We start from the raw sequence: 54,839 nt of genomic DNA on the forward strand, positions 1-54,839 counted from the left end.
CCGTGACATCCGGTGACGTGGACCACGTCGTCGCCACGCTCACCCGCCTCGCTCGCGCGTCCGATCCGGTGCCTTCGCGTCCCCTGGAGGAGGCCCGGGCGGCACCGTCGTGCGACGCCGCGAGCGCGGCGGCCCGTCGCGCCGCTCTGCTGGCGGAGCAGGATCGCGAATGGGACGAGGCCGCACCGACCGCGCGCCGGCCTCAAAGCTGACGACCCGACCGGGTCCGGAATCGATTTCTCGTGGCGAGACCTAGCAGGGCCGCGCCCTGCCGCGGTTCGATCCGACGCGGCGCTGTTCCTGTCCTCGAGGCAGTTCCGCGCATCCTCGAAGACGTCGCGATCGGCCCCTCGGATTGGAGTCGTCACCGGCAACCCTTGCGCCGCCGTATCTGCACACCATCTCTGGACCATCCAACCGGATGGCGTATGGATGGTTCACATGGCCGACAAGGTGCACGATCTGCGACCCAGGCTGCCGGACAGCGAGAAGATCACGCTCAACCTCGGTTTCGTCGACCTCGGCCACATCGACCTGATGGTGCGCGACGGCTTCTACGCCAACCGTGCCGATTTCATCCGCACCGCCGTGCGCAATCAGATCGAGCGCCAGGGCGAGGCCGTCAGGCAATCGGTCAGCCGGAAGCAGCTCAGCCTCGGCCTGTCGCACTACACGAAGCAGGCGCTCGAGGCGGCGCGCGACGCGGGCGCGCCGCTGCACATCCAGGTGCTCGGGCTGGCCAGCATCGCCCTCGACGTCACGCCCGAACTGGCGCGCGCCGCCATCGCCTCGGTCGAGGTGCTCGGCGCCTTCCAGGCCAGTCCCGCCGTCAAGGCGGCGCTCGCCGACCGGACGGCCTGACGGCGCCACCTCTCCCCGCCGACGCGGCCGGACCCCGCCGCGCCCGCTTCCCGCTCAGCCAGGACCCGTCCGATGGATCACGCCACGAAGACCGCCTTCACGCGCTTCGCGTTCCCGAAGGTCGACCCGGCCCGTGCCGCCCGCGCCGCGGAGGCGATGGCCAGGCTTCAGGAGCGCCAGGCCGCAGCCTTCAGGCTGTGGTCGGGGGCGGCCCGGAGCGCCGCCGGGACGGGTGCGCCGAGCGCGGACGCGGCCGACATCCTCGACATGGTCGCGCCCTCCGCTCCCGGCGAAGCCTGGGTCGCGCCGGAGACGGCCGGAGGACGTCCGGGCCAGCATCCCCACGCCGGATCCGCGGGCGACATCGCCGGCACCGTGATGCGCACCGTCCAGGAGGCGCTGGCGAAGGCCGGCATCGGCACGGATCGCGACGGGCGGGACGGCGCGACGCCGGCCGCGCCCCGGCTTCCGGAGGGGGCACGCTTCGAGGCCCGCACGTTCACCGGCGCGGCCGGGACCCGAAACTACAAGGTCTACGTACCGAGCGGCTACACCGGCCAGGCCCTGCCCGTCGTGGTGATGCTGCACGGCTGCACGCAGAACCCGGACGACTTCGCCGCAGGCACGCGGATGAACGCGGTCGCGGAGGCGCGCAGCGTCCTGGTGGTCTATCCGGAGCAGCCGCGCTCGGCCAACATGCAGCGGTGCTGGAACTGGTACGAGCCCGGCGACCAGCAGCGGGAGGGCGGCGAGCCCGCCCTGATCGCCGGCATCGTCCGGCAGGTGATCGCGGAGTTCTCGGCCGATGACAGGCGGGTCTACGCGGCCGGCCTGTCGGCAGGCGGGGCCGCCGCCGCGATCCTGGCGATGACCTACCCCGACCTGTTCGCGGCGATCGGCGTCCATTCCGGCCTGGCCTGCGGCTCCGCGCGGGACGTGCCCTCGGCCTTCGCGGCCATGAAGGGGGACGGCGCGCGCGCGACGGGACAACGCCACGCCGTGCCGCTGATCGTGTTCCACGGCGACCGCGACCGCACGGTGCACGCGGCCAACGGCGATCGCGTGGCCGCGCAGGGGCCGTCGGACCCGGAACTCCGCACAGCGGTGACCCGGGGCCGGACACCGGACGGGGTGGACTACACCCGCACCGTCCGTTCGGACGCGTCCGGCCGCGCCATCGTGGAGCAGTGGGTTCTGCACGGAGCCGGGCACGCATGGTCGGGCGGCAGCCTGGCCGGCTCGTTCACCGACCCGCGCGGACCGGACGCGAGCCAGGAGATGATCCGCTTCTTCCTGGAGCACGCGCGTGCCGCCGGTGCCAGACCCTGAATGTTGCCGGCCGGTCGGCCGCATCGGCCCGGCCGGATCACGGGACAGACCGCTTCGATCGCAACCGGTCGGCGCGCTCGCGTCCGTCCCGATCATCCAACGGGCGCTGGGCGCAGGTCTCGAGCGGGCCCGCCGCGTCGCGCGCCGGGCGCGACGCCCGTCCGGTCAGGGCTATCTTTGTCGGCCGTGAGAGCGCAGAGTGTTGCCATCACCGGATCGGTTGATCCAGGCTCCGGTGGCTGAGGGTCCATGCCCCCGCCTGCAACGGACAGGCGCGCGTGGCAGACCTCATCACGTTTCCCGCCAAGCCGCGCTCACGACACGCGCGCCGCGCCTATCAGGTCCACCGGCTCGCCCCGACCGGTGGCGTGCTCACGACTTGCGTCATCACAGCGCGCAACGACGGCGACGCCAAGCGGCAGGCAGCGGGTCTGATCGCGGGGCATCATGCCGAACTCTGGGCAAGCGACCGCCTCGTTGCCGTCTTCGGCCTGTTCGAGACACCGGTCGCGACCGCGATCCGGTTGCTTCCAGACCAGCCGACGCCCGAACGGTGAGGACGACGTCGTCGGGGCTGTCACCGTATCCAGGAGCGAGATCATGGCAGCGGAACAGAAGCGCGGAAATCGCGAAGCCAAGAAGCCGAAGAAGTCTGTGCCCAAGACCAACGCGTCGGCGCCCTCCGTCAAGGGCTCCGTCGCGGCGGCCACGAAGCCGCCCCGGAAGGTCTGACGCGATGTTCGCGCGTCACGGCCAAGCCACGTGGTAGAGCCCGGCCAACCCCGGCCGTGCCCGGTGATGCGAAAGCTGACCAGGTTGGTCGTCCGTATGGCGCAGCGACCCGGCCTCCTCGAGAGCGGGCGGCTGATCGATCAGCTCACGGATCTGGAAACCGAGGGCCTGGCCCGGAATATTTCGTGGCGCTCCATCGAGACGATCAGGGCCACTCGATTGAAGCTGCGCGTCGAGGGCCTGATGCCGACGTCGTCTCTGCCGCTCGCTCCCTGATGGATGTGCGCATGACTGATCGTGAGACGTGCTTGGAGGCTCTGGGAGCGCTCATCGTCCGGGCGGACCCGGCCGATCTCGCGGCCGCCCAAGATATCCTGCTGCGACTCGTCCTGCGTGAAGACGGTGCGGAGCGACGCGCGGCGGCCCTCGACGGGCTCCGTGCCGAACTCGCGTGCGCGACGCGGGCGGGCTCCCGCTCGCGCGAGCAGGAAGCCTTTCACACGGTCCTCCTCGCGATGATCGAGCGGACCCGCGACATGGCCGGTGCCACGACGGCGTGACGCGCCGCCGCTGGCCGAGCGACCGCGGAAGCGCGACCCGGTCCTCCGAGGCACGAATGTCCCGCGCCTCCCGTCAGATGCCGATACTCGCCGCCCCGGCCGCGGCCGCCTGCGGAACGGTGGCGCCGTTCCGCAACGCCATCGCTATGGCGATCGACATGGTGTCGATGGCGAGCGCGCGATCCTGCCCGTAATCGTAGGAGCTGTTTCTCCCGGAACTCAGCCGCGCGTAGTAGGCGTCGGGGAATTCCCGATCGATCCGCGTTCTGAGGAGCTGAGCTGCCGCGGCGTAGTTGGCTTCGAAATCCCGGCCCTTGCTCGCCGATGCCCCCTCGAAGGTCCCGGCTTCCTTTCGCTTGGCGATCGCATCGGACCTGCGCTCCTGCGCGCTGCCAAGAAAAAACTGGATCGTTCTGGAGATCAGCCACCGGACGATGGTCATCGGAATCTCCTGAGCGGGCGGCGAATGCGTGCCCGTGCGGATACATAGCACATCGCGTCGCGCCCTGATCTTAAAAATACGACTTCGGAGACAATTAGGAGCCCCGGCCTACCGCCGCGGTATGCCGGGACGGGGGCCGGACGCCGCGCGCCCACCGAGTCGTCGCGCGTCCCGGCACCCGGCCGTGCCCGCACAGCCGACGGTCACGGCGGAGAAATCTGCGGACCCGGATGCACCAGGGTCGTGTCGTGTTCGGTCGCCTGCCACACGGGCCAGGAGCCCTCGCGCACGAACATGGCGAACGCCTCGATCACGTCCGGCCGGTCGAAGGCGTGCACGCCCTCGACTGCACGCCCGACGATGCAGACCGCATCCGCCACATCGGCCGCGGGCGAGCGGATATCCAGTGAGAACATCACGCCCGATCGATCGGGCCTGAGCGCGTCGGGCAGGACGTCGATCTTGCGCCAGAGGCAGTACCACCGGGCACAGGCCTCCGGGCGTTCGCTGTAGATCCCGCAGCCCGTTCCGGTGTTGTGCCGGCACACGATCCCTGCCGGCTTGTCGAGGGCAGGGATCGCCAGAGCACGGCAGCACATCGTGCAGGAACCGCATGACCGGCCGGGGACGGTGCGCTCGGGAACGCGCGGGGCATCCCGGCTCGGGACGCCGCGGGCTCGTGCTTCGCTTGCGATCGGTCTGTCCTCGATTGCCGTCGTGCGGCGGCGATGGTGCTGATCTCGGAGAGGTGAGGGGGCTGCGCAACCGTCGGTCGCTGCACAGCCCGCGGAGCCGCATCGCCCTCATACCGTGTCGGCGGCCGCTGTTCACGTCCCCCTCCGGGATGCCGCTCCGCGATCGGGCCGGACCGAGAGGGCGGCGGGTGCTGCGCGCCAGGAACGGCGTCTTCCCGGCGCGTGCCGGGCGCTTCGACGACGGGCCGTGCCAAGCGGCGCCCGATCCCGCAGGCGGGTGGCTCAGGCGGCCGGGCGCCGCGCGTGCCGCCACGCCGCGATCGCGCTCCGTCTCGCCTCGAAGGCCGTGCGCAACCGCGTGCCCGGTGCGCCCTGACGCTCCGCGCCGAAGCCGTGGAGCAGGACCGCATCGGGTCCGAAGACGCGACGCATCTCGGCGCGCCAGAGGCGGTCCGCGACGGCGAGCGTCGTCTCAGTTTCCGCGAAGCGTTCGATGTTCATGGCAGACGTCCTCCGCTCACCGCCGCCTGCCACAACGCGCTGTCCTGCCCGGAGGTCCAACGCGGCCGTGACCCCGGTCGCGGCCGCAGATCGGCTCGGGGGATCGGCGCGGCTGGAAGACCTCGTGGGTTACGAGGGTCGCACTTCGGCTTCTCCGCGCGATCCCGCGGTGTGGCCGGGCCAGGGGGCCGTCGTGTCAGAGCGCCCGCGCGAGGCCCGCTTCCAGATCGAGTGCGCTGGCGGTCTGCTGAGAGAGGCGGACGCCCGTCGGCTCGACCTCCGCATCGGCTTTCACCGCGCGGCGCACGATGGCCAGCGCCTCGTCCTCCGAGGTGGTAATCGCGGCGTAGAACATGACCAATCGGCCCGACAGCTCCGCGTCGTCGGGCCGCGTCACCTTGAGGATGAAAGCCGTCTGATTGGGTTCGATCATCGCCGCATCGGCCGGGTGGATGTCCTTCGTCGTCGTCATGGATCGCAAAGGCCTCGATCTCGGTCCATCCGGAGGCCTTCCGCCGGGCCGTTGCACTATGGCGGATGCGCGTCACGGGACGTCGCGTCGTCCCCCGCGCGCCCGAGACGGTTCAGGCGGGCGTGAGTTCGCCTTCCCGCACGGCGCGCTCGCCGCTCGCGGACTTGATGCGGTAAGTCGGCTCGCCGGAACGATCGTCCGGCGTCAGGCGGACCACCTCGAAGAGGCCGTCGACGGTGCTCTTACTGCCAGCGTAGCTGATCCCCAGCTGCCGGACATGCTGGCCGATCTTGAACTTGTGAGACATGGGTCGTCCTCCGGAGTGATGGCGCGCGCGGGCTGGGTTCGACCTAGCGGCGTGCTAGCGACGTGCACGCGCCTTGCGGGCCGCGAATCGCGCGTCGCGTGCCGCCTTCTGTTCGGCGGCGCGGGCAACCTGCTGCTCCGCCTTCTCGGCGGCCAGACGGTCTGACTCGGCCTCGGCGCGGGCCTGCGCGGCCTGGACCTCAGCCTCACGCTCGATCTCGGCGGCCAGACGAACGGCTTCCCGTTCGGTCGCCCGCAGGTCCCGGGCCTGGACGACCGCGCGCCGCGCGGCTTGCCGCGCGAGGACGACCGGATCATCGGCCGCCGGGCGTGCCCGGAACCGGGCCAGTGTGGCCTGCCGCGCTCTGGCCGTCTCCGCGAGACGATCGACGAGGTGATCGGTTTTCAAAGGCTTCACGAACTCTCCGTGGGCGCACCGGACGTCAGCCCCCGGTGGCGAGACATGGATGAAGCCGCTCCGCGGTAGGAACGGCTTCGAAGCGCGTCACGAGTGGACGCGTGAGACTCAGGCCGCCTGAAGGCTGCCGGCCGACTGCTTGCCGGTCCTCCGGTCGGTCTCCATCTCGTAGGAGACCTTCTGGCCCTCGTTCAGGCCTTGCATGCCGGCGCGCTCGACGGCCGAGATGTGGACGAACACGTCCTTGCCGCCGTCATCCGGCTGGATGAAGCCGAAGCCCTTGGTGTCGTTGAACCATTTAACGGTGCCGATGGTCATAGGTATTCCATGTCAGTGAAGGCAAATAGATAGGGCGGGCGCATGGATCACACGCGCCCGGTCGCCGGATGTCGAAAATGGGAGAGATGCAGAACGCTCGCCCTGTTGAGGCGATACGGCCGGATACCTGGCCAAAAATCGATTTCATATCTGTACGCCATCGACGTGTCGATGACAAGTACATTGAGAAATTGCGCGTTTCACGCCGATTTGTGCGGCGATTATTTATCCTGAAACTTCGCGTGGCGTTTCCCGTGAACGGCTCGGACGAAGCGGCTTGCCGGTTCCCGTGCGGTCCCGCGTTCGGCCGCCCGACCTCCGGCAGTGTCGACGGCCGGTCGCGCGTGATGAGGAGGGCCGCGCCAGCGGGGCGGACAAGCGGCGGCAATGTCGGCTCCGACCCGTGATGCCGTCCGCGCCACGGCGCGGATGCGGCGACGTGGACACCTGGCCGCGGGGCGTCCCGGCTCTCTCTACACGCGCACGCAATCCACGGTTCGCGCGCAGTCTCTCGGAGCCGGCGCGCCGTCAGATCCGGAAGCGCGCTACGATGACCCAGGATCTGCCGGACTTTCCCTCGGAGGCGTTCGCCAAGCACGACCGCGATCCCGATCCCGCCTTCTACGCGCAACCGCGCTTCGTGACCCATATCGATGCCGCCGCGGTCGCGGCGGTCACCGACCTCTACAGGGCGATCGTGCCGGCGGGCGGCGACGTCCTCGACCTGATGTCGAGCTGGGTCAGCCACCTGCCGGACGAGGTCGCGTATGCCAGCGTCACCGGTCACGGCCTGAACGCCGCCGAACTCGCCGCCAACCCGCGCCTGACCCGGCATTTCGTGCAGGACCTCAACGCCGAGCCGCGCCTGCCGCTCGACACGGCCTGCGTCGACGCCGCGCTGATCTGCGTCTCGGTCCAGTATCTCCAGCGCCCCGTCTCCGTCCTGTCCGAGGTCGCGCGCGTGCTGCGCCCCGGTGCCCCGGCGGTGATCAGCTTCTCGAACCGCTGCTTCCCGACCAAGGCCGTGGCCATCTGGAGTGCCCTCGACGGTGGGGGACATGCCCAGCTCGTCGGCCTGTACCTCCAGCGCGCCGGCTTCGCCCGCGTCGAGCGGCGCGTCCTCAAGCCCGCGGGAGGTCCCGGTGACCCCGTGACGGCGGTGGTCGGCTGGACCGCCGCGGCCTGATCGGTCCGGATTCGGCCGTCACCGGGACCGCGCCCGGTCTCTCAGGCCGGCGCGCGCGCCGGGAACCAGTTGCCGTGGAAGCCCGGGGGGATCCGGTGCCCGAGGCGGATCCGGGCGAGGGGAGGGGCGTCGAACGCCCGCGCGTCGAGGACGGTGAAGTCGGTCACGTCGCCGGCGGTGTCGATCACGAGCCCGACGAGCCAGCCCTCGTCCTCATCGGCCCCGGTCCGCGCCGGCACGAAGACGAACTCCCCCGGAACGTGACCGGGACCGAAGTCGTGCACGTGGCGCGCGCCCGTCTCGAGGTCGTGCTTGTAGAGCTGCGTCGCACCGGCGAGCTGCGTGTTGCCGTCGGCCGGCACGCTGACCGTGTAGACGTAGCGGTGGCGCTGCCCGAGGCGCCGCTCATCGATGCGGGGGAATTCCTGCGCCGCCGCGTCGATCACGCGCCGCTCGACCCGACCCGTCGACGGGTCGATGATCCAGCGCTCGAGCCGGCCCGGCGCGTCGAGCCCGCCGCCGGCCGAGGCGAACACCGTCCCGTAGGCGACGACATCGAGGATCACCCGCCCGTCCGCGTCGTCGTAGGCGTTGGCGGTGTGGAACACGAAGCAGGGCTCGACGGCGCACCAGACGATGTCGGCGCCGTCGCCCTGACGCGGGAGGAGGCCGACACGGGCCCCGTGGCCGGGGTTCCAGCGGAACGGGAAGCGGTACCCGGCGAGCAGGGCCCGGAACGAGAACGTGACCGGCAGGTCCAGCACGATCACGAAGCGCGCTGTGATCGCGCAATCGTGGATGCAGGGACCGTGCCCGACCGCGACCGGCACATCGCGCACGACCCGCCCGCTCGGGGCGAGGACGACGTGGCGCACGCTGTCCCAGACGCGGCCGTCGTACGCGACGGCGTGCGTCTCGCCGGTCAGCGGGTCGCGGTGCGGGTGCCCGCTGAAGGAGCCGGCCAGCGTCCCGTCGAACGGGTTGTAGCGCTGCGCCTCCAGGGTGGGCGAGAGTTCGACCGGGAAGCTGCCGGCCTCCACCACCGCGAAGATCCGGTCGCCGATCGCGACGACGTTGGTGTTGACGGTGTCGTTGCCGCCCCGCCGCGGACCGGGCGCCGCGGGCCGCTCGAGCGCCGCGGCGGCCGTGCGCGAGCCGATCCAGCGGTTGCGATACCACAGCGCCCTGCCGCCCTCGAGCGCGAGACCGTGCACCATGCCGTCGCCGAGGAACCAGTCGTGGCCCCGCGTCGCCGCGCGGACGGGGTTCGCCCCCATCTTGAGATAGAGGCCGTCGAGGCCGGGCGGGATCGTCCCGGTGACCGGCAGGTTCTCCAGCGTCAGCTCCGCGCGCATCGGCGCGTGGACACCGACGACGAAGGGATTCGCCGCCCTGGGCAGCCGCAGCCGGTTGCAGGCCGCCACCAGGCCGACGCCGAACTCGGCGGCCGCGCGGAAGGCCGACTGGACTCGATTCGGCATCGGCAGCGCTTCCAGGATGGGGCGGCGGGCAGGAGCGACATCGACGCGAGGCCGTCCGGGTCCTCGCCATGGGAGGCCGCCGCACGCGCTTCACGGCGCAGTATAGCCGAAAGCGGTGAGGCGGCGCGCTGCCGGATGCCGCTGCGACCGGAGGCGGCGCGCGTGACGCATGCGGGTGGTCTCGCGACGGTCCGCCTCCGCGCGGTGATCCAGGGTCGCGGACGTTGCCGCCGCGCCCGTTCCCGACCCGAGGCCGGCTCTCGCGATGCCCGCTCCGCGTCGTTCCGACCTGCCGGCCCGCGGGATCGGGCCGGTGGCCGTGCCTCGCCGCGACCCGCGATGAATCGGCATCGTCCGAGGGGCCGGGCTCGCGGCGCGCTGGATCGAACAGCGGCCGGGTGACGTTCCTCATGGCCTACATCGCCCAGACAGGAGGAACGCTCATGCGAATTCGCTATCTGCTGCCGCTCGTCGGCTTGCTCGCGCTCACGGCCTGCAAGGACGAGAAGAAGGCCGAGACCCCCCCGCCGCCTCCGCCTCCCGCCGGCACGGCGCCGGCGAACCCTGCGCCTCCGGCCACGACGACGAACCCGGCTCCCGCCAACAAGCCGTAGCCGAGGCGCCTCGAAGGTGGCGGGCCCTGTGACGCATTCCAGGCCCACAGGGCCCGCCCGTCGCGGCCGGGGCCGATGCCGCTGCCGCCGGCGATGCCGCCGGTCTGGGCGCGCAGCCGAAGCGAAGCTCCGCGACGGGGACGGGGCAGTTCCGTTCCGCACCGCGATCCGGCGCAGCGTCAGCACCGCCTGCTCCGCGCTCGTCTTCCGACCGCGCCGCATGTCCGGCTCCCTCGGTCGAAGCCGATCCTCCCGCTCGCACCGGCCAGGACGGGTCCAAGTCGGTCGGGTCCAGGTCGGTCGGGTTCAGGTCGGCCGGGTCGAGCGGGCCGATCGGGTCAGGGCGGCTCCGGTCAGAGCGAGGCGAGGGCGACACCGCCCAGGGCCGTGAGCGCGACGACGATCCACGGCGCCACCCGACCGACCGTCAGCAGCACGAACGCCAGCACGGCCACGGCGAAATCGCGCGGGTTGCCGACCGCGCTGCTCCAGACGGGATCGTAGAGCGCGGAACCGAGGATTCCGACCACCGCCGCGTTGGTCCCGCGCATCGCAGCCTGGGCCAGCGGACGCGTCCGGAACGCGTCCCAATAGGGCAGCGTGCCGTAGACCAGGAGCACGCCCGGCAGGAAGATCGCGACCAACGCGATGGCCGCGCCGACCACGCCGTGGGGCGACGGCCCCGCGACCGCGCCGAGGTAGGCCGCGAACGTGAACAGCGGGCCGGGCACGGCCTGGGCGGCGCCGTACCCCGCGAGGAAGGTGCCGGGGCCGACCCAGCCCGGCGCGACCACCTCGGCCTGCAGCAGCGGCAGCACCACGTGGCCGCCGCCGAACACCAGGGAGCCGGAGCGGTAGAAGGCGTCGAACAGCGCCAGGCCCTGGGATGGCAGGCCGGCGACGAGCAGATGGGGCACGACGAGGAGCAGGGCGAAGGCGACCAGCGCCGCGGCGCCGGCCCGCCGGGACACCGGGACCGCGAGGTGCCCCGCCTGCGCCTGCGGTGGCGCCCGGCAGAGGACGAGCCCGGCGAGGGCACCGAGGGCGATGGCGTCGAGCTGCCCGACCGAGCCCGCGACGAACACCGTGAGGAACAGGGCCGCCACCGCGATGCCGGCGCGCGGCCGGTCCGGTGCCAGGGAGCGGGCCATCCCCCAGACCGCCTGCGCGACGACCGCCACGGCGACGAGCTTGAGACCGTGGATCACGCCGTCGGCGACCGGACCCGACAGGGCCGCGGCGCCGTAGGCGAAGGCCAGGAGCAGCAGGGCCGAGGGCAGCGTGAACCCCGCCCAGGCGGCGAGCCCGCCCAGGAGGCCGCCGCCGCGGAGCACGCCGAGCGAGAACCCGACCTGGCTGGAGGCGGGCCCGGGCAGGAACTGACACAGCGCCACCAGGTCGGCATAGCCGCGCTCGTCCAGCCACCGGCGCCGGGTGACCAGCTCGTCGCGGAAGTAGCCCAGGTGCGCGATGGGGCCGCCGAACGCGGTCAATCCGAGCTTGAGGAAGGCGCGGAAGACCTCTCCCACGGAACCGGGCGCGCGTGCGGACGCGGACTCGGGCCGCCCGGGCTCAGCGGACGATGAGGCGTCGGTCATGGGCGGCCTGGGTCCGGGCGTGTCGCGAAGGGGCGGGCGTGGCTGGCGTCCAACGACCGGCACCGGGCACCTCGGGGTCGAGCCGCGTCCGGATGCCGTCCGGGAAGAACACCGCCGGGCGTATTACCAAGCTTACCACCCGGCCTACCAGCAGGCGCACCAGGATGACCCAACCGGTTTCCGCGGTTCGCAGGCGGGCGTGCCGGGAGCGCGTCCGTCACGCCCTCGCGAACAGGCGGAGCGGCCCTGGGGCGTTCGCGGGACTGATCCGCTCCGCTCGAGGCCGGCGAGGCCGGGCGCGGGACGACCGGCGCAGGATACCATCCCGGCCGGGCGGGATGGCACCGGACGAGGCCCGGCCTGCGATGGGCGCGAAGCTGGGCAGATCTCGGGCCTTGACCTTCCAACGGTGGGAAGCCCCATCTCGTCCGGACACCGTCGGGAGGAGAGCCACATGGTCCGCTTCGAGGTCGGGAAGACGGGGCGCGGCGGCTGCGCCGGGTCCGTGACCCGCGCCGTGCAGGCCGTCGCGCCCGGCGCCCGGATCGAGGTCGACATAGAGGTCGACCTGGCGACGAAGCGCGTCACCGCGGCCGGCTTCCCGGCCGAGCCCCTGCTCGCGGCGGCCCCAGGGGACGCCGCAGCGACCGGAATCTCACGTCGGCATCCACGTCCCGGCCGCGGACATGGTCCCGCCGCCAGAACCGGTGTAATCCCGTACCCATGAGCCCGGACCGGCAGATCCTGCGCCTGATGGCGGCGATGATCCTCGCGATCGTCGCCTACGTCGCGCCGTCCGCCGCCCAGGCCCACGAGGGCCATGCCCACCACGGCCACCGCATGGCCGCGGCGCAGCCGCAGGCGGTCGCCCCGGTCGCCGCGTCCGTGCCGGTGACGCCCGCCGCCCGGTCGGCGGCGCCGGCATGGTCCAAGGTCGCCCGCGCCACCGTCGCGGCGGCGCGCGTCGAGCCGACCGAGGACGGGTGCTGTCGTCCGGGCCGCGAGACCCGCTGCTGCGGGACGATGGCCTGCTGCGCCACCGGCGTCCTCGGGGGGCCCCCTGGCCTGTCGCCGGACCTGTTCGGCGCCGTCACGCTGGTCCCGGGCGACGTCGCCGGCCGCACCGGCCTCGGCCCCGAGGCCCTGCCCGAGCCCCCACGAACCCGCGCGTGAGATGAGGCGCGCCCGAGGCGCGCGACGCCCGAGGTGCGCCCGCCCGTGGCCGCGCCCGGCATCCCCATCGCGAGGATACCGTTTCCATGTCGACCCGTCTTGCCGCCGCCCTCGGCGCGGTGGCGCTGCTCGCCGCCGTCCCGGCGGGGCCCGCCCGCGCCCACGAGGGCCACGACCACGGCGCCGCCCAGCCCCCCGTCTCGAAGACCGTCGCCCCGCGCGGCGAGGCCTTCTCCGACGCCTTCGAGCTGGTCGCCATCCCGCGCGACGGCACCCTGACCCTGTTCCTCGACCGCTTCCGGACGAACGAGCCGGTGACCGGCGCGACGATCGAGGTCGAGACCCCCGAGGGCCCGAGGACCGCCAGCGCCACGCCCGGGGGCGGCTACACGCTGACGGCCCCGTGGCTGTCGAGGCCCGGCCGGCACGACCTCGTCGCGACGGTCACCGCCGGCGACGCGGTCGACGTGATGCCGGTCACGGTGACCGTGCCGGCCGATGCCGGCGCCGCAATTCCCGCCGAGCCGGCCGCGGCACGGGCGGCGCTCGCGCGCGTCTCGGAGGCCGGCCGCGGCGTCCGCCAGCGCCTCGGCGCCGGGGACCCGATCCTGGTCGGCGCGGTCGCCGTCGCCTTCCTGCTCGGCGTCCTCGTCACCGCCCTCGCGCGGGGCCGCCGCGGCGTCCCGACGGCGGCGCTGATCGCCGTCGGCATCACCCTCGTTCTGGGCACCGCCGCCTTCGCGCACGGCGACGACGACCGCGAAGCCCCCGTGCAGGGGGCCGCGCTGACCGGGACGCGCCCGGCCGCGCCGTCCGCGTCAGACCTCGCGCAGCGCCTGCCCGACGGATCCGTCTTCGTGCCGAAGCCCACCCAGCGCCTGCTCGCCCTGCGCACGACGATGACCGAGCGGGGCAGCTTCCACCGCTCGGTCGAGCTGCCCGGCCGCATCATCCCGGACCCGAACGCCAGCGGCGTCGTGCAGTCCTCGGTCGGCGGTCGCCTGTCGCCTCCGCCCTCGGGACTGTTCCCGCGCCTCGGCACGCGGGTGCGCAAGGGCGAGATCCTGGCCACGGTCACACCGCCGATCCAGGCGGTCGACGTCTCCGACATGCGCCAGACGCAAGGGGATCTCGACCAGCAGATCTCCATCGTCGAGCGCCGGGTCGACCGCTACAGGCGGCTCGCCCTGACCGGCGCCGTGGCCCAGACCCAGCTCGACGACGCCCTGGCCGAGCTCAAGGGCCTGCAGGACCGACGGACGGCCCTCGACAGGATCAGGCGTGAGCCGGAACCGCTCGTCGCGCCGGTCGACGGCGTCGTCGCGCAGGCCGCGGCGGTGGCCGGTCAGATGGCCACCCCCGGGCAGATGGTCTTCCAAGTCGTCGATCCGAGCCGCCTCTGGGTCGAGGCTCTGAGCTTCGACGCCCTCGCGGCGGCGCAGGACGCCACGGCACGGCTCGCCGACGGCCGGACCCTCAAGCTCGCCTACCAGGGTTCGGGCCTCGCCGACCGCAACCAGGCCATCCCGGTGCAGTTCGCCGTCCAGGGCGACGCCTCGGGCCTGCGGGTCGGGCAGTTCGTCACCGTGCTCGCCGGGACCGACACCGAGCAGGCCGGGCTGGCGCTGCCGCGCGCGGCGGTCGTGCGCGCGGGGAACGGGCAGGACGTCGTCTACGAGCACACCACCGCCGAGCGCTTCGAGGCGCGGCCGGTCCGCGTCGAGCCCCTCGACGGCGGCCGGGTGCTGGTGGCGGAGGGGGTCGGGCCCGGCAAGCGGGTCGTGACGCAGGGCGCCGAACTCCTCGACCAGGTCCGCTGAGGAATCCGCCGATGTTCACCGTCCTCGTCGGACAATCGGTCCGCAACCGCCTGCTCGTCCTCGCGCTCGCCGCGGTGCTCGTGCTCTACGGCGCCTTCACCGCCACCAAGCTGCCCGTCGACGTCTTCCCCGACCTCAACAAGCCGACCGTCACCATCATGACGGAGGCCGAGGGCTACGCGCCCCAGGAGGTCGAGCAACTCGTCACCTATCCCATCGAGACCCGGATGAACGGGCTGCCGGGCGTCACCCGGGTGCGCTCGGTCTCGGGCGTGGGATTGTCCATCACCTACGTCGAGTTCGACTGGGGCACGGACATCTACCGGAACCGGCAGCAGGTCGCGGAGCGCCTCGCCCTGGTGCAGGACCAACTGCCCCGGAGCGTGACCCCGGTCATGGGCCCGATCTCCTCGATCATGGGCCAGATCCTGCTGGTGGCGGTCACGGGCGACACCGCGACCCCCATGCAGGTGCGCGAGGTCGCCGACTTCACCATCCGGCCGCGGCTGCTGACCATCCCGGGCGTCGCGCAGGTCATCCCCATCGGCGGCGAGGTGCGCCAGTTCCGGGTCAGCCCGAACCCGGCCGCCATGCGCGCGCTCGCCGTCACGAACGCGCAGCTCGAGGCGGCGCTCGCCCGGTTCGGCACCAACGCCGGCGGCGGATTCACCGACCAGAACGCGCGCGAGTACCTGATCCGGAACATCGGCCGGACCATGAGCCTCGACGACCTGCGCCGCCTGGTGGTCGCGACGATCAACGACGCGCCCGTCCACCTGAGGCAGGTCGCCGAGGTCTCGTTCGCCGCGAAGGTGAAGCGCGGCGACGCCGGCTACATGGCGCGACCCGCGGTCATCGTCTCGGTCGAGAAGCAGCCGGACGTCGACACGGTGCGGCTCACCCGCAGCATCGAGGCCGCCCTGAAGGAGATGGGACCGACCCTGCCGTCCGGCATCAGGGCCGACCGAGTCCTGTTCCGCCAGGCCGACTTCATCGAGACCTCGATCCGCAACGTCGCGCGCGTCCTCGTCGAGGCCGTGCTGGTGGTGGCGGTGGTGCTGTTCGCCTTCCTGCTGAACGTTCGGACGACGGCCATCTCGCTGCTGGCCATCCCGGTCTCGGTGCTGACGACCGCGGCGGTGTTCCACCTGTTCGGGCTGTCCATCAACACGATGACGCTCGGGGGGCTGGCCATCGCCATCGGCGAGCTCGTCGACGACGCGGTGGTGGACGTGGAGAACATCTACCGACGGCTCGGCGACAACCGGCGGGCGGGCAACCCGAGAGGCGTGCTCCAGGTGGTGGTGGAGGCCTCGAACGAGGTCCGCTCGGGCATCGTCTACGCGACGCTCATCATCATCCTGGTGTTCGTGCCGCTCTTCGCCCTGTCGGGCATCGAGGGTCGCCTCTTCGCCCCGCTGGGCGAGGCCTACATCATCTCCATCCTGGCGAGCCTGCTCACCTCCATCACCCTGACCCCGGTGCTGGCGTCCCTGCTGCTGCCCGGCCTGAAGACGCTGGAGGAGCACGACAGCCGTCTCCTGAAGCGGCTCAAACGCGGCAACGCCGCCCTGCTGCGGGTCGCGTTCCGGCACCAGGGCCTGCTCGTCGGCACGGTCGCGGTCGCGGTGGTCGCCGCCGGCGTCGCGGCCTGGACCCTGCCGCGGGCCTTCCTGCCGCCGTTCAACGAGGGCTCGTTCACGGTCAACATGACCTTCAACCCGGGCATCTCGCTCGCCGAGAGCAACCGGGTCGGGCTGATCGCCGAGAAGCTGCTGCTCGACATCCCGGGCGTGAGGACGGTGGGCCGCCGCACCGGCCGGGCCGAACTCGACGAGCACGCCGAGGGCGTCCATGCCTCCGAGATCGAGGTGGCCCTCGACGCGGGTGCCGAGCGCCCGAAGGAGGCGCTGGTCGCCGACATCCGCGGGCGCCTCGCGGCCCTGCCGGTCGCCGTCAACGTCGGCCAGCCGATCTCGCACCGGCTCGACCACATGCTCTCGGGCGTGCGCGCCGAGATCGCGCTCAAGGTGTACGGGGAGGATCTCGACGCCCTGCGGCGGGTCGCGAATGCCCTGCGCGACCGGATGGCGGCGATCCCCGGCCTCGCCGACCTGCAGGTGGAGCGCCAGGTCCGCATCCCGCAGCTCGAGGTCCGCGTCGACTACACGCGGGCGGCCCTCTACGGGGTGCAGCCCGCGGCCGTGGTCGAGCAGATCAGCCGCCTCTCGAACGGGCGCGTGGTCTCGACGGTGGTCGACGGCGTGCGCCGTTTCGACGTGGTGCTGCGCCTGTCCGAGGACCGCCGGACCACCGCGGGCCTGGGCGACCTCCTTCTGGAGACGCCCTCGGGCTGGGTGCCGGCGCGCCAGGTGGCCGACATCCGCGAGACGGACGGGCCGAACCAGATCCTGCGCGAGAACGCTCGGCGCCGCATCGTGGTGCAGGCCAACACCGACGGCGGGCGCGACATGGCGAGCGTCGTGGCGGCCATCCGCGAGGCGGTGGCGAAGGAGCCGCTGCCACCGGGCTTCTTCACCAGCCTGGAGGGGACCTTCCAGGCGCAGGAGGAGGCCAGCCGGACCATCGCGGTGCTCTCCGCGGTGTCCCTGGCGCTCGTCTTCGCCATCCTGTTCAGCCGCTACAGGTCGGCGGCGCTCGCCTTGATCATCATGGGCAACGTGCCTCTGGCGCTGATCGGCTCGGTGGTCGCCCTGTGGCTGGCCGGGCAGCCGCTGTCGGTGGCGTCGATGATCGGCTTCATCACGCTGACCGGCATCGCGGCGCGCAACGGCATCCTGAAGATCAGCCACTACCTGAACCTGTCGCTGCACGAGGGCGTGCCGTTCGGGCCCGACCTCGTGGTGCGCGGCAGCCTGGAGCGGCTCACCCCGGTGCTGATGACCGCGCTCGCCGCCGGCGTCGCGCTGGTGCCGCTGCTCTACGACCCGGCGAGCCCGGGCAAGGAGATCCTGCACCCGGTGGCGGTGACGATCTTCGGCGGCCTCGTCAGCGCGACGCTGCTCGACACCGTCCTGACCCCCGTCCTGTTCCTGCGCTTCGGCCGCGCGCCGCTGGAGCGGCTGCGCGCCCTCCACGCCGACACACCGGCCCACCCATCCCCGGACGGCGCGCGCCCGCGCCCGGCCGAGGCCTACTGACCCGCACAACCCAACTGACCCGCATAACCAAGGAGAACCGGGATGATCCTACCGAGACTGGCCCTGATCGCCGCCCTCCTCGCCGCGTCCGCCGTCTGCGCCCACGAGACCGCCGGCCAGCACGGCGGCCGTGTGACGGATGCCGGCAGGTTCCACGTCGAGCTCGTCGCCAAGGGCGAGGCCGTTGACGTGTTCCTGTCCGACGAGGGCCAGAAGCCGGTCCCGGCCGCCGGCTTCAAGGGCACCGCCATCCTCGTCGTCGGCGGCAAGCCGACCCGCGTGCCGCTCGAGCCCGCCGACGGCAACCGCATGACCGGAAAGGCCGCGACCGCGCTCGGCGCGAGCCCCAAGGGCGCGGTGCAGCTCACCGGCCCGGACGGCGCGACCGCCAGCGGCAAGTTCAACTGACCCCACCGGGAGAGAACGATCCATGACGCACCTCCGCACCCTTCTCGCCGCCGCCCTGCTGTCGACCGGGCTGGCGGGCGCAGCCCTGGCGCAGGGCATGCACGACCACGGCTCCATGTCCGGCAAGGACATGGGCTCGATGAAGCCGAACCCGAAGGACGACGCCGCGACCAAGGCGTTCAAGGCCGCCGACACGGCGATGATGAAGGACATGGACGTCCCCTACACCGGCGATGCCGACGTCGACTTCCGCAGGCACATGATCCCGCACCACAGGGGCGCGGTCGCCATGGCCAAGGTCGCGCTGACGCACGCCAAGGATCCGGCCACCAAGGCGATGGCGCAGAAGATCATCGACGATCAGGAGAAGGAGATCTCCGACATGGAGGCGTGGCTGAAGCGGCACGGCCAGTAGCCGCCCGCGCCGGGACCGGAGATCGGGGCGGTTCCGGCCCGCCCCGATGGAGGTGCCTCACGCCGCGCCGGAGCGGGGCGAGGCGCCCCCGCGCCTGACGCGGGCGCCGTTCCCGGTGAGGCGCGGGACGGGATGCCCGGTCCCGCCCTGGCGGCGCGACCGGGACCCGGCCGAGCGTCGACAGCCCGCGATCCCGGCCGCTTGACAGCGTGTTCTTTCTGGTCTGTTATTTCTGTCATGACAGAAATAACAGACATGCCGAGTCCCCTGCCGGCCGCGGTCGAGCGCTTCGTGCTGCACTGGGGCGATCTGGGCGGCCAGTGGGGCGTCAACCGCTCGGTCGCGCAGATCCACGCGCTCCTCTACCTCTCCGAGCGCCCTCTCGCCGCCGAGGACATCGCCGGCATGCTCGGCATCGCGCGGTCGAACGTCTCGAATTCCCTGCGCGAGCTGCTCGGCTGGAACCTGATCCGCCGCGTGCCGGTGATGGGCGAGCGCCGCGACCACTTCGCCGCCGAGACCGACCTCTGGGAGATGGTCACGCGCATCGCCGCCGGCCGCAAGGAGCGCGAGATCGATCCCGCCATCGCGGCCCTGCGCGCCTGCGTCGCCGAAGCGGACGCGGACCCGGCGCTCGGGGCGGTCGCCAAGCGGCGCCTGCGCGCGATGCTCGACTTCACCGAGTCGATGGAGCGCTGGTACGGCCAGATGCTCAACGTGCCCCGGGGCACGCTGGCCAAGCTCATCCGGCTGGGCGGCCGGATCGTGAAGTTCCTGCCGGCCAAGGCTGAGTGACGATCCGAGGGTCGTCTTCAGGGAGCCGAACCGATCGAGGGGCCCAGGTGACCGCGATGGGACATGTCCGTCGAGCCGATGCGGGGCCGTCCCGCGCGTTCTCCCCCGCCCGGTCGCTCACCGAGCCGGGCGACCTTCTGGACCTGCGCTTCCGGGCCCTGATCCCGGAACGCGCGTGGGCGAGCCTGTCGCCGGCCGTGCGCCGCCGCTTCGGGAAGCGGCTCGCGCAGGGAGCGAGCGCGGTCTATGTCGGCCACGTCGTCGCGATGGATGTCAGCCGCTTCGGCTGGCTCGTCGCGCAGGCGACGCGGCTGGTCGGCGGCCCGCTGCCTCTGGAACGCCAGACCGGCCGCGCCGGCGTCGTCACCGTCACCGAGGACCCGGATGGCGGCGGTCAGGTCTGGACGCGGCTGTACGCCCGCGCCTCCGGCTTCCCGCAGGTGATCCACTCGGCCAAGCGCTTCGCCGGTCCCACCGGCCTGGAGGAGCATGTCGGCGCCGGCGTCGGCATGAGCCTCACGGTGGCGGTCGAGGACGGGGCGCTGACGTTTCGCAGCCACCGCTATTTCATCGCCTGCCTGGGGCGCCGCCTGCACCTGCCGGGCTGGCTCACCCCCGGCGCGCTCACTGTCACCCACGCCGATGCCGGCGGGGACGCGACGCCGGGCGCCTTCCGCTTCATCCTCGACATCGCCCACCCCTGGTTCGGGCGGCTGATCCACCAGGAAGCGGTCTTCCAGGACGCCGAGCCGGCGGGGCAGGGAGAAGCGGCGTGAGCACGGTCCTGGTCTTCGGCGGGTACGGCGGCTTCGGGGCTCGCCTGTCGCGGCGGCTCGCGGAGGCCGGTCACGACGTGGTCGTCGCCGGCCGCCGCCTGGCGCGGGCCGAGGTGTTCTGCGCGGCCCATCCTCCGTGCCGTCCCCTTCAGGCCGACCGCAACGGTGCCGTCGCGCCCCTGCTGGACCGCGTCCGTCCCGACCTCGTGATCGATGCGGCCGGCCCCTTCCAGGGTAGCGGCTACGCTCTGCCCCGGGCCTGTATCGCCGCGGCGATCCCGTACCTCGATCTCGCGGACGGCCGGGCGTTCGTGACCGGCATCGGCCAGCTCGACGCCGCCGCACGCGCGGCCGGCGTCGCGATCCTCTCCGGTGCATCGAGCGTCCCCGCCCTGTCCGGTGCCGTCGCCCGGCGCCTGGCGCAGGGGATGGAGGCGGTCACCGCCGTGGAGATCGCGATCAGCGCCTCGAACCGCGCGACCGCCGGGACGTCGGTCGCCGCGGCCATCCTGAGCTACGTGGGCCGGCCGATCCGGCTCTGGCGCGGACAGCGCTGGTCGGCGGCTGTCGGCTGGCAGGCGTTGCGGCGCGAGCGCTTCGCCCTGTCCGACGGCGCGTCCCTCGGCCGCCGCTGGCTGGCCCTGGCGGACGTCCCGGACCTCGATCTCCTGCCCGATCGGCTTCCGGGCCGGCCGGCGGTCAGCTTCAGGGCCGGGACCGAACTCGCGGTGCAGACGATCGGCCTCTGGTGCGCGAGCTGGCCGGTGCGCTGGGGCTGGATCCCCTCCCTGCAGGGGCTCGCGCGCGGGCTTCTCCTGGCGCAGCGGCTGACCGCGCGCTGGGGCTCGGATCGGTCCGGCATGGTCGTCCGGATGTTCGGCACGGCCGCAGGGCGCCGCGTCGAACGGCGCTGGACCCTCCTGGCGGCCGACGGTCATGGCCCGGAGATCCCGGTGCTGCCGGCGGCGATCCTGGCCGAGCGGATCCTGGACGGTGCGATCGCGCCCGGGGCGCGCGACGCCGGGACCGCGCTCGACCTGTCCGATTTCGAGCCGAGCTTCGCGCGCCTGTCGATCCGCCACGACGTGCGGGAGTCGGGACAGGCCGATGCGCTCTACGCGCGCGTCCTGGGTCCGCGCTTCGCCGAACTCGCGCCGCGCGTCGCGGCTCTGCACGGCGTGCTGCGCGAGGCGGGGGCGCACGGCCGCGCCGTCGTGCGACGGGGCCGCCACCCTGTCGCGCGCGGCCTCGCGGCGCTCCTCGGATTGCCGGTCGCGGGCGCGCACGATCTCCACGTCGGCTTCAGCGAGACGCGCGGGGTGGAGCGCTGGACGCGCGCGTTCTCCGGTCGCCGGTTCACGAGCGCGTTCTCCGAGGAGCGCGGCTGCGTCGTGGAGCGGTTCGGCCCGCTCCGCTTCAGGTTCGACCTCGCGCCCGAGGGCGGCGGCCTGCGCATGGTGCTGCGCGGCTGGTCCGTCGCGCGGCTGCCCCTGCCGCTGGCGCTCGCACCCCGCACCGCCGCCCGCGAGTGGGAGGAGGCGGGGTTGTTCCGCTTCGACGTCTCGATCGCCCTGCCACGCGTCGGGCTGGTGGTGCATTACCGCGGCTGGCTCGACACGGACGATCGCGCGGGCCGTCGATCCGGCTTCGTCCCGGGCGCAGAGCCGGCCGCGCCGCCTCGGAGCGGACATCCGGCACAGGGCCCATCCCGGCCACCCGGCGGGGATCCCGGGCCGGTAACGGCCCTGCCGATCCCGTCATCGCGCGCCCACGCCCCGTCCCGCAGCGGGCGCGGTCCCGAGCCGCGTCACGGGCGGGTCTGAGCCGAGGCACCGCCATCGGCCGCGCGACCCTTCAGATTCGCGGCCGCCGCGGCATAGCCGCCACCGGCACCGTCGATGAAATGCATGTGCCCGCTGCCGGGGACCGGAGGGCTGATGCAGGTCAACTGCGCAGCCGACTGGCGCTGCAGGCCGAAATGGCAGATCCCCTGCGCCTCCGCGCCGGCGAGCTCCGCCTCGAGTCGATCGGCGAAGGCGCGGGTGCAATCCAGCGTCATCCGCAGCGCGTCATCGTACTTGCGGAAATCTGTGTTGCCCACGATCTCGCGCCGCAGAACGGCGGGATCGAACGCGCCGACCCGCGCGCCCGTGCGGTAGATCAGGTATTCCGGTATCGATCGCGCCGCGAGGCGGAGCTTGGCCCAGAAGCGGCTCCTGCGAGAGCCCGGCATCGCCCGCAGTTCGAGGTCCAGTCCCGCCCACGGTCCGCGCATCTCCGGTCCCGCGTCCTGCATCGGGCGCGCGACCTCGGCGCTGATCTCGAGCCTCTGCAGGAGCTCCTGCACGAGTTGCCGGAAGGCCGGCGCGTCGCCGCTGCGCTGGGGCACGAGCATGAGCGAGAGCATCAGCTCGTGCCGGGGACGGATCTCCTGCCAGCGGCAGGAGAGGCCGGTCAGGTCGGGCTGGGTGCCGGCCTCGGCCGGTGCGATAGCGTGGTCGCCGGCCTTCATGGCCGCCTCTGCCCAGGGCAGCCCACCTCCGCTGAACATGGCATAGGAAACGTGGGCGCTGGGCGCGTAGCGCGCCACGCGCACGTCGAGCGCGCGATCGCGCACGGCCGAGACCGGCACGAGAGCGGTGCGCAGCTCCAGTTGCAGCGCCTCGCGGACCCAGCTGGCCGTCGCCGCCAGCGCGTCTCTCGCGGCGTCCGCGTCGTCCGGGGCGACGGCGAAACTGGCCCCGTCGCCGCCGAAGACGAAGGGGAATTCGCGCCGGCCGAGTGCGTTGGAGACCGCCGTGATGATGGCTGCGCCGGCCGCATTCACCGCCTTGTAGCGGCCAAGCCCGATCTGCTGCCGAGAGCCGACGACATCGGCCACGCCGAGCCACCAATCCGCGGGCAGGGACCGGTAGAGGCCTGGATCCATGAGGCTGGAGAAGGCGGTGAACCGGGGCAGGCTGTCGTAGAAATCCGGGGCCGCGCGGCGTGTCGCCGGTTCGCGTTCCTGACCTGCACCCATCGATGTCCCCACCGCCATCGCCCTGCTCCTCGGCGCAGCGCCAGGGCGCCGTGACGCGCCCGGATCGCGTCACCGATACCATCCTCGGTGAGACAACCCTCACCACGCCCACGTGCCGCCCTCAAGCGAGGGCGGCACGTGAGGTCCGAATTCGCGGCCGCTACGAGCTGTCGCTCGATCCGCGGCCGATGCGGCTCGGATCACGAGAGTCGGGCGGCATCCCCGGGACGGATGGGGCTGGGGTCGCCGTCACGGATCCCGTCGTCGGAGCGAGGGGTTGCGGGATGGAGTCGGTCAGCCGGCCGCCGCCGCGCGTGCAGCGGCGGCCGATCGCGTGACGGAAACGCGATCCGTCGAAGATGGTCGCTCAGCTAGCCGCACACGCGCTCATGGCCGAAGAAGACAGGATTGTAGATCGCGCGGCAGTCGCCGAAGTTCGGGCCGAGGAAGGAGCTGTTCGCGGGATAGCCCCAGCTGAACCCGCCGAAGCGCCGACGGAATCCACGGTGGTAGAAATGGCGATGGTGACCGAACCCGCCGTGCCTGAAGCCTCCGTGCCCGAACCCACGATGGCCGAAGCCTCCGTGATGGCCGAAGCCTCCGTGTCCGAAACCGCCACGGCCAAACCCGCGGGCGTCGGCACTGGCGGCACCACCGGCCAATGTCGCGGCCGCGAGACCCGCCACCATCAACAACTTCGTCGAGATCATCTTCATCGTGCGTCTCCCTGTTGGAGTGAAGGCACTCTGCCGCCGACCGATGGACGGTCGCTGTGATCCCGGTCACAGAAGCCCGGACGCGGGGCTCGACGCGGGATCCCTCGCGGGGGCTCGGGTGCGCGCTTCGACCGAACCCCGACTGGTCGGGACGACCGCGAACTCCGACGCCGCGGCGGGCAGGCGGCCCGCGCCGTTGGCCGCGACGTCGGCCGCCACGTCGGCCGCGTCGGCCCCGCGCGTGCGATCGCTCTACGGGCGCTGTCCCATCACGAGCGTGACCGGCTGGCCCGCGAAAGTCTCGACCGCGGTGAAGGCGCGTGCGCGAAGTTCAGTCTCCATGGCCGCGCATTCCCACAGATGTCCGCCGCTGCGGGCCAGCCGCAGGGCAGCGAGCGCGGCGGCCGCGGGATCCGCCGGCGGAGCGTAGAGTCCGACCACCAGATACCCCCGCGGCTCGAGCGCAGCCGTGAGTCGGTCGAGCGCTGTTCGGGCCGCGTCCCGGGAGAGGAAGGGTGCCGGAAGCCACGTCAGCGAGTAGCCTGCCGAATCGTCGAACCGCGTCACATCCTGCAGACGGAGTTCGATACGGCCGTGAAAGGGGCTCGCCGCCACGTTCGCGCGCGCCAAGGCCAGGGCCGGCTCCCAGATGTCCAGGCCGACGACCCGCAGCGAGGGCCAGTGTGCCGCGGCCTCCAGCGCGATGCCGCCCACGCCGGTGCCGACATCCAGGAAGCGCCCGGTGAGTGCGGCCGCGAGCGACGGGCGCTCGGTCGACAAGGCCGCCAGGCGCCGCACGACGCTGCGCGACGCCTGGCCTTGAGCCTGCAACATCGCGGGATCGCGAACCTGCCAGACCGGCGGCCGCTCCGGGTGATCCAGCAGATCCCGCGCCTCCTCGAGCGCGTGGGTGACGGATGCCAGGAGCGCGGACACCTGCTCGGGTTCGAGCTCACCGAGGCCGCCCGGGATGACGGCGGCGACCACGTCGCGCAGTCGGCGCGCCACCTCGGGATCGACCGCCCTCGCGTCTTCCTTCGCACCTTCCTTCGCGTCTTGCCGCAATCGCAGGGCCGCACCGATCGCGGCCAGGCCTCGCGCCGCGTTTCCCATCGCGCGCAGCGTGTGTTCAATCGTGTCGATAGCCATCCGCGACCGCCGAAGTGATGATCGCCACGACGCGTCGTGGCACTCGAACAGGACGGCCCGGCATCCTCGGAAAGAGGCCGGGCAAGGATCCGCGGTGTCTTTCCCGGCCGTGAGCCCGTGGATCACCCACCCGGGCGCTCCTCGACAGCGGCTCAGGGGACCTCAGCGCTTCCGGCCGTCACACGCGGCCTGATCGGGCCGTCCGCGACGCGCGGTGCGTCGCGGTTCCGGGGACGGGATCGATGTCCCGATCGGCCGGTGCGATGTCCGCGCGACGGGGCGTCCTGAGCGAGCCCTCCGGTCCGCCGATCGTGCTCGCTGCGGCGACGGGCGTTACAGGCCGTGCGCCCGCTTCAGCATCTCGGCGGCCCGTTCGCCGATCACCGCGCACGGCGCCTGGGTGTTGCCGGTGGTCACGCGGGGCAGGATCGAGGCGTCGGCGACCCGCAGGCCGTCGATGCCGTAGACCCGGAGCGCCCCGTCCACGACCGCCAGCGCGTCGCGGCCCATCCGGGCGGTGCAGCTCTGGTGCCAGTAGGTGACGGCGGCATCGCGGATGTAGTCCGCCATCGCCGCGCCGGACAGCGGGCCCGGCATGGCCTCAGCGCGCACGTACGGGCGGAACGCCCGCGCGTTGCCGAGGGCGCGGCAGAGGTCGACGCAGGCCGCGGCCGCCGTCACGTCGGCCGGGTGGGACAGGAAGTTCGCCTCGATGACCGGCGGCGTCGCCATGTCGGCGCTCCGCAGCCGCAGGCGGCCGCGGCTGGCGGGCTGCGCGAGGCCGGCGAACATCGTCCAGCCGTGGGCCGGAACGCCGCGCGCCGCGGTCTGCTCGCTCGGAACCGGAAACTCGACCTGGCAGAACAGCAGGTCCGGCGCCGAGAGGCCGGGCCGGCTCGTCCAGTACAGGGTCGCCTCGCTGCCGCTGTTCCGCGGCGCGATCGGGTCGGCATATTCCCAGGTGCAGCCGAAGGACACGTGGTCCTGAAGGTTCTGTCCGACGCCGGGCAGGTGCTGCACCGACGGGATGCCGAGCGCCCCGAGCTCGTCCCGGTCGCCGATCCCCGAGAGCATCAGCACCTTGGGTGTGTGGATCGCCCCCATCGACAGGACCGTCTCGGCACGCGCGCCGACCGTCCGGACCGCGCCCGCGTGGACGAACTCGACCCCCGTGGCGCGGCGGCCGTCGAAGGTCACGCGGCGGACGAGCGCGTCCGTGAGGACGGTCAGGTTGGGGCGGTCGAGCCAGGGATGGACGTAGGCGCGGAACAGCGAGACGCGCCGGCCGTCGCGGACCAGCATGTCGGTGATCGCCGCGCCGCCGGGCCCCTCCATCATGCGCCCGTTGGGGTTGTCGAAGGTCGGGATGCCGAGGTCCCGCGCGGCGTCGAGCAGGGCGTGGGCCACGGGGCTGGGATCGGAGGCGGGCTGCACCCAGACCGGACCGCCGCTTCCGCGATGCGCCGGATCGGGGGCGCCGCGCCAGTTCTCGATGCGCCGGTAGATGTCGAGGACGCTGTCGTAGCCCCAGGCCGCGTCGCCGGCCTCGGCGGCGAAGGCGTCCCAGTCGCACCGGTGGCCGCGCGCCCAGACCATCACGTTGACGCTGGAGCCGCCGCCGAGGCCCTTGCCCATCGCCATGGAGAGCGTGCGTCCGTTCAGGTGGGCATTCGGCTCCGCGCGAAAGCCCCAGTCCCGCGCCCCGCCGAGATTGGTCGGCCAGAGGGCGGGATCGAGCACGGCCTCGGCGTCGTCCGAGCCGCCCGCCTCGAGCAGGAGCACCTGCACCTCGGGGTTCTCCGCCAGCCGCCGCGCGACGACCGACCCGGAGGCGCCCGCGCCGCAGACGACGAAGTCGTAGGCCGGTTTCAGGTCGGCGGTCAGCCGGGCCTGGTTCTCCCCCGCCCGCCGCGCGAAATCGGCCCGGTCGAGGGCGTCTGAAGTGCTCATGATCTGGAAGGTCTCACCTGTAGCAGCGGATCGGAACGATCTCGGTCAATCGAGGATCGGGCGGAACATTCCGACGCTCACGTCTCCGCGCTCCAGCAATCGCCTCGTCGGGATTGCCGGAACATCAGTGGCGCCGCGATCGGGCTGCCGCGCGAAGCGGCGCGCACCCGGCGTTCGACGCGCGGATCGATAACGCAATGCTTCTGTTACAGGTGGATTTCGGCGCGTGACCGCGCGCGTTACATGGGACACGGTTTTTCGTCCGCGCCGCCGAGCCGGCGAGCGGGCAGGGCGGATCGGCGGATCGAGCGGCAGGACACGCGAAAGCGGCGAGGCTCGCACCCCGCCGCTCGCGTCAGTCTCGTTGTCCGTTACCGGGTGGCCGCCGGCATCCCGCCGGGTTCACAGGCCCATCAGCACGCCGGCCGAGCCGACGACGGTCATCATGAGGCCGCCCAGGAAGGCGCCGATCATCGCGTAGGAGAAGGCCTTCAGCATCGTGTCCCCCGACCTCAGCAGCGGTTGCCGCCGGCGGTCTGGCCGTACTGCTTGACCGGGAAGTTCTGCTGGTTGGCATTGCCCTCCGCGGCCGAGCTCTGCGGGCAGGTCCAGGGGTCGCGGTCGTAGCGGCCGCCGAACGGGGCGCCGAACGAGCCCGTGGTTTCGACATCGTAGGGCGTGGAGCCAGTCCAGGCAGGACGATCGTAGGCCATGGCGGACGAGATCGGAGCTACGGCGAGCATGAGAGCGGTGACGGTAGCGGCGATACGGGTCTTCATAGGCTAATTCTTGCTCCTTTACGCAGTACAGTCCGAGATTTACGGCCCATTTCGTCTTGCGTGACCCTGATATGGGGGCGATTGTCTCGGAGCGACGTGCCGCTGCGCACGCGGCGTCCGGGATTAATCGCGCTGGCGGCGCAGCTGTGACCGCGCGTGACCAGGCTGTCTCTGCCGCCGGCGTCGCGGCCGCCCGGCAGACTGCGCTCACGAAGGCCCGCTCATTGAACCAGACGCGCGCTTCAGGTCTTCCCTCCATGCCGAGGCGATCCATCTCCGCCGAGGCATGGAGGAGCTCTATGCGCATTCTCGTTCTCGCCGCGCTCGCAGGTGTCGGCCTCGGCGTCCTGGCCGTCCCCGCCTCGGCCGTTCCCGCGGGCCCCGCGACCGGCCTCTCGTCGCCGTCCGACATGCTCACCGACGTCCGGATGAGGCGCCATCACGTGCGGCGACACTCGATGTCGCGGGTCCAGCGGCGCTATCCGGGTGCGAGCTTCGTCCGGAACAAGACCCCCGGCTCTGCGGGCGGCAGCAGCCGGGGTAACGGCGTTACCGGCAGCTACGCCGCGCCCAGCGGACGGTAGGCCCCCACGCTCGCGCAACGCGGCCCGCCCGGCCGCGGCGGGCTCCGCGCGCGCCATCGCCGTCACCGGATTCCCGCGCGTGGGACCGGGGGCGGCAGACGGCGCAGGCGGGATGAACTTCCGCGGCCGGCGATCCCGCCAGCTTCCGGTTCGAGCCGGCGCCCTGCCTGCGCGGGCGAATGGTGGCGGATGCGTCGGGCTCTCAGCGCGCCAGTCTCGCCGGGAGCACCGTCGGCGCCGGGCTCGACGCGTTCGACGCCGCGAACGACGCGACGAATCCGGCGAGGGAGCGCACATTGTCCGGCTGCCGCGGATCCCGAGCAACCGCGGCTGCCTCGCGTTCCAGCCGAAGGTTACAGGCCTTTGTCGGAAGTCCGATATCCGGCGTGCAGGCGTCGTGGCGGGCGCAGGCTGCGTCGAGGGCGTCGATAGGCGGCAGAGGCGCGTTGTTGCCGGGGCCGCAATAGTTGCCGTGAATGAGGAACTTCGGCCCGCCATTGGCGGCCGGCTGTGCCAGGGACGGCGTGGCCCACGCGGCGGCGAGGCAGACGGGGGCGACGAGGCCTATGACGGTGCGAGTCAACATGGTGGAGACCCTCCAGCACCTGCGCCGCACAAGTCCCATCGGCGATGACGGTGCGAGACACGATTAAGCACCACACATCACGGCGCGACGTGCTCCGGAGCACCACCCCTATTTGGATGACGTCCTACCCGCATCGCGGACATCGCGGTCGCTGCGTCACCGCAGCGTCCGCGACATCGCGCGGCATCACGGAGGTCGGGCCCCGCCGCACTCTCCCCCTCTGCCTCCTCTGCCGATCGCGTGTCGGCACCTCTGTCGTGCAGACACGCCTCGCTCGGCGCGAAGAGGCGGGGCATCGGGCTGCCGACTGTGGTAGACATCACCGCATGCTCGCTGGCGATCCAGCGTCTCACGGCCTTCAGGGAGAGTCTCAGTGGCGCGTCCGGACCTCGGCACGAAGCGTATCTGCCCGACGACGGGGAAGAAGTTCTACGATCTCGGCAAGAATCCCGTGATCTCGCCCTACTCGGGCGAGGTCGTGCCGATCGCTGCGGCGACATCGTATTCCAGGGGGAGTGCTCCCGTCGTCGCGCGCAAAGAGGCGCCGAGCGACGAAGAGGACGAGACGGAGGGCCCGGAACTCGTCTCGCTGGACGAGGTCGAGGCCGAGGAGGCCGAGAAGGACACGGACAGCAACGCTGAGGATGACGACGCGCTCGACATCGAGGACGACGGGGAGCAGGTCGACGACGACAACCTCGTCGTCGATGAGGACGATGACGACACCAGCGATCTCGTCGAGGTCAACGACGACGATGACGACCAGTAAACCCGCACGCCGCCGCCGGTCGTCCGGCGGACAGGCGCGGGTGGCCGCAATCTCAGTCGCTGTTTGATCGGGTGGTGGGGCGGCTCATGAGCAGGGCCGCCCGCACCGCCATGCGGCGCGACGGCTCGTCGGACTCGGTGTCGACCACGATCGCGGGCGCGGAGGGGTGGGCCGCGACGGCCGCCGCGAGATCGAGCACGTGGTCCGGACCGATGGCGTGATCCTGGGTGGTCGGTTCTGCCAGGTAGGCGTCGACGGCGGCGCCGACATCTTCGATGGCGATACGCTCGGCGGTCACCAGATCCCAGAGCGTGGCCTCAGCTGACATCCGCGGCGTATCGCACCTCGCGCGAGAGCATGCAACAATGTAACAACGGCTGGCTCGCGGCGCCGGCAGGCCGGCGCGTCCGCGGGATCAGGGCCCGTCGCGCAGGGGACCGATGCAGGCCGCAACCGGGTGGCCGGCCGGCGCGAAGTGATCCAGGAGCCGGTCCCCGGACCACAGCTCGGCCAACAATCCCTCGGCCAGCCTGTCGGCCTGATGCCTGGCCTCCGCGTCGTCGCGGGCTCGGATGAGGACCGTGCCGCGGTCGCTGCCGTCCGCGCCGAACCGGTGCAGCCGGTAGGCCGAGCCGGCACCTCGGCGTTTCCCGGGGAAATCGATGAGGTCGGCCATCGCGGGCTCACGGCTCCGTAGGAGGGGGCACGCGTCCCCCAGCCGCCGGAACCTGAAGTCTGGCCGATCCGGCGACGGATCGAGTGTAAGAGGGCCGGGACGCGAAGGATAGAGTGCGAAGGACGCCCGCTCGCTGCCGAGGCAAGGCCGTCAAGGCCGGAACGCGGCCCAATCAACGTTCAGGAAGGGTCAGACCGTCGGGCCGGCGGAGGTCGCGATCCACACCACGTGCCGCGGGCCGCTGCGCCCGTTCGCGTGGGGGCGAACCTCTTCGACGGCGAAACCCGAGCGCTGGAGGCGCGCCTTGAACTTGCGGTCGGGAATGGCCGACCAGACGCCGAGCACGCCGCCCGGCCGCAGCGCCCGCCGCGCCGATTCCAACCCGTCCTTGCCGTAGAGGCGATCGTTCTCCGGGCGCACGAACCCTTCCGGTCCGTTGTCGACATCGAGCAGGATCGCGTCCCAGGCGGCCGGGCCGCGCCGGATCAGGTGGTCGACATCGGCTTCGCGCAGATCGACGCGCGCGTCGTCGAGGCAGCCGGCGAAGACGCCCGCGAGCGGTCCGCGCGCCCAAGCCGCGACCGTCGGTACCAACTCGGCGACCGTGACGCGCGCCTCGGGCTCGAGGTTGCGCAGGGCCGCGCGCAGGGTGAACCCCATTCCGAGGCCGCCGACGAGCACCCGCGCCGCGCCCCGCCCGCGCACCCGGCCGCAAGCGAGGATCGCCAGCGCCTCCTCGGAGGCCCCGCGGGTGCTGTTCATCAGCTCGATCGTGTCGGCGACGATGGAGAACTCGTGGCCCCGCTGCATCAGGTGCAACGGGGTCCCGCCGGGAACGAGGCCGGTGTCGATGTGCATCCAAGATGTCACAGGCGTCCCTCTGTGGGCCGGCGCCATGGATATTCCGGCAAACGGGAAGGATGGGTTATGAGACGCGCTCCTGACCGCGCGTCGCGCCTGCAAGACGCAGGGGCCGCGACGGCGTTCGCCTCGTCCGAGAAGCCGGCATACCCCTCATGGCCAAGCGTACCAAGTCTCTGCCGAAGGTGCAGGGGTTCGTGCTGTTCGACGTCACCTACGCCGACGGCAGCCGCGCCTCGAATCGGCGCGTGCCGGCCGAGATCCTGGGCGGCCTCGACGGCGACGAGCCGGCACGCACTCTCATCACCGAGCAGGAAGAGGAGATCGCCCGCAAGTCGGGGAGGCCGATGCGGGAGATCGAGAGCCTGACGCGGTCTCCTGCCCCGAGTTCGAAGCCCGATCTGTGACGAGCGGCCCCGATCCAGGCCACTCGTCGCGCGGTGCTCAGCCAGCCTTCAGGTTGGCGGCGCTCTCCTTGCCGCTGCGGCGGTCCGCCTCGACGTCATAGGAGATCTTCTGACCCTCGTTGAGGGAGCGAAGGCCCGCACGCTCGACGGCCGAGATGTGAACGAACACGTCCTTGCCGCCATCGTCGGGCTGGATGAAACCGTAGCCCTTGGTCTCGTTGAACCACTTCACGGTGCCTGTAGCCATGGCTGTATCCTGGTCGTCACCGGCTCGCCAACGTGGCGGGCCGTGACGCCTGAACGAGCCGCCGCGGCCGCCTGTTCCAAGGCCCCCCCGATCAGGAGCCTCGGTTGAGACCCCCGCGCCCTCATCCGCCGACCTCAGGCCGAACGGTCCTGGGCCAGGCCCTGCCGAGCCGGCCAGCGCGGGCACCGGCCCGCTCCGCGGCGCGATCAGGGTCGCTCCGTGCGGGGCCAGACGCCGCCTTCCGTCACGATGATGTCCATGGCGACGTCGTGCGCCTGCGGGTGGATCGTCGCGAGCCGCGCGAGCTCGAAGCCGACGCCGATGACCCGCGGCTTCGTCGACCTGGACGCGATGGTCCGGTCATAGAAGCCGCCGCCGTATCCCAGGCGGTACCCTGCCTGATCGAAGCCGACGAGCGGCGCGATCAGGACGTCCGGGTCGACAATCTCGCCCTCTGCGGGAACGGGTATGTTCCAGACGCCGCGGATCATGCGCTCGCCCGGCGACCAGACCCGGAACTGGAGCGGGCGCGCCTTCTCGACGACGACCGGAAGCGCCAGTCGCGCCCCGCTTCCGCGCAGCTCCGTCAGGAGGGATCTGGCGTCGAACTCGCCCCTGAAGGGCCAGTAGAGACCGATCGATAGGCCCGATGGCGAAGGTAGAGCGGCTCGGAGACCCTGCTCGATCCGCTCGCTCCGGGCGGCGCGGTCCTGGGCGGAGATGCCGACCCGCCGCGCGATGAGCGCGGCGCGGGTCTCCTTTCGCCATTGCCGCACGCTCGGCCAGTCGGATGCGGCGCTCTCAGGACCGCAGGGTTCGGAAGGCCGAGGCTCCGCCGCCGGGCCGACGAAGTCGGGGCCGAGCTCGTGCATGAAGCAGGGTGGAGAGCTGTACGCGCCGAACGCGGAGTGTTCGGGCGCCGCGGGTTCCGGGGGCGTCTCAGGCCGCTCGGTTGAATGCCCGACCACGATGATCTCCCTCGCGACGGTGGACCCGCACAGTCCTGGGTGACCTCGGCCAAACGCGCGCTCGGCACCTCCGGTTCGGTGAAGCGGATCGCGACGTCCCGCGCCGTTCCGACCCGGCCGGCCATCGTCCCTGGCCGGTCTCCGAGCGGCACGATGGCGAATGCCGGCGAGATCCGCCGCCCACCCTCGCGGGTGCCCGGGACGGGCAGGCGCGCGCGTCGACGGCGGTCCGGCGCTTCGACCCGGGGATCCCCGGTCAGCGCGTCACCGGCGCGCCGGCGCTCGGGAAGAACAGCTGCTCGCCGCCGACCTTGTATCCCGCGATCGCCTGCTGCCCCTCCGGTGAGACGAGCCAGTCGATGAAGGCCTGTCCCTGCTTCGCCTTCACGCCGGGGTGCCTGTCGGGATCCACCAGCATCGCGCCGTAGGGGTTGAACAGGCTCCGGTCCCCCTGAACCAGGATGACCAGGTCGGCGCGGTTCTTGAACGCGAGCCAGGTCCCCCGGTCGGCGAGGATGTAGGCGCCGAGGGCCGAGGCCGTGTTGAGCGCGGGGCCCATGCCCTGGCCGACATCCCGGTACCAGGGGCCGCGCACGGCCGCGAGATCGACGCCCGCCTCCTTCCAGCTGCGCAGCTCGGCGCTGTGAGTGCCCGAGCGGTCCCCGCGCGACACGAACGCCACCTTGCTGGCCGCGAGCTTGGCGAAGGCCTCGCGCACGCCCAGGCCGCGCACGCCGGCCGGATCGGAGGCCGGGCCGATCAGCACGAAATCGTTGTACATCACGTCGTACCGCCGCTTCGCGAAGCTCTCGGCGAGGAACTTGTCCTCGGCCGGACGGTCGTGGACCAGGACCACGTCGGCATCGCCGCGGCGCGCCGCGTCGAGCGCCTGTCCCGTGCCCAGGGCGACGACCTTCACGTCGATCCCGGACGCCTCCCGGAAGAGCGGGAGGATGTGCTTGAACAGGCCGGACTGCTCGGTCGAGGTCGTCGAGGCGACGACGATCGACACCGGTTCGGCCTCGGCCGGCGGCAGGAGGGCAGCCGCGCTCAGGAGCGCGGCCAGTCCCAGGGTCAGGAGGCGGCGACGAAAGGCGTCCACGGCAATTCCCCAGCGAGGTAGGCCCGCGCCTCGGACGTCCGGGGCGAGAACAGGATCTGTCGGGCGGGACCATGCTCGACGGCGCGGCCCGAGGCCAGCACGATCACCGCGTCGGCGAGGCGCGCCACCTGCCCGAGATTGTGTGAGACGAGCACGACCGTGGTGCCCGCCCGCGCCATCGCGGACACCAATCCCTCGACGATCTCGGTCGAGGCCGGGTCGAGGTTCGCGGTCGGCTCGTCGAGGAGGAGCAGGCCGGGGCCGACCGCCCAGGCACGGGCCAGCGCCAGCCGCTGCTGCTCGCCGCCGGAGAGACGCGTCGCGGGATCGCGGGCGCGCTCGGAGAGGCGGACGCGGGCCAGCGCCTCCTCCGCCCGCGCGGCCCGCGCAGGACGGGGCAGGTCTCCGAGAGCCAGCGCGACGTTCGCGGCCGCGGTCGCGCGGATCAGCGCCGGCCGCTGGAACACGAAGGCCCGCCGGTGCGGGCCGACCTGCACCGTGCCGCCGTCGGGCCGCAGGAGCCCGTCGACGACCCTCAGGGTGACGCTCTTGCCCGCCCCGTTCGGGCCGATGACGGCCGTGACGCTGCCCGCAGCGACCTCCAGGCAGAGACGGTCGAGCACCGTCCGACCGTCGAGGACCAGGGTCACGTCCTCGAGGCGGATGGCCGGTGTCGCGCTCATCCGTACACCCGCGCGGCGTGCCGGCGGAGCAGGGCCACGGCGACGTTCACCACCAGAACGAGGCCGATCAGCACGAGGCCGAGCGCCAGGGCGAGGCTGAGATCGCCCTTCTGGGTCTCCAGCGAGATCGCCGTCGTCATCGTGCGGGTATACCCGTCGATGTTCCCGCCGACGACGAGGACCGCGCCGATCTCCGAGATCGCCCGGCCGAACGCGGCGAGCGCGGCGGTCACGAGGGAGAAGCGCACGTCGTAGATCATCGCCGCGGCCTGACGCGGTGCTGAGAGGCCGAGGGAGCGCAGCTGCTCCCCGAGATGCACCCGGGCGTCGGCGACGACCTGCTGCGTCAGGGCGGCGACGAGCGGGGTCGCGAGCGTCGCCTGCGCGGCGATCATCGCGGCGGGGGTGAACAGCAGGCCGAGCGGTCCGAGCGGACCGGAGCGGGACAGGACGAGGTAGAGCGCGAGGCCGACGAGCACCGGCGGCAGCCCCATGAAGGCGTTGAGCAGGCCGACCGCGGCGCCGCGTCCGGGGAAGCGGGCGACGGCCAGGAACGCACCCAGGGGTATGCCGAGCACGAGACCGATGCCGACGGCGGTGAGGCTGACACGCAGCGACAGCCACGCGATCGCCAGCACGTCCCGATCCAGGCTGAACAGGCGGGAGAGGATGTCCAGGAGCGTCTGCATCATGCGCCCGGGCCGGTCCTCGGGAATCGGACGAGGCGGATGGCGAGATCAGCCGTCGAGGCCGACCTCGTGACGCAGGTTCGGCGGAATGGACCTGTCATGCCTGTCAGCGGAGCGCGTGCGGATAGGCGGCGAGCATATCGCCCGGGGCGGCCGTTGTCGTGTCGGCGGGTCGGCCGCCGCGCCGGCCCTTGATCATCGAACCCGGATGGCGCATCGCCGCCACGATGATCCGGAATGCGTCCTCGGCGCTGATCCCGCTTCGGGAGGCGGCGATCCTGCTCAGCGGCGCGGCGGCTCCCGTCGAACCCGCGACCGTCCCGCTCGCAGCGGCGCTCGGACGCGTCGCCGCGCGAGCGGTCGTCGCGCACGCCGCCGTGCCCGCGGGCCCGACGGCGATGCGGGACGGCTTCGCGGTCGCGGCCGCCGCGGTGGGCGGCGCGTCGGCCTACGCGCCGATCTTCCCGGCGCGACCGCCGCCCTGGGTCGAGGCGGGACAGCCGCTGCCGTCGGGCACCGATGCCGTCCTACCCCCGGAGGGATTCGCGGACGGCATGGTCGTCGCGGACATCGCCCCGCGGGAGGGCGTGCGCGGGGCGGGAGACGACGTCGCCGCCAACGCGCGGCTGATCGAGGCCGGCACCCGGATCGAGCCCCTTCACCTGCTCGTCCTGGAGGCGGCCGGCCTGGAGGCGGTCGATGTCCGTCAGCCGCGCTTGCGCGTCGTCACCGCCGGGACGTCCAGCCTCGATACCGTGTCGCCCCTGCTCGGGCGTCTGATCGCGCGGGCGGGCGGGGCGACCGAGGCGGTTCGCGCCCGGGGGGGCGAGGAGATCGCCGAGGCGATCCGCGGCGGCACGGCGGACGCGGTGCTGGTGGTCGGGGGCAGCGGTTTCGGCCGCTCGGACCAAAGCGCGGCGGCCCTCGCCCGCGCCGGAGACGTCCGCGCGCACGGCATCGCCCTGCGGCCCGGGGAGACCACCGCGGTCGGCTCCGCGGCCGGCAGGCCGGTCCTCCTGGTGCCCGGGCCTCCCGAGGCGGCGCTCGCCGCGTTCCTGGCCCTCGGCCGTCCGCTCATCGCGCGGCTCGCCGGCGCGCGGGAGCGCTCGCCGCGGCGGCACGTCCTCCTCCGGAAGATCGTCTCGTCGATCGGTCTGTCCGAGGTCGTCTTCGTCCGGAGCGGGTCGGACGGCGTGGAGCCGCTGGGCGGAGCCGGCCTTCCGCTCGGTCGGTTGGTGCAGGCGGACGGCATCGTCGTGGTCGAGCCGGAAAGCGAAGGCTTCCGGGCCGGCGAGGAGGTAGAGGTTTGGGCCCTGTGAGCGCCGATGCAGACCGTGACGGGGCGGCGGATTTCGTCGCGCGCCTCGCCGCGGCCTCGAGCCAGGAGCAGTTTCTCCGGGTGATGAGCCGGGACGACGCGCTCGCGCGGTTCCGGGCGGCGGTCCCGCACGCGCGCCTGCCGTCCGAGACGGTGTCGTTGGACGACGCGCTCGGGCGCGTTCTGGCCCGCGACGTCGCCTCGCCGATGGACGTCCCGCCCTTCGACCGGTCCCTGGTCGACGGTTTCGCCCTGCGCGCGACCGACACGGAAGGCGCCGGGCCGGCGAGCCCGCGGCGTCTCACGCTGAACCGCGAGATCCTCGCCTGCGGCGTCGCGCCGACCGTCGTCGTCCAGCCGGGAACGGCGACGCCGATCGCCACCGGCGGCGTGATCCCCCGCGGCGCCGACGCCGTGGTGATGGTCGAGCACACGGAGTTCGACGCCCGGAGCCTCGCCGTCGATGTCCTGACCGCGGTGCGGCCGGCGCAGTTCGTGGGCTATGCCGGGGCCGACATGGCCCGCGGCGAGACGGTGCTGCGCGCGGGAACGCGGATCACCGCCCGCGAGATCGGCATGCTGGCGGCGTGCGGCCTGGCGGCCGTCGACGTCACAGGACGCCCGCGGGTCGCAATCCTGTCCACGGGGGACGAGCTGGTCGCACCGGGCGAGCCCCTGCCCGAGGGCGCGATCTACGATTCGAACGGCGCGATCATCGCGGCCGCGGTGACCGAGAACGGCGGGGAGCCGGTCCGGCTCGGGATCGTGCGCGACGAGGCTTCCGTCCTTGAGGCCGCCCTCCGGTCCGCCCTCCGGGACAGCGACCTCGTCGTGCTCTCGGGCGGCACGTCCAAAGGCGCCGGCGACGTGTCGCACCGGGTGCTGTCCCGCCTCGGCGAGCCGGGAATCCTGTTCCACGGCGTGGCCCTGAAGCCCGGGAAGCCGCTCTGCGTGGCGGTGGCGCAGGGAAGGCCGGTCATCGTCCTGCCGGGGTTCCCCACCTCCGCGATGTTCACCTTCCACGACTTCGTCGTGCCGTACGTGCGGGCGCTCGCCGGGTTGCCGCCGCGCGAGGACGAGACGATCGCGGCGCGGGTGTCCCAGCGGGTGCCCTCCGAACTCGGCCGCACCGAGTTCGTGATGACCTCGCTCGCCCACGGTCCCGAGGGGACGATCGCCCTGCCGCTGCCGAAGGGCTCGGGTTCGGTCACCGCCTTCTCGCAGGCGGACGGCTTCTTCGCGGTTCCGGCCGCGCGCGCCGGCGTCGAGGCGGGGGAGGACGTCGCCGTGGTCCGCCTGGGCGCCGGCGTGCGGGCGCCGGACCTGACGATCGTCGGCAGCCACTGCATCGGCCTCGACCGGGTGGTCGGCCTGCTCGGCGAGCGAGGGTACCGCGCCCGCACCATCTGGGTCGGGTCGGCCGGCGGCCTCGCCGCCCTGCGGCGCGGCGAGTGCGATGTCGCCGCCATGCACCTCTTCGATCCCGAGACGGGCCGGTACAATGCCCCGTTCCTCACCGAGGGCCTGTCCCTCGTGCCCGGGTGGCGCCGCCTCCAGGGCGTCGTGTTCCGCCGCGGCGACGCCCGGTTCGAAGGGCGCGACGCCGCGGACGCGGTCGCCGCGGCGCTCGCCGACCCCGACGCCGTGATGGTCAACCGCAACGCCGGATCGGGCACGCGCCTGCTCGTGGACGGGCTGCTGAACGGTGCCCGGCCGGCGGGGTTCTGGAACCAGCCGCGCTCGCACAACGCCGTCGCCGCGGCGGTCTCGCAGGGCAGGGCGGACTGGGGCGTGGCCATCGCGAGCGTCGCGGATGCCTACGGGCTGGGCTTCCGCCCGCTGACGGAGGAGGCTTACGACCTCGCGTATCGCGCGGACGCGCGGGAGATGCCGGCGCTCGCGGCCTTCCTAAGCCTTCTGGGCGAGCCCGAGACGGCCGCCGCGCTGCGCGCTCTGGGCTTCACGCCCGCCGCGGGAGCCGCGTGACGCGCGCACCGTTGGCTGGCCTCGACGGAACGGGACGGACGATCCTGTCGCCCGCCGGGATGATCGACACGGCCGTTTCGCGTAGGGACGCCTGCGAGGCGCTGGGGCCTCCAGCGAAGCGGCGGTGTGCGTTGGGCGAGGACACGAGCATCAGTTTGCGGATCGAGCTCGGCTCGGACACCCTGCTGGGACCGGGCAAGGCCGCCCTCCTGAGCGGCATCCGCGACACCGGCTCCATCGCCGCCGCGGGGCGCCGGATGGGCATGAGCTACAAGCGAGCCTGGTACCTCATCGACACGTTGAACAAGGCGTTTCAGGAGCCGCTCGTCTCCGCGAGCAAGGGCGGCCGCCGGGGCGGCGGGGCGGTCCTGACCAGCACGGGCGACGCCATCCTCGACAGCTACCTCCGCATGGAGCGGCTCGCCTCGGAGGCCGTGGCGGGCGAGCTCGACCTTCTCGCCTCGCTGATGAAGGTTGATTCGTAGGAGCGAGGCCGCGCAGAGGCGCGCCTCCGTGGGAAGCGGTCTCTCGACGGTCGGGCGTCGGCTTCGGTCTGTGCAGCCCGCTGCGTCATCGCGAGCGGAGCGAAGCAATCCAGTCGGCGCGACATCTGTCAGCGTCGCGCCGACTGGATTGCTTCGCTCCGCTCGCAAGGACGGCACCGGGCTGATCGACCGGAAACAGCATCAGCCCGCTGCGCTCGCAAAGACGGCACCGGGCTGATCAATTGGAAACAGTATCAGCCCGATGTCCGCCGCCAGGGGCCGGCGGCACGCCTGGGCGCGCCGCCGGAGATCACGCCGCCTACTCGGCGGCCATCGCCGTGTGGACGGCGGAGGCCCGGGCCGCGCAGAACTTGAACTCCGGGATCTTGCCCATCGGGTCGAGCGCCGGGTTCGTCAGCAGGTTGGCCGCGGCCTCGGCGTAGCAGAACGGCATGAAGATCATGCCGACCGGCACGTCGCGGTCGGAGCGCACCTTCAGGTGGACGGCGCCGCGGCGCGTCTCCAACTTCATCGTGTCGCCGGGCTCCAGCCCGAGCCGGTAGAGCTCCTTCGGGGCCATGAAGGCGACCGCCTCGGGCTCCAGCGCGTCGAGGACGCCGGCGCGCCGGGTCATCGATCCGGTGTGCCAGTGTTCCAGCACGCGGCCGGTCGACAGGACCATCGGGTAGTCCTCGTCCGGCAGCTCGTCCGGGGGCACCACGGCGGCCGGGACGATCTTCGCGCGCCCGCTCTCCGTGGGGAAGCCGGCGTAGAAGATGATCTCGTTGCCGGGCTGGTCCGGCGCGTCGACCGGGTAGGTCACGGCGCCCTCGCGCTCCAGGCGCTCCCAGGTGATGTTGTTGAACGACGGCATCACCATGGCCATCTCGCGGAAGATGTCGGCCGGGCCGTCGTAGTTCCAGGGCAGGCCGAGGCGCTTCCCCAGTTCCTGGATGATCCACCAATCCTGCCGCGCGTCGCCCGGCGGGGACACCACCGGCTGCGAGATCTGCACGCGACGGTCGGTGTTGGTGAAGGTGCCGGCCTTCTCGGCGAAGGCGGAGGCCGGCAGCACCACGTCGGCGTGGAAGGCGGTCTCCGTCAGGAACAGGTCCTGCACGACGAGGTGGTCGAGCATCGCCAGGGCGTGCCGGGCGTGGTTCAGGTCCGGGTCGGACATCGCGGGGTTCTCGCCCTCGACGAACATGCCCTTGATCTCGCCGGCGTGGATCGCCCGCATGATCTCGACGACGGTGAGACCCTTCTGCGGGTCGAGCTTCTGACCCCAGAACTCCTCGAACATCTCCCGCACCGCGGCCTTCTCGACCGACTGATAGTCCGGGTAGACCATCGGGATCAGGCCGGCGTCGGACGCGCCCTGGACGTTGTTCTGGCCGCGCAGCGGATGCAGGCCGGTGCCGGGGCGCCCGATCTGCCCCGTGACGAGGGCGAGCGCGATCAGGCAGCGCGAGTTGTCCGTGCCGTGGACGTGCTGGCTGATGCCCATGCCCCAGAAGATGATCGACGACTTGGCGCGGGCGTAGAGCCGGGCGACCTCGCGCAGGGTCTCCGCGTCGATGCCGCAGACCGAGGCCATCTTCTCAGGCGTGAACTCGACGATCTTCTCCTTGAGCGCCTCGAAGTTCTCGGTGTAGCCGGCGATGTACTGCTCGTCGTAGAGCCGCTCCTCGATGATCACGTTGAGCATCGCGTTGAGCATCGCGACGTCCGAGCCGGGCTTGAACGCGAGGTGCTTGTAGGCGTGCCGCGACAGCACCTGCCGGCGCGGATCCATGACGATCAGCTTGGCGCCGCGCTGCTTCACGGCGTTCTTGAGGAAGGTCGCCGCCACCGGGTGGTTCACGGTCGGGTTGGCGCCGATCACGATGATGACCTCGGCGTCGAGCGCCGCCGAGAACGGCGCCGACACGGCGCCCGAGTTCAGCCCCTCCATGAGGGCGGCGACCGACGAGGCGTGGCACAGCCGGGTGCAGTGGTCGACGTTGTTCGAGCCGAACCCGAGCCGCACCAGCTTCTGGAAGAGGTAGGCCTCCTCGTTCGAGCCCTTCGCGGAGCCGAAGCCGGCGAGCGCCTTTCGGCCATGGGTGTCGCGGACCGTCTTGAGGCCGCCGGCGGCGCGGTCGAGCGCCTCCTCCCAGGTCGCCTCGCGGAAGTGCGTCCACGGGTTGGCCGGGTCGACCTGGTCGTTGGCGTCCTTCGGGACGTTGTCCAGGCGGATCAGCGGCGCCGTCAGGCGGTGGGGGTGGTGGACGTAGTCGAAGCCGAAGCGGCCCTTCACGCAGAGCCGGTTGTGGTTGGCCGGGCCGTTCACGCCCTCGGCGTAGACGATCCTCTCGTCCTTCACCTTGTAGGAGACCTGGCAGCCGACGCCGCAATAGGGGCACAGCGAGGTCACCTCGCGGTCGGGATAGACCGTCCGGGTGTTGTGCTCGGCGTCGAGGTAGGCGGACGGCATCAGCGCGCCGGTCGGGCAGGCCTGGACGCACTCGCCGCAGGCCACGCAGGTCGATCCGCCCATCGGGTCGTCGAAGTCGAACACCACCTTCGCGTCGGCCGAGCGGTAGGCCATGCCGATCACGTCGTTGACCTGGACCTCGCGGCAGGCGCGGACGCAGAGGTTGCACTGGATGCAGGCGTCGAGATTGACGCTCATGGCCGGGTGGCTGAAGTCGCCGGTCCAGCGCTCGGCCGCGGGGAAGCGGCTCTCGGACACGTCGAGGAAGTCGGCCTGCACCCAGAAGTGCGAGGTCGGGTCGTGCGAGGTCGCGCGCTCGGGCTGGTCGGCCACGAGCAGCTCGAGCACCATGGCGCGGGCCTTGGTGGCGCGCTCGGTCGCGGACTTGACCTTCATGCCCACGGCCGGCGTGCGCTTGCACGAGGCGGCCAGCACGCGCTCGCCCTCGATCTCGACCATGCAGGCGCGGCAATTGCCGTCCGGGCGATAGCCGGGCTCGGGCTTGTGGCAGAGGTGCGGGATGTGGGTGCCGAGGCGCTTGGCGACGGCCCAGATCGTCTCGCCGGGGGCGGCCTCGACCTGCTGGCCGTCGAATTCGAACGCGATGGTCGGGGGGGCGGTCGGCCGCTCCTTGAGATCGTGCAGGCCCGACGGCTCCGGGGCCGCCTGGCCGCCCGCCTTCGCCCCTTCCGAGTAGGAGCCGCCGGCTCCCGGCTTCGGGCCCTGGGCGGGGCCGCCCGCATCCTGCAGCCCGTCGGCCCGGATCTCGGCCTTCTCGGTCTTGTCGCCGCGCTGTTCGGGGGCGTTGCTCATGCGGCCGCTCCTGGCTCGGACATCGGGGTAGGGTTCGCCGGTACCATCGGTTGCCTCACTCGGCAGCCGCGGCGCGCGGGGCGGGGAACAGGTCCGGGAAGTACTTGATGACGCTGCTGAGCGGGTTCGAGGCGGCCTGGCCGAGGCCGCAGATCGAGGCGTCCCGCATGCACTGGGACAATTCGCCCAGGAGCTCGGTGTCCCAGACGCCCTGCTCCATCAGGATGCGGGCCTTCTGGGTCCCCGAACGGCAGGGGGTGCACTGCCCGCAGCTCTCGTCCTCGAAGAACTTCATCAGGTTCAACGCGGCGCCGCGCACATCGTCCCGGTCGGACAGGATCACGACGGCGGCGGAGCCGATGAAGCAGCCGTACTTCTCCAGCGTCCCGAAATCGAGCGGGATGTCGTTCATCGACGCCGGCAGGATGCCGCCCGACGCGCCGCCCGGCAGGTAGGCCGCGAAGGTGTGGCCCTCCGCCATGCCGCCGCAATACTCGTCGATCAGTTCCTGGATGGTGAGGCCGGACGGGGCGAGCTTCACCCCCGGCTCCTTCACGCGCCCCGAGACCGAGTAGGAGCGCAGGCCGACGCGGTCGTTGCGGCCGTGGCTCTTCCACCAGTCGCCGCCCCGCTCGATCAGGTCGCGGACCCAGAACAGCGTCTCGATGTTGTTGATCAGCGTCGGACGGTTGAACAGGCCGACCTGGAACGGGAACGGCGGCTTGTGCCGCGGCAGCCCGCGCTTGCCTTCGAGGGACTCGATCAGCGAGGATTCCTCGCCGCAGATATAGGCGCCGGCGCCGCGGCGCAGGTGGATGCGCGGACCGCCCGCGGGGAGCTTCGCGATCTCGCGCGTCAGGATCTCGCGGGAGATGGGGTATTCGTCCCGCAGGTAGATGTAGACCTCCGGCGCCTCGACGACGTGGGCGCCGATCAGCATGCCCTCGAGGAAGCGGTGCGGGTCGGTGTTGAGGTAGAGCTGGTCCTTGAAGGTGCCGGGCTCGCCCTCGTCCCCGTTGACCGCCATCAGCCGGGGCCCGGGCTCGCCGCGCACCGAGCGCCACTTGCGCCCCGTCGGGAAGCCCGCGCCGCCGAGGCCGCGCAGGCCGCCGTCGTCGAGCACCTTCAGGACGTCGTCGACCGGAAGGTCCCCGCTGCGGAGCCGGTCGAGGGTCGCGTACCCGCCGGCGGCCCGATAGGCCTCGTAGTCGACGTAGTCCGGGATATGGGCGTGCGTGTCGCCGGCCTCGACCGCGGCCCGCACGGAGGCGAGGTCTGCCTTGTGCAGGAAGTTGTGCCCGACCTCGACGGCGGGCGCATGGTCGCACAGGCCGACGCAGGGCGCGCGCACGACGCGGACGGCGTCGGAGGCGAGTTCCCGCTGGAGCGTCTCCAGCAGCTCGTCGGCGCCGAACATCGCGCAGGTGATGCTGTCGCAGACCCGGACGGTCAGCCGCGGGATCGAGGCGTCACCCTCCTTCACGACGTCGAAATGCGCGTAGAAAGTCGCGGTCTCGAACACCTCGGCGAAGGCCAGGGCCATCTCGTCGGCGAGCGCCGCCAGGTGCTCGGCGCTGATCTGGCCGTAGGTGTCCTGGATCAGGTGCAGGTGCTCGATGAGCAGGTCGCGCTGGCGCGAGCGGGAGCCGAGAAGCGCCTCGATCTCGACCTTCGCCCGCGGCTCGACCTGGCGCCCCTTGGGGACGCTGCGCGCCTTGTTCCGCCCCCGGCCGGGATGCGAGAAAGTCCTGACTGTCCCCGGTGCCTCACTCATGCGGTATCTGATTTCCAACTGCTGGGACGGGTGGTCGCGGTGTCCTGAGGTCCGGTCGGAGGCTACTGGCCGCCGAAGGCCCGGAGCGGCTGGCCGGCCTCGGACCGCGGCTTCATCGTGGCCGCGCCCGTCGCCTCGTCCAGGGACGTGACCCTGGGTCCGACGACGGAGCGCAGCTCGGTCTCGAACGCGTCAAGGGCGTCGTTCAGGCGGTCCAACAGGGAGCCCGGCGCGTCTCCGGCCGGCGACGCGACCGCCTGGGCGAGCGCGTCGCGGACCCGGCCGGCGAGCTCCTGCGTGAGCGGCGGCTTCGCGTCGGCGCAGTAGGCGTCCGTCACGATGGCGGCCCAGTCCGCCGCGGAGGATGCGTCGCCCATGCTCAGGCCTGCGCGATCGAGGGACGGTTGAAGTCGTGCATGGCGTGCCCGTTCGGGTCCGTTGGCGTGGCGCTCGCTCGTGGCATACCAAATGGCAGCCGTTATAGCGGAGGTGTTATATCGTTTTTGAAGTCGTTTCAATTTGCGTGACGCCGGGGCCGCGCGTCCCGGCGGCGCGGCCGACGCTTGCCCTGAGCCCTCGCGCGGGGCAGTGGGAACGGCACGAGAGGGGCTGTCAGCGGTGTCCGGCATGCGCGTAATCGGACTCGCCGGGTGGAGCGGGGCCGGCAAGACCAGCCTGCTGGTCCGGGCCATCCCCCTGCTCGTCGCCCGCGGGGTGCGGGTGGCGACCATCAAGCACGCCCATCACGACTTCGACACGGACTGGCCCGGGAAGGATTCCTACGAGCACCGCAGGGCGGGCGCGAGCGAGGTTCTGATCTCGTCGGGCCGCCGCTGGGCCCAGGTCCACGAGCTGCGCGACGAGCAGGAGGCGAGCCTCGGCCAGCTCCTGCGGCGGATCAGCCCGTGCGACCTCGTCGTCGTGGAAGGGTACAAGCGGGAGCCCATCCCCAAGATCGAGGTCCATCGCGCCGAGAACGGCCGCCCGCCCCTCCATCCGCTGGACACCACCATCGTGGGCATCGCGAGCGACGTCGCGTTTCCGGCATCGGGCATTCCCGTCGTAGATCTGAACGACGCGGCGGCGGTGACGGGGCTGATGCTCGACGTGGCCGTTCCCTTCGAAGACGTCCTCGGGAGGCTCTAGCCGGATGGCCCAGCTCAGCGACGACTGCTTCGCGTTCGGCGGCCCTCTGATGACCATCGAGGACGCGCACGCGCTGTTCGGCGAGCGGCTCGCAGCGATCGTCGGCACCGAGGACGTTCCCGTCCCGGACGCCGACGGGCGCGTCCTGGCCGAGGATTGCGTCGCGCCCATCGACGTCCCGCCGTTCCCCAACTCGGCCGTCGACGGCTACGCGGTCCGTTTCGCGGACCTGCGCGCCTCCGATGCGACGATCCTGCCGGTCGGCGCGGTCGTCGCGGCCGGCGCCTCCCCCGAAGGCGTGTCGGTGGCGGGCTCGGCCGCCCGGATCTTCACCGGGGCCCCGATGCCGGCGGGGGCCGACACCGTCTTCATGCAGGAGGACGTCCAGGTCCTGCCCGACGGCCGGGTGTCCCTGCCGCTCGGGCTGAAGCGGGGCGCCAACAGCCGCGACGCCGGCGAGGACGCGGCGAAGGGCTCGACGATCATCGCGGCCGGCCGGCGTCTCCGGCCGCAGGACCTGGCCCTGGCGACCGCGGTCGGCCTGCGCACGCTGAAGGTCCGCCGCACCCTGCGGGTCGGCGTGTTCTCGACGGGCAACGAACTCGTCGAGCCCGGGTCGCCCCTGGGGCCGGGCGCGATCTACGACTCGAACCGCGTCCTGCTGCTCGCTCTTCTCCGGCGGATGGGCGTCGCGGCGCGCGACCTCGGCGTCATCCGCGACGACCCGGCGGCCCTCGCGGCCAGGCTCTCGGCGGCGGCCGCCGAGCACGACGTGATCCTGACTTCGGGCGGCGTGTCGACCGGCGACGAGGATCACGTGAAGACCGCCGTCGAGAGCATCGGGCGCCTCGTGTTCTGGCGGCTGGGGATCAAGCCGGGACGGCCGGTCGCGATGGGCATGATCGACGGCAAGCCGTTCCTGGGCCTGCCGGGCAACCCGGTGGCTGTCTACGTCACCCTGCTGTTCGTGGTGCGGCCGCTCCTCGCCCGGCTCGCCGGCGAGGCCTACGCGCCGTCGCGCGGATTCACCGTCAGGGCGGCCTTCCCCTATCGGAAGCGCGCGGGCCGCAGGGAGTTCGTCCGGGTCAGCCTCGCCCGGGACGCCGACGGCGCCTGGGAGGCCCGGAAGTTCCAGCGCGACGGCGCGGGCATGCTGTCATCGCTCACCGAATCCGACGGCCTCGTGGAGCTGGAGGATGACCGGACCGAGGTCGTGCCGGGCGACGCCGTGCGGTTCCACCCGCACGGGGCCCTCTGGTAGCGGGGCCGCGCTCAGGGCCTCACGCGACGCGGACCGCGCCCCAGCATTGCCGGGCTCGCGCATCCGTTATATCAAATCTGCTATATCGCTTGTGATGGGCCGTGCGAGCGGCCGCTCGATCGGCGGGCTTGAGCAACGATGTTCGATGGTGTCTGGCGGAGCCAAGCCGGCGCGGAACTCCGCCTCCTCCAGATGGGCGAGGCGGTCTCCGGGACCTACACCGCCGCCGATCCCGGCTTCGCGCAGACGCATCGAAGCCGCATCCTCGTCGGCACGGCCGAGGGCGACATCATCGGCTTCGTGACCAGCACGTCGTCGCCCCAGGAGATCACGGCCTGGACCGGGCGCCTCGTCCGGACCGACGAGAAGACGGCCGAGGCGATCCACGCAGTCTTCCACGCCGTCGAACGGTCTCCGCAGCCGAAGGCCGCGGCCGATCACGTCGCGCTCGAGACGACCATCTTCTCGAAGGTCGAGAACGCCTGTTCGTGAAGCCAGGGTCGCGTCCCTCCTCGATGGGGTCCTGAGGAACGGGGGCGACCGTGGCGCGAGGAGCGGTCGGCGCATGTGTGATCGGCGACGGCTCTAGATGAACGGAGCGTCGGCTTCGAGGCCCAGAAGGATGCGGCCGGTCGGCACGAGCAACCGGTCCTGATAATGCATGTGCTGGCAGGCCGCGTAGACATCGCGGAGCTGGCGCGCGAACGGCAGATCTTCGAGGACGGCGGAACTGCCGGCCGCCTCGTACATGCTCGTGACAACCTGCTTCCCGACATGGCCCGCGTACCAGCAGGCCCGCCGAAGCTTGGCCTGCCACGCGAGCGTTATCGGACGGCCGTTCTCGGCTTCCCACCAGAATTCGGAGACCGTGTCCCGCGCGAAGGCGCGCGCGGCACCGAGGCTCGTCTCGGCACGCGCGATCGCGACCTGGACATCCTCGCGAAGTCTCAGGGGCACCTTGCCGCCATGCGGTGTCTTCGTCTGCGCGAGATCGATGAACGCGTCGATCGACGCCCGGGCGATCCCGAGCGGAACACCGATGGCGGCGATCGCGGCCGCCGATGCCATGGGCAGCATGTAGAGGGGCCTTCTGTCGCGAGGCATCATGAGGCTCGCGCCGTCGATGGTCTGCTCGTTCGGCACCCAGATGTCGGTGCACGCGACGTCGTGACTCCCGCTCGCCCGGAGGCCCCCGGCATTCCAGTTGCCGACGACCTCGACATCCTTCGAGGCGATGAAGACGCCGCGCAGCGACGGCCGCCCGTTCTCGTCGAGCTTCGGCCGCTCGCCGTCGATCTCCACACACATGAGTGCGGACACGGAACTGTAGCGGCAGAAGCTCGCCCAGGACCAGCGTCCGTTGATCCGCCAGCCGGATCCATGGCGAACCGCTGTTCCCGTCGGCTGGCCGCTCCCGCTGCCCGCGAACTTCCTGCCGGCAGGGATGAGCGAACGCATCACGTCCGCGTCGATCAGGTCAGCGAAGCGTGACGCGCCCCCGGACGAGATCGCGGCGCACCAGGCGACCGAACCGTCGAGTTCCGCCAGAGCTTCGATCGCCGCCAGGACGCTCAGCGGATGCGCTTCAGGACCGCCCAGGCCCCGCGGAAGCCAGAGCTGCGCGAGACCGGCGTCGATGAGCGCCTCTGCGACCGGCTCCGGCAGGTCCGGGCCGACAGCGAGGGCCGACCGGTGCTCCGCGATGAGGGGCCGAAGCGCCGCGACGGTCGCGAGAAACGCCGCGTCCGGATCTCCGGCTCGCGCGGCAGGGCGGATCGAGGGGGCGACACCGTTCATTCTCAGACCTCATGACTGTCCGAGATGCATAGTAAGTTCGGTGATCGACCGCTTTCGTGTCTGTCGGAAGAGTTTTTGGTTACGATCGTAACTGGGGCGCCGTCAGACGATATTATCTGCCGGTCGGGACGCGGTAGATCGCGCTGTAACGGTTGTCGTTGAATTTTCTCGCGCTGGATCCGCGATGATGATGCTTGAATGCTTCGGGTGGACGGTCTCGTGTTCGCGGAAGCCGCTGACCAACGTTGACGGATCGCGCGCGCATCGCGGCCTTCGCGCAACCTAGGACACCGGCATCTCGATGCGGCAGCGCACGCCGTCGCGGTCCAGCGCGTACTCGACCGTGGCGCCCAGGGCATATGCCAGCGCCTCCTGGATCAACTCGGTCCCGTAGCCGCGGCGGGTGACGCGCGCCGCCTGCGCGGGCAGGCCGCTCTCGATCCAGCACAGGGCCAGTCGGCGGCGCTCGCGCCGGTCGCGCACGATCTCCCAGGTGACGCTGAGGTGGCCGGTCCCGGTCTTGAGCACCCCGTGCTTGACCGCGTTGGTCGTCAGCTCGTGGACGGCGAGGGCGAAGTTCTGCACCTGTCGCGCGGTCAGGTGCACCTCGGGGCCGGCGACGGTCATGCGGTCGGTCGCGCCGTCGACGTAGGCGGCCAGCTCGGCGCGCACCAGCGCGCCCACCTCGACCGAGTCGCTGCCGTACTGGCTGAGCAGGCCCTGCGCGCGGCTGAGCGCCTGCAGCCGCGCCTCGAACGCCTCGACCGAGCTGCCCTGCCGCAGTGTCTTGCCCGCCACGGCGCTGACGACGCCGAGGAGGTTGCGCGTGCGGTGCTGCAACTCGTTGATCAGCACTTCCTGGCGCGCCAGCAGCCTGTGGTGGTCCGTGACGTCGATGTTCACCCCCGACCACTTGCGGATCGACCCGTCGGGGTTCGTGATCGGCACCGCGCGGACGTTCGACCACCGCCAGGACGCGCTCGGGGCGTGCCACAGGCGATACTCGTGATCGACCGCCGTCCGCGTCGCGACGGCCTGCCGCCACTTCGCTTCCGTGAGCGCCCGGTCGTCCGCGTGGATCGCGCGGATCCAGCCGCGCCCGAGCCACTCGTCCGGGCGCTGCCCGGTGAACGCGCGCCAGCCCGGGCTGTCGACCTCGATGAGGCCCTCGGCCGAGGCCTCCCAGCTGAACTGGCCGAACCCCTCGACCAGCCCGCGGAACCGCTCCTCGCTCGCGCGCAGATCGTCCTCCACCCGCTTGCGCGCGGTCACGTCGCTGGCGGCGCCGAACCATTCGCGGATCTCGCCGTCATCGTCGAGCAGCGGCACGGCCCGGGACAGCGCCCAGCCCAGGCTCCCGTCCGCCTGCCGGACGGGGTGCTCCAGCTCGAACATCGTCTTGGATCGGATCGCCCGCTGGATGGCCTCGCGCAGGCGCGGCTGGTCGGCCGGATCGATGTAGGCGCTCAGCCAGTCGTCGTTCGGGGTGACGGTGTCGGCCAGGAAGCCGCGGCCCTCCAGGACCCGTAGCTCGCTCCAGTCCGGGCTCATGCGGTAGATGACGTCCGAGCTGGCCGTGACGAGGGCGCGGAACCGCTCCTCGCTCGCGCGCAGCCGATCCTCGGCGCGCTTGCGCTGGAGGATGTCCTTGAACAGGACCGCCACCTGCCGCCGTTCCGGCGCCCCGATGGGGAAGGCGTAGACCTCGTACCAGCGCCCGAGCGCGTCGGCGCGGTCCTCGAAGCGTTCCGCCTTGCCGGTTCGGACGATCCGGCCGTAGGTCTCGAACCAGTGCGGCTCGAGGTCGGGCGCCAGCGCCCGGACCGTCCGGCCGACCGCGTCGCGGAGCCCGGTCTGCTGCTCGAAGGCCGCGTTCACGGACAGGAAGCGGTAGTCGACCGCCCGCCCGGCCGCGTCGAACAGGACCTCGATGGTGCAGAAGCCCTCGTCGATGGCGTCGAAGAGGTGGCGGTACTGGGCCTCGCTCGTGCGCAGCTTGGCCTCGGCGCGCAGGCGCTCACCGATCTCGAAGCCGGTCATGTGGACGGCCATGACCTTCCCGTCGGCGTCGCGCACGGGCACGAGGAGCGCGTCGAAGACGTCCTCCGCGGCGCCCTCGCCGCGGGTGTCCAGCGGCTGCCCGGCCACCTGCACGGCCTCGCCCGCGAAGGCGCGCGCGTAGAAGTCCGCGACCGTCGCCCACCCCTCCGGGAACGTGCGCGCGAGCGGCCGGCCGAGACCCTCGGGGTGCCAGGCGCCGTAGAGCCGGGCGGCGGCGTCGTTGTAGATCAGGAGGCGCTCGGGCCCGCAGACGAGGGACGCGACCAGCGGGCTGGCGAGCACCTGCTCGACCATCACCTTGAGGCGCTCCGGCCAGCGGGCGGCCGGCCCCAGCGGCGTCCGCTCCCAGCCGAAGTCGCGGATGCGCGCGGCCATCTCGCCGTCGCCCTGTGGCCATGCCGACACTGATACGCCGCCTCGGTGATGTCGCGCGCCAGCATGTCCGCTCGCGGTGCGCGCAGCAACGTTCAAGCCCGATCGGACGACGAAATCTTCGTTCCGCCGGGCGATGACAGCATTCGCGGAGACCGGCTCAGGCCGTCTCGGATCGCGCGAGGCCCAGCTGCTCCTCCACGCACCGACGCATCACGAATTTCTGGATCTTTCCGGAGACCGTCATCGGGAAGGCGTCGACGAACTGGATGTATTTCGGGATCTTCTGATGCGCGATCTGCCCCGCGCAGAACGCGCGCACCGCCGGCTCCGACAGGGTCTCGCCGTCGCGCAGCCTGATCCAGGCGCACAGCTCCTCTCCGTATTTCGGATCGGAGACCCCGAAGACCTGGACATCCTGGATCTGCCGGTGCCGGAAGAGGAACTCCTCGATCTCGCGCGGATAGATGTTCTCGCCGCCGCGTATGACCATTTCTTTGATCCGGCCGACGATGTTGCAGTAGCCCTCCGCATCCAGCGTCGCGAGGTCGCCGGTGTGCATCCATCCGGCGTCGTCGAGGACCTCCGCGGTCCGCGCGGCATCGCCCCAGTAGCCCAGCATGACCGAGTAGCCGCGCGTGCACAGCTCGCCGCGGGCGCCCCGCGGCGTCACGCGTCCCTCGGGATCCACGATCTTGACCTCGAGATGCGGGTGGATCCGGCCGACGGTCGTGACGCGCCGCTCCAGCGGGTCGTCGCTCGAGCTCTGGAAGCTCACCGGGCTCGTCTCGGTCATGCCGTACGCGATGGTGACGTCGCGCATGTGCATCTGCTCCACGACCCGGCGCATCACCGCGATCGGGCACGGCGCGCCCGCCATGATCCCGGTCCGCAGGGAGCGGAGATCGAACTGCGCGAACTCGGGATGGTCGAGCTCGGCGATGAACATGGTCGGCACGCCGTAGAGCGCGGTGCAGCGCTCGGCCTGCACGGTCTCCAGTGTCGCGCGCGGGTCGAAGCCCTCGCCCGGAAACACCATGGCGCAACCGTGGGTCAGGGCCGCGAGATTGCCCATCACCATGCCGAAGCAATGGTAGAGCGGCACCGGGATGCAGATCCGATCCTCGGCGGTCAGCCGCATCGCGCGGCCGACGAAGTGGCCGTTGTTGAGGATGTTGTGGTGGGTCAGCGTCACGCCCTTCGGGGCGCCCGTCGTGCCGCTGGTGAACTGGATGTTGGCCGCGTCGTCGAACTGCATCGCGTCGGCGAGGTCGCGCAGGGCGCCGGTGCCGGCCGCGTCGCCCCGGGCCGCGACCGCGTCGAACGGGACCGTCCCCGGGGCCGGCGGTCCGCCGATCTGGATCACCGTGCGCAGGTGCGGCAGACGGGCGGCGGACAGCCGGCCCGGTTCGGAGGCGGCGAGTTCGGGGGCCAGGGTGCCGAGCATCCCGAGATAATCGCTGGTCTTGAACGCCGTCGCCGTCACCAGGGCGGTGCAGCCGACATTGTTGAGCGCGAATTCCAGCTCCGACAGCCGGTAGGCCGGGTTGATCGTCACCAGGATCAGCCCCGCACGGGCGGCGGCGAACTGGGTCAGCACCCACTCGGCGCGGTTGAGCGACCAGATCCCGATACGGTCGCCGGGCCGGAGTCCGAGGGCGAGCAGGCCGGCCGCGAAGGCGTCGGCTTGGTCCCTCAGCTCGCGCCAGGTCCATCGGACGCCCTGGGCGTGCGCGACCAGCGCCAGGTGATCCGGCCACGCCGCGGCGGCGCGATCCAGGGCCTGGCCGATGGTCAGGCCGAGCAGGGGCTCGCCGATCGCCCCGTGGACATAGCTCACCGCCCGGTCGCTCATGTCGTCCTCCCTCGTTCCTCCGAACGCGCGCGCCGCCGCGGCGCTGTCCGAGGCCGCCCTTCGATCAGGGTGTCGGCGGCGGCGCGGCGGCCAGCGCGCGGGCGACCTTCGAGGCCGGCTCCCGGCCGAGCTGGGACGCGATCGACCGCCCGGCCGCGGCGAGAGCATCGAGATCGATCCCGGTCTCGATGCCCATGCCGCGCAGCATGTAAACGACGTCCTCGGTGGCGACGTTGCCGGCGGCCCCCGGCGCGTAGGGGCAGCCCCCGAGGCCCGCCACCGCGGCGTCCACGGCCGACACGCCGAGTTCGAGGCAGGCGAGGATGTTGGCCAGGGCCTGCCCGTAGGTGTCGTGGAAGTGCAGGGCGATCGCCTGCAGCGGCACGTCGGCAGCCACCCGCTCGACCAGCCGCCGGGCCGCGCGCGGCGTCCCGGTCCCGATCGTGTCGCCGAGGGCGATCTCGTGGCAGCCCATCGCGTGGAGGGACGCGGCGACGCGGGCGACCGCCGCCGGCGCGACGTCGCCCTCGTAGGGGCAGCCCAGGACGCAGGAGACGTAGCCCCGCACCCGCAGGTCGTTCGCGCGCGCCGCCTCCAGCACCGGGGCGAAGCGGTCGAGGGTCTCGGCGATCGAGCCGTTGACGTTGCGCCGGGAGAAGCTCTCGGAGGCGGCGGCGAACACCGCGATGTCCCGGACGCCGGAGGCGAGGGCCCGCTCCAGGCCCTGCAGGTTCGGGACCAGCACGGAATAGCCGACCTCGGGCCGGGGGCGCAGCCGCGCCAGAACCTCCGCGGTGTCGGCCATCTGCGGCACCCATCGGGGCGACACGAAGCTGCCGGCCTCGATGCGGGTCAGCCCGGCCTCGGCCAGGGCCTCGATCAGCGCCACCCTGGCGGCGATCGGCACCGGCGCGGGCTCGTTCTGGAGCCCGTCGCGCGGCCCGACCTCGACCACCTGCACCCGGGCCGGATAGCTCATGCGGGCCGCTCCTCCGCCGCGAAGGTGACGATCTCGGTGCCCTCCTCGACCATGTCGTCGACGGCGTGGCGGGTTTCGGCGACGGTGCCGGCCTGCGGCGCGCGGAGGGTGATCTCCATCTTCATCGCCTCGATCACCGCGAGCGGCGCGCCCTTCTCCACGGCATCGCCGGGCCGCACCCAGAGCTGGGTCAGGCGGCCCGGCACGGGCGCCGTCACCCGGTCGCTGCCGGACGCCTCGGTCCGGGGCGGGGCGAGGGGATCGACGTGGACCAGCGTCGCGTTCCGGCCGCCGACGATCACCGTCAGCTCCGCGCCGCGGCGGACCGTGCGCAGCCGGCGCCAGACGCCGTCCAGCATCAGCCGCTCGCCCTCGGCGTCCTCGGCGAGCGCCGCCAGGACGGTGCCGCCCGGCAGGTCGAGGCGGGCGCTGCCGTCGGGGAGGGGGCATGCCCGCAGGGTGACGGGCGGCGCGTCGCCGTGGCGGAACTGCAGGTCCTGGTAGCCCGCCCCGTTCATCCGCCACGCATCCGGATCGGCCCAGGGCGACCACGGGTCGCCGCTCGCCCGCGCCTGCGCCGCGACGGCCGTGCGCCGGTCGCGCAGGACGGTCAGGGCGGCGGCGGCCCAGAGCGCGGGATCGACCGCACCGGTCGCAAGCGGCGCCAGCAGGTCGTCGGCGTGGCGGGCGATGAAGCCGGTGTCGAGGTCGGCCGCGCGGTAGGCGGGATGGCCGGCGACGGCGCGCAGGAGACTGAGATTGGTCGTCACGCCGACCACCTCGTAGGCGGCGAGGGCGGCCGCGAGCTGCCGGATCGCGGCCGCCCGGTCCTCGCCCCAGACGACCAGCTTGGCGATCATCGGGTCGTAATCCGGGGTGATCCGGTCGCCCTGCACGATCCCGGTCTCGACCCGCACCCGCCCCGGCACCTCCGGCGGCTGGCGCAGGTGGGCGAGGGTGCCGACCGCCGGCAGGAAATCGCGCGCCGGATCCTCGGCGTAGACCCGCGCCTCGATCGCGTGGCCGCGCAGGGCCAGATCCGGGGCGCCGAGCGGCAGCCGCTCGCCCGCGGCCACGCGCAGTTGCCACTCCACCAGGTCGAGGCCGGTGACCATCTCGGTCACCGGGTGCTCGACCTGGAGCCGGGTGTTCATCTCCATGAAGTAGAAGGTCTCGCCCTCGGCGATGAACTCCACCGTGCCGGCGCCGACATAGCCGACCGCCCGCGCCGCCGCGACCGCGGCCTCGCCCATCCGCGCGCGCCGGA

General features: G+C 72.2%; 57 protein-coding genes (2 of these 57 cut by a window edge). 26 read left to right on the plus strand and 31 right to left on the minus strand.

Annotated features, from left to right (window positions below; all coding sequences use genetic code 11):
• The 7 genes from BM314_RS14025 to BM314_RS14050 form a co-directional block, all read left to right on the plus strand.
• Positions 1-212, plus strand: partial view of a hypothetical protein gene (locus BM314_RS14025; protein WP_244539936.1) — the end only. It extends 436 nt beyond the left edge of the window; 212 of the gene's 648 nt are visible here — the last part of the coding sequence; its start codon lies beyond the left edge, outside the window; it ends in the stop codon at positions 210-212.
• Positions 213-441: 229 nt separating this feature from the next.
• On the plus strand, positions 442-861 hold the full coding sequence (locus tag BM314_RS14030; protein WP_020094887.1) for a CopG family transcriptional regulator: 420 nt from the start codon (positions 442-444) through the stop codon (positions 859-861).
• A 72-nt stretch (positions 862-933) separates the two neighbouring features.
• Positions 934-2,190 (plus strand): extracellular catalytic domain type 1 short-chain-length polyhydroxyalkanoate depolymerase, encoded by a 1,257-nt coding sequence (locus BM314_RS14035; RefSeq protein ID WP_091978515.1) that lies wholly within the window; start codon positions 934-936, stop codon positions 2,188-2,190.
• A 278-nt stretch (positions 2,191-2,468) separates the two neighbouring features.
• Positions 2,469-2,747 (plus strand): hypothetical protein, encoded by a 279-nt coding sequence (locus tag BM314_RS14040; protein WP_091681675.1) that lies wholly within the window; start codon positions 2,469-2,471, stop codon positions 2,745-2,747.
• A 43-nt stretch (positions 2,748-2,790) separates the two neighbouring features.
• Positions 2,791-2,922, plus strand: a complete 132-nt coding sequence (locus BM314_RS31280) for a hypothetical protein (protein WP_267965807.1) — start codon at positions 2,791-2,793, stop codon at positions 2,920-2,922.
• A 66-nt stretch (positions 2,923-2,988) separates the two neighbouring features.
• The gene (locus BM314_RS14045; RefSeq protein WP_020094884.1) at positions 2,989-3,198 is read left to right on the plus strand and encodes a hypothetical protein; all 210 of its coding nucleotides are present in this window, start codon (positions 2,989-2,991) and stop codon (positions 3,196-3,198) included.
• A complete protein-coding gene (locus BM314_RS14050) occupies positions 3,198-3,482 on the plus strand; it encodes a hypothetical protein (RefSeq protein WP_020094883.1) in 285 nt (94 codons plus the stop codon). The genes BM314_RS14045 and BM314_RS14050 overlap by 1 nt, the downstream gene beginning before the upstream one ends.
• A 73-nt stretch (positions 3,483-3,555) precedes the next feature.
• On the opposite strand, the gene BM314_RS14055 is transcribed toward BM314_RS14050, so the two are convergent.
• From BM314_RS14055 to BM314_RS14085, 7 genes are all read right to left on the minus strand, one after another.
• Positions 3,556-3,924 (minus strand): hypothetical protein, encoded by a 369-nt coding sequence (locus tag BM314_RS14055; protein WP_020094882.1) that lies wholly within the window; start codon positions 3,922-3,924, stop codon positions 3,556-3,558.
• Between the two features lie 203 nt (positions 3,925-4,127).
• Positions 4,128-4,523, minus strand: coding sequence for a hypothetical protein (locus BM314_RS14060; protein WP_091978516.1), 396 nt, complete (start codon positions 4,521-4,523; stop codon positions 4,128-4,130).
• A gap of 378 nt (positions 4,524-4,901) precedes the next feature.
• Positions 4,902-5,120 carry a hypothetical protein gene (locus tag BM314_RS14065; RefSeq protein WP_056530514.1) on the minus strand — a complete coding sequence of 73 codons (219 nt, stop codon included), beginning with the start codon at positions 5,118-5,120 and terminating at the stop codon, positions 4,902-4,904.
• A gap of 196 nt (positions 5,121-5,316) precedes the next feature.
• A complete protein-coding gene (locus BM314_RS14070) occupies positions 5,317-5,592 on the minus strand; it encodes a hypothetical protein (protein ID WP_020094879.1) in 276 nt (91 codons plus the stop codon).
• Positions 5,593-5,704: 112 nt separating this feature from the next.
• Positions 5,705-5,899, minus strand: coding sequence for a hypothetical protein (locus BM314_RS14075; RefSeq protein WP_020094878.1), 195 nt, complete (start codon positions 5,897-5,899; stop codon positions 5,705-5,707).
• A 54-nt stretch (positions 5,900-5,953) separates the two neighbouring features.
• Positions 5,954-6,316 carry a DUF6481 family protein gene (locus BM314_RS14080; protein WP_043712997.1) on the minus strand — a complete coding sequence of 121 codons (363 nt, stop codon included), beginning with the start codon at positions 6,314-6,316 and terminating at the stop codon, positions 5,954-5,956.
• 108 nt (positions 6,317-6,424) lie between these two features.
• Positions 6,425-6,634, minus strand: coding sequence for a cold-shock protein (locus tag BM314_RS14085; protein WP_012329763.1), 210 nt, complete (start codon positions 6,632-6,634; stop codon positions 6,425-6,427).
• Positions 6,635-7,184: 550 nt separating this feature from the next.
• On the opposite strand from BM314_RS14085, the gene BM314_RS14090 reads away from it, so the two are divergent.
• The gene (locus tag BM314_RS14090) at positions 7,185-7,820 is read left to right on the plus strand and encodes a class I SAM-dependent methyltransferase (RefSeq protein ID WP_091978517.1); all 636 of its coding nucleotides are present in this window, start codon (positions 7,185-7,187) and stop codon (positions 7,818-7,820) included.
• Positions 7,821-7,861: 41 nt separating this feature from the next.
• Here BM314_RS14090 and BM314_RS14095 read toward each other — a convergent pair whose 3' ends face one another.
• Entirely contained in the window at positions 7,862-9,301 is a 1,440-nt protein-coding gene (locus tag BM314_RS14095) for an 8'-apo-carotenoid 13,14-cleaving dioxygenase (protein WP_091978518.1), read from the minus strand.
• Between the two features lie 410 nt (positions 9,302-9,711).
• On the opposite strand from BM314_RS14095, the gene BM314_RS30180 reads away from it, so the two are divergent.
• Positions 9,712-9,915, plus strand: a complete 204-nt coding sequence (locus tag BM314_RS30180) for a hypothetical protein (RefSeq protein ID WP_128083351.1) — start codon at positions 9,712-9,714, stop codon at positions 9,913-9,915.
• Positions 9,916-10,268: 353 nt separating this feature from the next.
• On the opposite strand, the gene chrA is transcribed toward BM314_RS30180, so the two are convergent.
• Entirely contained in the window at positions 10,269-11,444 is a 1,176-nt protein-coding gene (chrA, locus tag BM314_RS14100) for a chromate efflux transporter (RefSeq protein WP_091978519.1), read from the minus strand.
• A gap of 792 nt (positions 11,445-12,236) precedes the next feature.
• On the opposite strand from chrA, the gene BM314_RS14110 reads away from it, so the two are divergent.
• From BM314_RS14110 to BM314_RS14145, 8 genes are all read left to right on the plus strand, one after another.
• A complete protein-coding gene (locus tag BM314_RS14110; RefSeq protein WP_091978520.1) occupies positions 12,237-12,686 on the plus strand; it encodes a hypothetical protein in 450 nt (149 codons plus the stop codon).
• 86 nt (positions 12,687-12,772) lie between these two features.
• Positions 12,773-14,506: an efflux RND transporter periplasmic adaptor subunit gene (locus tag BM314_RS14115; RefSeq protein WP_091978521.1), complete on the plus strand. Its 1,734-nt coding sequence runs from the start codon at positions 12,773-12,775 to the stop codon at positions 14,504-14,506.
• Positions 14,507-14,517: 11 nt separating this feature from the next.
• On the plus strand, positions 14,518-17,667 hold the full coding sequence (locus BM314_RS14120; protein WP_091978522.1) for an efflux RND transporter permease subunit: 3,150 nt from the start codon (positions 14,518-14,520) through the stop codon (positions 17,665-17,667).
• A 42-nt stretch (positions 17,668-17,709) separates the two neighbouring features.
• The gene (locus tag BM314_RS14125) at positions 17,710-18,075 is read left to right on the plus strand and encodes a hypothetical protein (protein ID WP_020094869.1); all 366 of its coding nucleotides are present in this window, start codon (positions 17,710-17,712) and stop codon (positions 18,073-18,075) included.
• A 22-nt stretch (positions 18,076-18,097) separates the two neighbouring features.
• A complete protein-coding gene (locus tag BM314_RS14130; RefSeq protein WP_056530497.1) occupies positions 18,098-18,490 on the plus strand; it encodes a CopM family metallochaperone in 393 nt (130 codons plus the stop codon).
• A gap of 237 nt (positions 18,491-18,727) precedes the next feature.
• Complete coding sequence (locus BM314_RS14135) at positions 18,728-19,285, plus strand: GbsR/MarR family transcriptional regulator (protein WP_056530495.1); 558 nt, start codon at positions 18,728-18,730, stop codon at positions 19,283-19,285.
• A gap of 56 nt (positions 19,286-19,341) precedes the next feature.
• Positions 19,342-20,061 (plus strand): DUF4166 domain-containing protein, encoded by a 720-nt coding sequence (locus BM314_RS14140; protein ID WP_091927613.1) that lies wholly within the window; start codon positions 19,342-19,344, stop codon positions 20,059-20,061.
• Positions 20,058-21,884 carry a saccharopine dehydrogenase family protein gene (locus tag BM314_RS14145; RefSeq protein WP_091978523.1) on the plus strand — a complete coding sequence of 609 codons (1,827 nt, stop codon included), beginning with the start codon at positions 20,058-20,060 and terminating at the stop codon, positions 21,882-21,884. The genes BM314_RS14140 and BM314_RS14145 overlap by 4 nt, the downstream gene beginning before the upstream one ends.
• Here the strand turns inward: BM314_RS14145 and BM314_RS14150 are convergent.
• From BM314_RS14150 to BM314_RS14170, 5 genes are all read right to left on the minus strand, one after another.
• The gene (locus BM314_RS14150) at positions 21,869-23,101 is read right to left on the minus strand and encodes a DUF3095 domain-containing protein (protein WP_091978524.1); all 1,233 of its coding nucleotides are present in this window, start codon (positions 23,099-23,101) and stop codon (positions 21,869-21,871) included. The two genes, BM314_RS14145 and BM314_RS14150, sit on opposite strands and share 16 nt — an antisense overlap.
• Before the next feature lie 353 nt (positions 23,102-23,454).
• Positions 23,455-23,799, minus strand: coding sequence for a hypothetical protein (locus BM314_RS14155; protein ID WP_091978525.1), 345 nt, complete (start codon positions 23,797-23,799; stop codon positions 23,455-23,457).
• 252 nt (positions 23,800-24,051) lie between these two features.
• Entirely contained in the window at positions 24,052-24,948 is an 897-nt protein-coding gene (locus BM314_RS14160; RefSeq protein WP_244539937.1) for an SAM-dependent methyltransferase, read from the minus strand.
• A gap of 333 nt (positions 24,949-25,281) precedes the next feature.
• On the minus strand, positions 25,282-26,898 hold the full coding sequence (locus BM314_RS14165) for a GMC family oxidoreductase (protein WP_091978527.1): 1,617 nt from the start codon (positions 26,896-26,898) through the stop codon (positions 25,282-25,284).
• 512 nt (positions 26,899-27,410) lie between these two features.
• Positions 27,411-27,677: a hypothetical protein gene (locus BM314_RS14170; RefSeq protein WP_042672249.1), complete on the minus strand. Its 267-nt coding sequence runs from the start codon at positions 27,675-27,677 to the stop codon at positions 27,411-27,413.
• A gap of 299 nt (positions 27,678-27,976) precedes the next feature.
• Here BM314_RS14170 and BM314_RS14175 point away from each other — a divergent pair, with 299 nt between their 5' ends.
• Positions 27,977-28,261 (plus strand): hypothetical protein, encoded by a 285-nt coding sequence (locus tag BM314_RS14175; RefSeq protein WP_020094858.1) that lies wholly within the window; start codon positions 27,977-27,979, stop codon positions 28,259-28,261.
• 202 nt (positions 28,262-28,463) lie between these two features.
• On the opposite strand, the gene BM314_RS14180 is transcribed toward BM314_RS14175, so the two are convergent.
• Positions 28,464-28,847, minus strand: a complete 384-nt coding sequence (locus tag BM314_RS14180; RefSeq protein WP_042672250.1) for a phospholipase A2 family protein — start codon at positions 28,845-28,847, stop codon at positions 28,464-28,466.
• A 373-nt stretch (positions 28,848-29,220) separates the two neighbouring features.
• Between BM314_RS14180 and BM314_RS14185 the strand changes: the two genes are divergently transcribed.
• Positions 29,221-29,616 carry a TIGR02300 family protein gene (locus BM314_RS14185; protein WP_020094856.1) on the plus strand — a complete coding sequence of 132 codons (396 nt, stop codon included), beginning with the start codon at positions 29,221-29,223 and terminating at the stop codon, positions 29,614-29,616.
• 52 nt (positions 29,617-29,668) lie between these two features.
• Here the strand turns inward: BM314_RS14185 and BM314_RS14190 are convergent, their stop codons facing one another.
• The 3 genes from BM314_RS14190 to BM314_RS14200 all read right to left on the minus strand — a co-directional run bounded on the left by BM314_RS14190 (position 29,669) and on the right by BM314_RS14200 (position 31,162).
• Positions 29,669-29,944, minus strand: a complete 276-nt coding sequence (locus BM314_RS14190) for a hypothetical protein (protein ID WP_020094855.1) — start codon at positions 29,942-29,944, stop codon at positions 29,669-29,671.
• Positions 29,945-30,031: 87 nt separating this feature from the next.
• Complete coding sequence (locus BM314_RS14195) at positions 30,032-30,292, minus strand: hypothetical protein (RefSeq protein WP_091978528.1); 261 nt, start codon at positions 30,290-30,292, stop codon at positions 30,032-30,034.
• Between the two features lie 189 nt (positions 30,293-30,481).
• Positions 30,482-31,162: a spermidine synthase gene (locus tag BM314_RS14200; protein WP_091978529.1), complete on the minus strand. Its 681-nt coding sequence runs from the start codon at positions 31,160-31,162 to the stop codon at positions 30,482-30,484.
• A gap of 146 nt (positions 31,163-31,308) precedes the next feature.
• Between BM314_RS14200 and BM314_RS14205 the strand changes: the two genes are divergently transcribed.
• Positions 31,309-31,560, plus strand: coding sequence for a hypothetical protein (locus tag BM314_RS14205; protein WP_020094852.1), 252 nt, complete (start codon positions 31,309-31,311; stop codon positions 31,558-31,560).
• 37 nt (positions 31,561-31,597) lie between these two features.
• Here the strand turns inward: BM314_RS14205 and BM314_RS14210 are convergent, their stop codons facing one another.
• The 5 genes from BM314_RS14210 to BM314_RS14230 all read right to left on the minus strand — a co-directional run bounded on the left by BM314_RS14210 (position 31,598) and on the right by BM314_RS14230 (position 35,252).
• Positions 31,598-31,807 (minus strand): cold-shock protein, encoded by a 210-nt coding sequence (locus BM314_RS14210; RefSeq protein ID WP_020094851.1) that lies wholly within the window; start codon positions 31,805-31,807, stop codon positions 31,598-31,600.
• Between the two features lie 206 nt (positions 31,808-32,013).
• Complete coding sequence (locus BM314_RS14215; RefSeq protein WP_244539944.1) at positions 32,014-32,679, minus strand: 5-formyltetrahydrofolate cyclo-ligase; 666 nt, start codon at positions 32,677-32,679, stop codon at positions 32,014-32,016.
• Between the two features lie 352 nt (positions 32,680-33,031).
• Positions 33,032-33,877 carry an ABC transporter substrate-binding protein gene (locus BM314_RS14220; protein ID WP_091978531.1) on the minus strand — a complete coding sequence of 282 codons (846 nt, stop codon included), beginning with the start codon at positions 33,875-33,877 and terminating at the stop codon, positions 33,032-33,034.
• Positions 33,850-34,560 carry an ATP-binding cassette domain-containing protein gene (locus tag BM314_RS14225; RefSeq protein ID WP_091978532.1) on the minus strand — a complete coding sequence of 237 codons (711 nt, stop codon included), beginning with the start codon at positions 34,558-34,560 and terminating at the stop codon, positions 33,850-33,852. Before BM314_RS14225 ends, BM314_RS14220 begins: the two co-directional genes overlap by 28 nt.
• The gene (locus tag BM314_RS14230; protein ID WP_091978533.1) at positions 34,557-35,252 is read right to left on the minus strand and encodes an ABC transporter permease; all 696 of its coding nucleotides are present in this window, start codon (positions 35,250-35,252) and stop codon (positions 34,557-34,559) included. Before BM314_RS14230 ends, BM314_RS14225 begins: the two co-directional genes overlap by 4 nt.
• 224 nt (positions 35,253-35,476) lie before the next feature.
• Between BM314_RS14230 and BM314_RS14235 the strand changes: the two genes are divergently transcribed.
• The 3 genes from BM314_RS14235 to BM314_RS14245 all read left to right on the plus strand — a co-directional run bounded on the left by BM314_RS14235 (position 35,477) and on the right by BM314_RS14245 (position 39,038).
• Positions 35,477-36,568: a molybdopterin-binding protein gene (locus BM314_RS14235; protein WP_091978534.1), complete on the plus strand. Its 1,092-nt coding sequence runs from the start codon at positions 35,477-35,479 to the stop codon at positions 36,566-36,568.
• Positions 36,565-38,553 (plus strand): molybdopterin biosynthesis protein, encoded by a 1,989-nt coding sequence (locus tag BM314_RS14240; RefSeq protein ID WP_091978535.1) that lies wholly within the window; start codon positions 36,565-36,567, stop codon positions 38,551-38,553. Before BM314_RS14235 ends, BM314_RS14240 begins: the two co-directional genes overlap by 4 nt.
• Positions 38,554-38,708: 155 nt before the next feature.
• Complete coding sequence (locus BM314_RS14245) at positions 38,709-39,038, plus strand: winged helix-turn-helix domain-containing protein (protein ID WP_091681636.1); 330 nt, start codon at positions 38,709-38,711, stop codon at positions 39,036-39,038.
• 319 nt (positions 39,039-39,357) lie between these two features.
• On the opposite strand, the gene fdhF is transcribed toward BM314_RS14245, so the two are convergent.
• The 3 genes from fdhF to BM314_RS14260 form a co-directional block, all read right to left on the minus strand.
• Entirely contained in the window at positions 39,358-42,327 is a 2,970-nt protein-coding gene (fdhF, locus tag BM314_RS14250; RefSeq protein ID WP_091978536.1) for a formate dehydrogenase subunit alpha, read from the minus strand.
• A 55-nt stretch (positions 42,328-42,382) separates the two neighbouring features.
• Positions 42,383-44,101, minus strand: coding sequence for an NAD(P)H-dependent oxidoreductase subunit E (locus tag BM314_RS14255; protein WP_091978537.1), 1,719 nt, complete (start codon positions 44,099-44,101; stop codon positions 42,383-42,385).
• Positions 44,102-44,163: 62 nt separating this feature from the next.
• Positions 44,164-44,478 (minus strand): hypothetical protein, encoded by a 315-nt coding sequence (locus tag BM314_RS14260; RefSeq protein ID WP_091681631.1) that lies wholly within the window; start codon positions 44,476-44,478, stop codon positions 44,164-44,166.
• 250 nt (positions 44,479-44,728) lie between these two features.
• Here BM314_RS14260 and mobB point away from each other — a divergent pair, with 250 nt between their 5' ends.
• From mobB to BM314_RS14275, 3 genes are all read left to right on the plus strand, one after another.
• Positions 44,729-45,247: a molybdopterin-guanine dinucleotide biosynthesis protein B gene (gene mobB, locus BM314_RS14265; protein WP_042675035.1), complete on the plus strand. Its 519-nt coding sequence runs from the start codon at positions 44,729-44,731 to the stop codon at positions 45,245-45,247.
• Positions 45,248-45,251: 4 nt separating this feature from the next.
• Positions 45,252-46,508: a molybdopterin molybdotransferase MoeA gene (gene glp, locus BM314_RS14270; protein WP_020094838.1), complete on the plus strand. Its 1,257-nt coding sequence runs from the start codon at positions 45,252-45,254 to the stop codon at positions 46,506-46,508.
• A 138-nt stretch (positions 46,509-46,646) separates the two neighbouring features.
• A complete protein-coding gene (locus BM314_RS14275; RefSeq protein ID WP_091978538.1) occupies positions 46,647-47,000 on the plus strand; it encodes an avidin/streptavidin family protein in 354 nt (117 codons plus the stop codon).
• Between the two features lie 93 nt (positions 47,001-47,093).
• Here BM314_RS14275 and BM314_RS14280 read toward each other — a convergent pair whose 3' ends face one another.
• From BM314_RS14280 to BM314_RS14300, 5 genes are all read right to left on the minus strand, one after another.
• Complete coding sequence (locus BM314_RS14280; protein ID WP_091978539.1) at positions 47,094-48,305, minus strand: acyl-CoA dehydrogenase family protein; 1,212 nt, start codon at positions 48,303-48,305, stop codon at positions 47,094-47,096.
• Between the two features lie 282 nt (positions 48,306-48,587).
• Positions 48,588-50,741 (minus strand): PAS domain-containing sensor histidine kinase, encoded by a 2,154-nt coding sequence (locus tag BM314_RS14285; protein ID WP_091978540.1) that lies wholly within the window; start codon positions 50,739-50,741, stop codon positions 48,588-48,590.
• Positions 50,742-50,898: 157 nt separating this feature from the next.
• Positions 50,899-52,593, minus strand: a complete 1,695-nt coding sequence (locus tag BM314_RS14290; protein ID WP_091978541.1) for an AMP-binding protein — start codon at positions 52,591-52,593, stop codon at positions 50,899-50,901.
• 64 nt (positions 52,594-52,657) lie between these two features.
• Positions 52,658-53,572 (minus strand): hydroxymethylglutaryl-CoA lyase, encoded by a 915-nt coding sequence (locus tag BM314_RS14295; RefSeq protein WP_091978542.1) that lies wholly within the window; start codon positions 53,570-53,572, stop codon positions 52,658-52,660.
• Positions 53,569-54,839 carry the 3' portion of an acetyl/propionyl/methylcrotonyl-CoA carboxylase subunit alpha gene (locus BM314_RS14300; protein WP_091978543.1) on the minus strand. 748 nt of this gene lie beyond the right edge of the window, so 1,271 of the gene's 2,019 nt are visible here — the last part of the coding sequence; its start codon lies off the right edge, out of view — the gene reads right to left on this strand; its stop codon occupies positions 53,569-53,571. The genes BM314_RS14295 and BM314_RS14300 overlap by 4 nt, the downstream gene beginning before the upstream one ends.

It is taken from the genome of Methylobacterium sp. 13MFTsu3.1M2 (genome assembly GCF_900112625.1).
Classification (GTDB): Bacteria; Pseudomonadota; Alphaproteobacteria; order Rhizobiales; family Beijerinckiaceae; genus Methylobacterium.

Bases quoted from the DNA above. Each gene is read 5' to 3' on its own strand.
- BM314_RS14110 (WP_091978520.1), top strand. From the start codon at position 12,237: ATGAGCCCGGACCGGCAGATCCTGCGCCTGATGGCGGCGATGATCCTC.
- BM314_RS14135 (WP_056530495.1), top strand. From the start codon at position 18,728: ATGACAGAAATAACAGACATGCCGAGTCCCCTGCCGGCCGCGGTCGAG.
- BM314_RS14175 (WP_020094858.1), top strand. From the start codon at position 27,977: ATGCGCATTCTCGTTCTCGCCGCGCTCGCAGGTGTCGGCCTCGGCGTC.
- BM314_RS14215 (WP_244539944.1), bottom strand. From the start codon at position 32,679: ATGCACGAGCTCGGCCCCGACTTCGTCGGCCCGGCGGCGGAGCCTCGG.
- BM314_RS14030 (WP_020094887.1), top strand. From the start codon at position 442: ATGGCCGACAAGGTGCACGATCTGCGACCCAGGCTGCCGGACAGCGAG.
- BM314_RS14275 (WP_091978538.1), top strand. From the start codon at position 46,647: ATGTTCGATGGTGTCTGGCGGAGCCAAGCCGGCGCGGAACTCCGCCTC.
- BM314_RS14195 (WP_091978528.1), bottom strand. From the start codon at position 30,292: ATGGCCGACCTCATCGATTTCCCCGGGAAACGCCGAGGTGCCGGCTCG.
- BM314_RS14140 (WP_091927613.1), top strand. From the start codon at position 19,342: ATGGGACATGTCCGTCGAGCCGATGCGGGGCCGTCCCGCGCGTTCTCC.
- BM314_RS14285 (WP_091978540.1), bottom strand. From the start codon at position 50,741: ATGGCCGCGCGCATCCGCGACTTCGGCTGGGAGCGGACGCCGCTGGGG.
- BM314_RS14055 (WP_020094882.1), bottom strand. From the start codon at position 3,924: ATGACCATCGTCCGGTGGCTGATCTCCAGAACGATCCAGTTTTTTCTT.
- BM314_RS14155 (WP_091978525.1), bottom strand. From the start codon at position 23,799: ATGAAGATGATCTCGACGAAGTTGTTGATGGTGGCGGGTCTCGCGGCC.
- BM314_RS14210 (WP_020094851.1), bottom strand. From the start codon at position 31,807: ATGGCTACAGGCACCGTGAAGTGGTTCAACGAGACCAAGGGCTACGGT.
- BM314_RS14065 (WP_056530514.1), bottom strand. From the start codon at position 5,120: ATGAACATCGAACGCTTCGCGGAAACTGAGACGACGCTCGCCGTCGCG.
- BM314_RS14090 (WP_091978517.1), top strand. From the start codon at position 7,185: ATGACCCAGGATCTGCCGGACTTTCCCTCGGAGGCGTTCGCCAAGCAC.
- fdhF (WP_091978536.1), bottom strand. From the start codon at position 42,327: ATGAGCAACGCCCCCGAACAGCGCGGCGACAAGACCGAGAAGGCCGAG.
- BM314_RS14225 (WP_091978532.1), bottom strand. From the start codon at position 34,560: ATGAGCGCGACACCGGCCATCCGCCTCGAGGACGTGACCCTGGTCCTC.
- BM314_RS14045 (WP_020094884.1), top strand. From the start codon at position 2,989: ATGCGAAAGCTGACCAGGTTGGTCGTCCGTATGGCGCAGCGACCCGGC.
- BM314_RS14260 (WP_091681631.1), bottom strand. From the start codon at position 44,478: ATGGGCGACGCATCCTCCGCGGCGGACTGGGCCGCCATCGTGACGGAC.
- BM314_RS14095 (WP_091978518.1), bottom strand. From the start codon at position 9,301: ATGCCGAATCGAGTCCAGTCGGCCTTCCGCGCGGCCGCCGAGTTCGGC.
- BM314_RS14290 (WP_091978541.1), bottom strand. From the start codon at position 52,593: ATGAGCGACCGGGCGGTGAGCTATGTCCACGGGGCGATCGGCGAGCCC.
- BM314_RS14190 (WP_020094855.1), bottom strand. From the start codon at position 29,944: ATGTCAGCTGAGGCCACGCTCTGGGATCTGGTGACCGCCGAGCGTATC.
- BM314_RS14115 (WP_091978521.1), top strand. From the start codon at position 12,773: ATGTCGACCCGTCTTGCCGCCGCCCTCGGCGCGGTGGCGCTGCTCGCC.
- BM314_RS14180 (WP_042672250.1), bottom strand. From the start codon at position 28,847: ATGTTGACTCGCACCGTCATAGGCCTCGTCGCCCCCGTCTGCCTCGCC.
- BM314_RS14075 (WP_020094878.1), bottom strand. From the start codon at position 5,899: ATGTCTCACAAGTTCAAGATCGGCCAGCATGTCCGGCAGCTGGGGATC.
- BM314_RS30180 (WP_128083351.1), top strand. From the start codon at position 9,712: ATGGCCTACATCGCCCAGACAGGAGGAACGCTCATGCGAATTCGCTAT.
- BM314_RS14060 (WP_091978516.1), bottom strand. From the start codon at position 4,523: ATGTGCTGCCGTGCTCTGGCGATCCCTGCCCTCGACAAGCCGGCAGGG.
- BM314_RS14130 (WP_056530497.1), top strand. From the start codon at position 18,098: ATGACGCACCTCCGCACCCTTCTCGCCGCCGCCCTGCTGTCGACCGGG.
- BM314_RS14295 (WP_091978542.1), bottom strand. From the start codon at position 53,572: ATGAGCTATCCGGCCCGGGTGCAGGTGGTCGAGGTCGGGCCGCGCGAC.
- BM314_RS14120 (WP_091978522.1), top strand. From the start codon at position 14,518: ATGTTCACCGTCCTCGTCGGACAATCGGTCCGCAACCGCCTGCTCGTC.
- BM314_RS14205 (WP_020094852.1), top strand. From the start codon at position 31,309: ATGGCCAAGCGTACCAAGTCTCTGCCGAAGGTGCAGGGGTTCGTGCTG.
- BM314_RS14125 (WP_020094869.1), top strand. From the start codon at position 17,710: ATGATCCTACCGAGACTGGCCCTGATCGCCGCCCTCCTCGCCGCGTCC.
- BM314_RS14150 (WP_091978524.1), bottom strand. From the start codon at position 23,101: ATGGCGGTGGGGACATCGATGGGTGCAGGTCAGGAACGCGAACCGGCG.
- glp (WP_020094838.1), top strand. From the start codon at position 45,252: ATGGCCCAGCTCAGCGACGACTGCTTCGCGTTCGGCGGCCCTCTGATG.
- BM314_RS14035 (WP_091978515.1), top strand. From the start codon at position 934: ATGGATCACGCCACGAAGACCGCCTTCACGCGCTTCGCGTTCCCGAAG.
- BM314_RS14070 (WP_020094879.1), bottom strand. From the start codon at position 5,592: ATGACGACGACGAAGGACATCCACCCGGCCGATGCGGCGATGATCGAA.
- BM314_RS14085 (WP_012329763.1), bottom strand. From the start codon at position 6,634: ATGACCATCGGCACCGTTAAATGGTTCAACGACACCAAGGGCTTCGGC.
- BM314_RS14170 (WP_042672249.1), bottom strand. From the start codon at position 27,677: ATGAAGACCCGTATCGCCGCTACCGTCACCGCTCTCATGCTCGCCGTA.
- BM314_RS14160 (WP_244539937.1), bottom strand. From the start codon at position 24,948: ATGGCTATCGACACGATTGAACACACGCTGCGCGCGATGGGAAACGCG.
- BM314_RS14165 (WP_091978527.1), bottom strand. From the start codon at position 26,898: ATGAGCACTTCAGACGCCCTCGACCGGGCCGATTTCGCGCGGCGGGCG.
- BM314_RS14235 (WP_091978534.1), top strand. From the start codon at position 35,477: ATGATCCGGAATGCGTCCTCGGCGCTGATCCCGCTTCGGGAGGCGGCG.
- BM314_RS14230 (WP_091978533.1), bottom strand. From the start codon at position 35,252: ATGATGCAGACGCTCCTGGACATCCTCTCCCGCCTGTTCAGCCTGGAT.
- BM314_RS31280 (WP_267965807.1), top strand. From the start codon at position 2,791: ATGGCAGCGGAACAGAAGCGCGGAAATCGCGAAGCCAAGAAGCCGAAG.
- BM314_RS14280 (WP_091978539.1), bottom strand. From the start codon at position 48,305: ATGAACGGTGTCGCCCCCTCGATCCGCCCTGCCGCGCGAGCCGGAGAT.
- mobB (WP_042675035.1), top strand. From the start codon at position 44,729: ATGCGCGTAATCGGACTCGCCGGGTGGAGCGGGGCCGGCAAGACCAGC.
- BM314_RS14050 (WP_020094883.1), top strand. From the start codon at position 3,198: ATGGATGTGCGCATGACTGATCGTGAGACGTGCTTGGAGGCTCTGGGA.
- BM314_RS14255 (WP_091978537.1), bottom strand. From the start codon at position 44,101: ATGAGTGAGGCACCGGGGACAGTCAGGACTTTCTCGCATCCCGGCCGG.